At 73.4% G+C, this 57,671-nt stretch carries 45 protein-coding genes (1 of these 45 running past the window's edge); 24 read left to right on the top strand and 21 right to left on the bottom strand.

Annotation, left to right across the window (positions count from 1 at the left end):
- Positions 1-139, bottom strand: the 5' portion of a protein-coding gene (locus tag ACFPIJ_RS06680) for a hypothetical protein (protein WP_380113734.1). 389 nt of this gene lie to the left of the window's left edge; the window shows 139 of its 528 coding nt (coding positions 1-139); its start codon is at positions 137-139; its stop codon lies beyond the left edge, outside the window.
- Between ACFPIJ_RS06680 and ACFPIJ_RS06675 the strand changes: the two genes are divergently transcribed.
- From ACFPIJ_RS06675 to ACFPIJ_RS06665, 3 genes are read left to right on the top strand one after another with little or no spacing between them, the layout of a single operon-like run.
- Positions 138-398 carry a PAS domain S-box protein gene (locus tag ACFPIJ_RS06675; protein WP_380114177.1) on the top strand — a complete coding sequence of 87 codons (261 nt, stop codon included), beginning with the start codon at positions 138-140 and terminating at the stop codon, positions 396-398. The two genes, ACFPIJ_RS06680 and ACFPIJ_RS06675, sit on opposite strands and share 2 nt — an antisense overlap.
- Entirely contained in the window at positions 395-1,249 is an 855-nt protein-coding gene (locus ACFPIJ_RS06670; RefSeq protein WP_380113733.1) for a diguanylate cyclase domain-containing protein, read from the top strand. Before ACFPIJ_RS06675 ends, ACFPIJ_RS06670 begins: the two co-directional genes overlap by 4 nt.
- A 49-nt stretch (positions 1,250-1,298) precedes the next feature.
- Positions 1,299-2,390 (top strand): hypothetical protein, encoded by a 1,092-nt coding sequence (locus tag ACFPIJ_RS06665; RefSeq protein WP_380113731.1) that lies wholly within the window; start codon positions 1,299-1,301, stop codon positions 2,388-2,390.
- Here ACFPIJ_RS06665 and ACFPIJ_RS06660 read toward each other — a convergent pair.
- From ACFPIJ_RS06660 to ACFPIJ_RS06650, 3 genes are all read right to left on the bottom strand, one after another.
- A complete protein-coding gene (locus ACFPIJ_RS06660; protein ID WP_380113730.1) occupies positions 2,362-3,132 on the bottom strand; it encodes an SDR family NAD(P)-dependent oxidoreductase in 771 nt (256 codons plus the stop codon). The two genes, ACFPIJ_RS06665 and ACFPIJ_RS06660, sit on opposite strands and share 29 nt — an antisense overlap.
- A 236-nt stretch (positions 3,133-3,368) precedes the next feature.
- Positions 3,369-6,815, bottom strand: coding sequence for an ATP-binding cassette domain-containing protein (locus ACFPIJ_RS06655; RefSeq protein WP_380113729.1), 3,447 nt, complete (start codon positions 6,813-6,815; stop codon positions 3,369-3,371).
- A 70-nt stretch (positions 6,816-6,885) separates the two neighbouring features.
- The gene (locus tag ACFPIJ_RS06650) at positions 6,886-9,996 is read right to left on the bottom strand and encodes an AfsR/SARP family transcriptional regulator (RefSeq protein ID WP_380113728.1); all 3,111 of its coding nucleotides are present in this window, start codon (positions 9,994-9,996) and stop codon (positions 6,886-6,888) included.
- Positions 9,997-10,066: 70 nt separating this feature from the next.
- Between ACFPIJ_RS06650 and ACFPIJ_RS06645 the strand changes: the two genes are divergently transcribed.
- A complete protein-coding gene (locus ACFPIJ_RS06645; RefSeq protein WP_380113727.1) occupies positions 10,067-10,384 on the top strand; it encodes a hypothetical protein in 318 nt (105 codons plus the stop codon).
- Here ACFPIJ_RS06645 and ACFPIJ_RS06640 read toward each other — a convergent pair.
- Positions 10,324-10,788: a hypothetical protein gene (locus ACFPIJ_RS06640; RefSeq protein WP_380113726.1), complete on the bottom strand. Its 465-nt coding sequence runs from the start codon at positions 10,786-10,788 to the stop codon at positions 10,324-10,326. The genes ACFPIJ_RS06645 and ACFPIJ_RS06640 overlap by 61 nt on opposite strands.
- A gap of 260 nt (positions 10,789-11,048) precedes the next feature.
- Here ACFPIJ_RS06640 and ACFPIJ_RS06635 point away from each other — a divergent pair, with 260 nt between their 5' ends.
- From ACFPIJ_RS06635 to ACFPIJ_RS06615, 5 genes are all read left to right on the top strand, one after another.
- The gene (locus ACFPIJ_RS06635; RefSeq protein ID WP_380113725.1) at positions 11,049-12,851 is read left to right on the top strand and encodes a discoidin domain-containing protein; all 1,803 of its coding nucleotides are present in this window, start codon (positions 11,049-11,051) and stop codon (positions 12,849-12,851) included.
- 190 nt (positions 12,852-13,041) lie between these two features.
- On the top strand, positions 13,042-13,968 hold the full coding sequence (locus ACFPIJ_RS06630) for a carbohydrate kinase family protein (RefSeq protein ID WP_380113724.1): 927 nt from the start codon (positions 13,042-13,044) through the stop codon (positions 13,966-13,968).
- Positions 13,969-14,094: 126 nt separating this feature from the next.
- Positions 14,095-16,437: a putative bifunctional diguanylate cyclase/phosphodiesterase gene (locus tag ACFPIJ_RS06625; protein WP_380113723.1), complete on the top strand. Its 2,343-nt coding sequence runs from the start codon at positions 14,095-14,097 to the stop codon at positions 16,435-16,437.
- Between the two features lie 59 nt (positions 16,438-16,496).
- Positions 16,497-19,385 (top strand): hypothetical protein, encoded by a 2,889-nt coding sequence (locus ACFPIJ_RS06620; RefSeq protein ID WP_380113722.1) that lies wholly within the window; start codon positions 16,497-16,499, stop codon positions 19,383-19,385.
- Positions 19,382-22,234, top strand: coding sequence for a hypothetical protein (locus tag ACFPIJ_RS06615; RefSeq protein WP_380113721.1), 2,853 nt, complete (start codon positions 19,382-19,384; stop codon positions 22,232-22,234). Before ACFPIJ_RS06620 ends, ACFPIJ_RS06615 begins: the two co-directional genes overlap by 4 nt.
- Positions 22,235-22,246: 12 nt before the next feature.
- On the opposite strand, the gene ACFPIJ_RS06610 is transcribed toward ACFPIJ_RS06615, so the two are convergent.
- Complete coding sequence (locus tag ACFPIJ_RS06610) at positions 22,247-22,510, bottom strand: DUF3303 domain-containing protein (protein ID WP_380114176.1); 264 nt, start codon at positions 22,508-22,510, stop codon at positions 22,247-22,249.
- A 140-nt stretch (positions 22,511-22,650) separates the two neighbouring features.
- On the opposite strand from ACFPIJ_RS06610, the gene ACFPIJ_RS06605 reads away from it, so the two are divergent.
- The 3 genes from ACFPIJ_RS06605 to ACFPIJ_RS06595 all read left to right on the top strand — a co-directional run bounded on the left by ACFPIJ_RS06605 (position 22,651) and on the right by ACFPIJ_RS06595 (position 25,175).
- Positions 22,651-23,160 (top strand): hypothetical protein, encoded by a 510-nt coding sequence (locus ACFPIJ_RS06605; protein WP_380113720.1) that lies wholly within the window; start codon positions 22,651-22,653, stop codon positions 23,158-23,160.
- A gap of 214 nt (positions 23,161-23,374) precedes the next feature.
- Positions 23,375-24,394 carry a LacI family DNA-binding transcriptional regulator gene (locus tag ACFPIJ_RS06600; protein WP_380113719.1) on the top strand — a complete coding sequence of 340 codons (1,020 nt, stop codon included), beginning with the start codon at positions 23,375-23,377 and terminating at the stop codon, positions 24,392-24,394.
- A 70-nt stretch (positions 24,395-24,464) separates the two neighbouring features.
- Entirely contained in the window at positions 24,465-25,175 is a 711-nt protein-coding gene (locus tag ACFPIJ_RS06595) for a hypothetical protein (RefSeq protein ID WP_380113718.1), read from the top strand.
- Here ACFPIJ_RS06595 and ACFPIJ_RS06590 read toward each other — a convergent pair.
- Positions 25,172-25,735, bottom strand: a complete 564-nt coding sequence (locus tag ACFPIJ_RS06590; RefSeq protein ID WP_380113717.1) for a hypothetical protein — start codon at positions 25,733-25,735, stop codon at positions 25,172-25,174. The two genes, ACFPIJ_RS06595 and ACFPIJ_RS06590, sit on opposite strands and share 4 nt — an antisense overlap.
- A 79-nt stretch (positions 25,736-25,814) precedes the next feature.
- Between ACFPIJ_RS06590 and ACFPIJ_RS06585 the strand changes: the two genes are divergently transcribed.
- A complete protein-coding gene (locus ACFPIJ_RS06585) occupies positions 25,815-27,140 on the top strand; it encodes an ATP-dependent 6-phosphofructokinase (RefSeq protein WP_380113716.1) in 1,326 nt (441 codons plus the stop codon).
- Here ACFPIJ_RS06585 and deoC read toward each other — a convergent pair.
- Positions 27,119-27,802, bottom strand: coding sequence for a deoxyribose-phosphate aldolase (deoC, locus tag ACFPIJ_RS06580; RefSeq protein WP_380113715.1), 684 nt, complete (start codon positions 27,800-27,802; stop codon positions 27,119-27,121). The genes ACFPIJ_RS06585 and deoC overlap by 22 nt on opposite strands.
- A 47-nt stretch (positions 27,803-27,849) precedes the next feature.
- Between deoC and ACFPIJ_RS06575 the strand changes: the two genes are divergently transcribed.
- The 5 genes from ACFPIJ_RS06575 to ACFPIJ_RS06555 all read left to right on the top strand — a co-directional run bounded on the left by ACFPIJ_RS06575 (position 27,850) and on the right by ACFPIJ_RS06555 (position 36,826).
- Positions 27,850-28,566 carry a GntR family transcriptional regulator gene (locus tag ACFPIJ_RS06575; RefSeq protein WP_380113714.1) on the top strand — a complete coding sequence of 239 codons (717 nt, stop codon included), beginning with the start codon at positions 27,850-27,852 and terminating at the stop codon, positions 28,564-28,566.
- 39 nt (positions 28,567-28,605) lie between these two features.
- Positions 28,606-32,901, top strand: coding sequence for a DUF4132 domain-containing protein (locus ACFPIJ_RS06570; protein ID WP_380113713.1), 4,296 nt, complete (start codon positions 28,606-28,608; stop codon positions 32,899-32,901).
- An 842-nt stretch (positions 32,902-33,743) separates the two neighbouring features.
- Positions 33,744-34,301 (top strand): DUF4291 domain-containing protein, encoded by a 558-nt coding sequence (locus ACFPIJ_RS06565; RefSeq protein ID WP_380113712.1) that lies wholly within the window; start codon positions 33,744-33,746, stop codon positions 34,299-34,301.
- A 132-nt stretch (positions 34,302-34,433) separates the two neighbouring features.
- Positions 34,434-35,579, top strand: a complete 1,146-nt coding sequence (locus ACFPIJ_RS06560) for a metallophosphoesterase (RefSeq protein ID WP_380113711.1) — start codon at positions 34,434-34,436, stop codon at positions 35,577-35,579.
- 200 nt (positions 35,580-35,779) lie between these two features.
- Complete coding sequence (locus ACFPIJ_RS06555; RefSeq protein ID WP_380113710.1) at positions 35,780-36,826, top strand: 3-deoxy-7-phosphoheptulonate synthase; 1,047 nt, start codon at positions 35,780-35,782, stop codon at positions 36,824-36,826.
- A gap of 6 nt (positions 36,827-36,832) precedes the next feature.
- Here ACFPIJ_RS06555 and ACFPIJ_RS06550 read toward each other — a convergent pair whose 3' ends face one another.
- The 5 genes from ACFPIJ_RS06550 to ACFPIJ_RS06530 all read right to left on the bottom strand — a co-directional run bounded on the left by ACFPIJ_RS06550 (position 36,833) and on the right by ACFPIJ_RS06530 (position 43,488).
- Positions 36,833-38,083, bottom strand: a complete 1,251-nt coding sequence (locus ACFPIJ_RS06550; RefSeq protein WP_380113709.1) for a DUF2314 domain-containing protein — start codon at positions 38,081-38,083, stop codon at positions 36,833-36,835.
- 247 nt (positions 38,084-38,330) lie between these two features.
- Complete coding sequence (locus ACFPIJ_RS06545; protein ID WP_380113708.1) at positions 38,331-39,902, bottom strand: ABC-F family ATP-binding cassette domain-containing protein; 1,572 nt, start codon at positions 39,900-39,902, stop codon at positions 38,331-38,333.
- 111 nt (positions 39,903-40,013) lie between these two features.
- On the bottom strand, positions 40,014-41,027 hold the full coding sequence (locus ACFPIJ_RS06540; RefSeq protein WP_380113707.1) for a serine hydrolase domain-containing protein: 1,014 nt from the start codon (positions 41,025-41,027) through the stop codon (positions 40,014-40,016).
- Positions 41,028-41,200: 173 nt separating this feature from the next.
- Complete coding sequence (locus ACFPIJ_RS06535; RefSeq protein ID WP_380113706.1) at positions 41,201-42,055, bottom strand: NAD(P)-dependent oxidoreductase; 855 nt, start codon at positions 42,053-42,055, stop codon at positions 41,201-41,203.
- Positions 42,052-43,488, bottom strand: coding sequence for a B12-binding domain-containing radical SAM protein (locus tag ACFPIJ_RS06530; protein ID WP_380113705.1), 1,437 nt, complete (start codon positions 43,486-43,488; stop codon positions 42,052-42,054). Before ACFPIJ_RS06530 ends, ACFPIJ_RS06535 begins: the two co-directional genes overlap by 4 nt.
- Positions 43,489-43,573: 85 nt before the next feature.
- On the opposite strand from ACFPIJ_RS06530, the gene ACFPIJ_RS06525 reads away from it, so the two are divergent.
- The 3 genes from ACFPIJ_RS06525 to ACFPIJ_RS06515 all read left to right on the top strand — a co-directional run bounded on the left by ACFPIJ_RS06525 (position 43,574) and on the right by ACFPIJ_RS06515 (position 46,241).
- Positions 43,574-44,413, top strand: coding sequence for an oxidoreductase (locus tag ACFPIJ_RS06525; RefSeq protein WP_380113704.1), 840 nt, complete (start codon positions 43,574-43,576; stop codon positions 44,411-44,413).
- Positions 44,410-45,003, top strand: a complete 594-nt coding sequence (locus ACFPIJ_RS06520; protein ID WP_380113703.1) for a PadR family transcriptional regulator — start codon at positions 44,410-44,412, stop codon at positions 45,001-45,003. The genes ACFPIJ_RS06525 and ACFPIJ_RS06520 overlap by 4 nt, the downstream gene beginning before the upstream one ends.
- 62 nt (positions 45,004-45,065) lie before the next feature.
- A complete protein-coding gene (locus ACFPIJ_RS06515; RefSeq protein ID WP_380113702.1) occupies positions 45,066-46,241 on the top strand; it encodes an FAD-dependent oxidoreductase in 1,176 nt (391 codons plus the stop codon).
- Here the strand turns inward: ACFPIJ_RS06515 and ACFPIJ_RS06510 are convergent, their stop codons facing one another.
- The 7 genes from ACFPIJ_RS06510 to ACFPIJ_RS06480 all read right to left on the bottom strand — a co-directional run bounded on the left by ACFPIJ_RS06510 (position 46,242) and on the right by ACFPIJ_RS06480 (position 53,055).
- Positions 46,242-46,754 carry an O-acetyl-ADP-ribose deacetylase gene (locus ACFPIJ_RS06510; RefSeq protein WP_380113700.1) on the bottom strand — a complete coding sequence of 171 codons (513 nt, stop codon included), beginning with the start codon at positions 46,752-46,754 and terminating at the stop codon, positions 46,242-46,244.
- Positions 46,755-46,772: 18 nt separating this feature from the next.
- Positions 46,773-47,282 carry a hypothetical protein gene (locus ACFPIJ_RS06505; RefSeq protein ID WP_380113699.1) on the bottom strand — a complete coding sequence of 170 codons (510 nt, stop codon included), beginning with the start codon at positions 47,280-47,282 and terminating at the stop codon, positions 46,773-46,775.
- Positions 47,283-47,410: 128 nt separating this feature from the next.
- Positions 47,411-49,843 carry a DUF2334 domain-containing protein gene (locus ACFPIJ_RS06500; RefSeq protein ID WP_380113698.1) on the bottom strand — a complete coding sequence of 811 codons (2,433 nt, stop codon included), beginning with the start codon at positions 49,841-49,843 and terminating at the stop codon, positions 47,411-47,413.
- Between the two features lie 106 nt (positions 49,844-49,949).
- Positions 49,950-51,314 carry a collagen-like domain-containing protein gene (locus ACFPIJ_RS06495; RefSeq protein ID WP_380113697.1) on the bottom strand — a complete coding sequence of 455 codons (1,365 nt, stop codon included), beginning with the start codon at positions 51,312-51,314 and terminating at the stop codon, positions 49,950-49,952.
- Positions 51,315-51,364: 50 nt separating this feature from the next.
- Complete coding sequence (locus ACFPIJ_RS06490; RefSeq protein ID WP_203844135.1) at positions 51,365-51,568, bottom strand: hypothetical protein; 204 nt, start codon at positions 51,566-51,568, stop codon at positions 51,365-51,367.
- Positions 51,569-52,002: 434 nt separating this feature from the next.
- Positions 52,003-52,527 carry a hypothetical protein gene (locus ACFPIJ_RS06485; protein WP_380113696.1) on the bottom strand — a complete coding sequence of 175 codons (525 nt, stop codon included), beginning with the start codon at positions 52,525-52,527 and terminating at the stop codon, positions 52,003-52,005.
- A 54-nt stretch (positions 52,528-52,581) separates the two neighbouring features.
- Entirely contained in the window at positions 52,582-53,055 is a 474-nt protein-coding gene (locus ACFPIJ_RS06480) for a MarR family winged helix-turn-helix transcriptional regulator (RefSeq protein ID WP_380113695.1), read from the bottom strand.
- 63 nt (positions 53,056-53,118) lie between these two features.
- Between ACFPIJ_RS06480 and ACFPIJ_RS06475 the strand changes: the two genes are divergently transcribed.
- The 3 genes from ACFPIJ_RS06475 to ACFPIJ_RS06465 all read left to right on the top strand — a co-directional run bounded on the left by ACFPIJ_RS06475 (position 53,119) and on the right by ACFPIJ_RS06465 (position 55,763).
- Complete coding sequence (locus tag ACFPIJ_RS06475; RefSeq protein WP_380113694.1) at positions 53,119-53,802, top strand: DUF4386 domain-containing protein; 684 nt, start codon at positions 53,119-53,121, stop codon at positions 53,800-53,802.
- A 38-nt stretch (positions 53,803-53,840) separates the two neighbouring features.
- Positions 53,841-54,260: a hypothetical protein gene (locus ACFPIJ_RS06470; protein ID WP_380113693.1), complete on the top strand. Its 420-nt coding sequence runs from the start codon at positions 53,841-53,843 to the stop codon at positions 54,258-54,260.
- Positions 54,261-55,301: 1,041 nt separating this feature from the next.
- Positions 55,302-55,763, top strand: coding sequence for a hypothetical protein (locus tag ACFPIJ_RS06465; RefSeq protein WP_380113692.1), 462 nt, complete (start codon positions 55,302-55,304; stop codon positions 55,761-55,763).
- Positions 55,764-56,432: 669 nt separating this feature from the next.
- Here ACFPIJ_RS06465 and ACFPIJ_RS06460 read toward each other — a convergent pair.
- Positions 56,433-57,671: dihydroxy-acid dehydratase (locus ACFPIJ_RS06460; protein ID WP_380113691.1), on the bottom strand; the 1,239-nt coding region annotated here is incomplete at its 5' end.

Below are 57,671 nucleotides of genomic sequence, written 5' to 3'. Positions count from 1 at the left end.
GGCGCTCGGCGTCGACGCGGTGCGACCACGGCTCGTCACCGTGCGCAAGGATCAGACGGCGGTGATCACCGATGCCGATCCCGGCATCGTGAGGCTGCTCGGGCTGGACCGCCGAGGAGCTCGTCGGCCGCCGCGCCATCGACCTGGTCCACCCCGACGACCACCAGCGGGCCATCTCCAGCTGGATGGACCTGCTCACCGTGCCGTCCGGGGAGGCCCGCCGGGTCCGGCTGCGGCACCTGCACCGCGACGGCCGCGCCATCTGGTTCGAGATCACGAACCACAGCTTCCTCGGCGCCCCGGATCACCCGCACGTCCTCGGCGAGATGCTCGACATCACCGACGAGATGGCCGCCGAGGAGGCGCTGCGCGCCGGCTCACCGAGGCGCTGCCGATGAGCATCGTGCAGATCGACGCCGACCGCCGCATCGTGTATCAGAACGCCCGCGTCGCCCGGACCATCGGCACCGTCGCAGGCGACGTCCTGGACGGAGGGCGACTCGCCGCCGGCGTCCTCCCGAGTGACCTGCCCGCCGTCACCGCAGCGCTCGACGGGGTGCTCCGCGACGGGCGCGACGTCGACCTGGAGTACGGCTTCCGCCACCCGGACACCGGCCTGCGCCGGGTCGACGCGAAGGTCCGCGCCCTCGCCGCCCCGGACGGCCAGGTCACCGGCGCCATCATCTGCCTCACCGACGTCACCGACGCGGTCCGGATGCGGGAGGAACTGCACCGGCAGGCCACGTACGACGCACTCACCGGCTGCCGCAGCCGCGCCGCGACCCTGACCGCGCTTTCCAAGGCGCTGGCACTGCCGGCCACGCACCGCGGCGTCGCCGTCGTCTTCGTCGACCTCAACGAGTTCAAGGCGGTCAACGACCGCTACGGCCACGCCACCGGCGACCGCCTCCTCACCCACGTCGGGTCCCTGCTGCGTGCCGCCGTCCGCGACGGTGACGTGGTCGGCCGCTTCGGCGGCGACGAGTTCGTCGTCGTCTGCCGCGACGTCGCCGGCCTGCCCCAGGCCCGGCGGATCGGTGGGACCCTGGCCACCGTGGTCGCCGCCGACAGCGCGGCGCTGCACCTCGACGCGGTGCGGATCCTGCCGCGCGCCAGCATCGGGGTCAGCTGGGGCCGCCCGGGCACCGTCGACGCGGACACGCTCATCGCGCACGCCGACGCGGCCATGTACGCGGCGAAGAAGACCCGGGCCGGCAGCCGGGTCGCGCTGCAGGTGGCCGCCGCCTAGCGGCGCACGCGGGGCACCACTTCCGATCGGATTCCCCTACTCTCGGCGCGTGGAGGAGCTGGCGCCGTCGTCGGCGGAGACCACCGTCGTGGCAGTGCTGACGCTGGCCGGGGTGCTGGCCGCGCTGGGCCTGCTGATCGCCCTCCGCCGCCGTTCCACGATTCGCGCCGGTGCTGTCGTGCCGTCCCGGCCGACGTGGGGGCTCACGATGCTCTCGCTCATCGGGTCCGTGCTGCTGTTCATCGGCGAGCGCACCGAGTACGTCATCGGCCACTCCGGCAGCGGCAAGGCGACCCTCCTCACCCTGCACGGCCTGGCAACGCCGGTGTACTGGATGGCGTACCTGATCCTCGGCGGGCTGCTGGTCATCCTCACCGGCGCGCTGCTGACGTCGCCGATCACCCTGCGCTGGGTGGCCGGCCCGCCGGCGCTGCTGATCGCGGCCCTGCTGATCGGCCTGCTGGCCGCCCTGAAACTGAAGATCGACCGGTTCGACCGGCACCTGGCCGAGCGGCATCTCCCGGCGGCGAAACCCACCGACGGCATCTACACCGACACCGTCGTCGGCGCCGACGCCCGGGTCGGCTGGGTCCTCGGCGTGCTCGGCGCCGCGCTGCTGACGCTGACGGTCGTGCTCGTCGTCGCCGGCACCAGCGAGTTGCTGGTGCTGGTCGCCGTGACCGCAGGGCTCACGCTGCTGAGCGCCGCCCTGCCCCTCGGCGGCGAGTTCTGGGCGCTGCGCGACGGCACCGTGGAGTGGGTGACGGTCCCGGCGCTGAGGATCGGCGGCACCTTGCTGCTGTGGCCGGTCGTCATGGCCGGACTGGCCACGCTGCTGCTCGCGATTCCCTTTCTGCCGCGGTGGCACCGAGGGATCGCCGCATTCGCCGCCGCCCTGGCACCCGGGTGGATCCTGCTCATCGTCGGGGTGTCCATCGCGACCCTGGAGGGCGACGCCGTCCAGAACCTGCTCCGCGCCGACGGCTACACCCTCGCCGTCAGCCACGGCTGCGCCGCCCTCTACCTGTTCCTGTTCACCCCGTTCTTCGTGGTGCCGTGGGTGGCCATCCGCGCCTGGCGCGTCACCCGCCGCTCGGCTTTGAGCCCGGCGTTCAGCGGGCGGTCCAGCCGCCGTCGATGAGCAGCGTCTCGCCGGTGATGAGCGACGCGGCGGGCGACACCAGGAACAGCACCGCGCCCGCGACCTCGACCGGCTCGCCGATGCGGTGCAGCGCGGCGATCCGCTCGACCACGTCACGGCGGTGCTCGGGGTCGGCCAGGTACGCCTCGGTCCCTGGCGTGTGCACGAACGTCGGGGCGACCGCGTTCACCGTGATCCCGTGCCCGCCCCACTCGACGGCCAGGCACCGGGTCAGGTGCGCGATGGCGGCCTTCGTCATGCAGTACACCGCCTCACCCGGCAACGCCACGGCACCGGCCTGCGAGCCGATGTTGACGATCCGCCCGTACCCCTGCCGGATCATGACCCGACCGGCGGCCTGGCTGGCGAAGAACGTGCCCTTGAGATTGACCGCGAGCGTCTGGTCGAAGTCCTCCTCGACCACGTCCTCAGCCAGGTTCTCCGGAGCGATGCCGGCATTGTTGACCAGGATGTCGAGCCGCCCGAAGTGCTCCACGGCCGCGTCGACGGCGGCGCGGACCTGCCCCACGTCGGTGACGTCCATCTGCAGCGGCAGCACCCGCCGGCCAAGCGCCGTGACCTCAGCGGCCAGGCCAGCATCGGCGTCCACGTCCCGCAGCCCGAGCGCGACGTCGGCACCAGCGTTGGCGAGGGTGAGTGCGATCGCGCGGCCGAGCCCCCGCGCGGCCCCGGTCACCAGGGCCACCTGCCCCGGCACGTCGAACCGCGGAAACCCGTCCATGCGGGCAGCGTACGTGAATCCCGCTGAGCACCACACCGCCGAGCCCACCCGCAGCCTCCGATCCCCGGGCCGGCGCGGAGTGGTGCGAGCTCCGACGGACGCGTCGCCGCCACAGATCAGACCGACCCGCCGCGCTGGGCGTCCACCGCCGTGATCCAAGGAGCCGAACGGCCGTCCCAACGACTTCGATCTGTGAACGGACCGGGTGTCGGGGAGGTGGCAGCGGCGCAGGTGGGTCAGCCGGCGAGGTGGCCCCAGCGGTCCTCGAGTTCGTGCCAGGTGCCCTGGGCGGCGGCGGTGCCGTCGAGCAGGACGACGACGCGGTCGGCCTGGGTGAGGGCGGCGCGCTTCGAGGTGGAGCCGATGACCGTGACGCCGTGGTCTCGCAGGGCGCGCCACAGGGCCAGCTCCGTCGTGACGTCCAGGGCCGAGGACACATCGTCCGCGATGAGCAGCTCGGTGCGCGGAGCGAGCGCCCGCGCCAAGGCGAGCCGCTGCAGCTGGCCGCCGGACAACCGGGTGCCCTTGTGGCCGATGAGCAGGCCCAGGCCGGCGCCCGCGGCGGCGAGGTCGTGGGTGAGCTGGGCGGTGGAGACGGCGTCGTCGGCGTCGACCTCGTGGCCGAGGCGGATGTTGTCGGCGACCGTGCCGGACAGGACGCGCGGGAGCTGGGCGACGTAGCCGATCTGGTTGGGGCGCAGGAACATCTCGGGTTCGGTGACGGGTTCGCCGTTCCAGCGCAGGGCGCCGGTGTGGTGGACGATGCCGGCGAGGGCGCGCAGGAGTGAGGACTTGCCGGAGCCGACGGGGCCGACGACGAGGACCAGCTCGCCGCGGGCGACGGTGAGGTCGAGGTCGCGCACGGCGACGGTGCCGTCCTCGTGCACGGCGGTGAAGCCGTCGAGGTCGAGGCGGCGCAGCGGGCGGCGGGGCGGGGTGACCGGTGCCGGTGCGACACCGGCGGAGATGTCGACGCCGGGGACGGCGGCCGCGTACTCCGCCTCGCCGGTCATCGCCACGGTGCGGCGGGTCCAGACGCGGGCCGAGGGCAGCTGCGAGACCAGCGACGCGGTCGTCCACGCAAACCAGCGGGCCGAGCCGAGGGTCGACACGGCGACGAGGGTGGCGCCGGCGGAGAGGTTGCCGGTGAGCAGGAGGGCCCAGGCGCCGATCGGCAGCAGGCCGCTGGCGACGGCGGGGGTGGAGCGGGCCCAGACCTGGGTGGAGATCTCCCAGCGTTGCCGGGCGCTGCGGATGCCGTCCAACCGGGCGAGGTGGTCCAGGACGGGTCGGGTGGCGCCGGCGAGCTTGACGGTGCGGGCCGCGGACAGCGACGAGACCAGGGCGGTGGCGAACGCGGCCCGGGCCGCGACCGTCTTGGTCGCGGAGCGTTTCAGGACCGGGCCGAACAGGGTGGCGGTGAGGCCGGAGACCACGATCGTGGCGGCCATGAAGGCGGCCGGGACCAGGGAGCCGGAGACGAGCGTCATCGAGACCAGGACGAAGCCGCAGATCCACTGGTCGATGAGGTTGTCGGCGAGCACGACGACGCGTTCGGTGTCGCCGCCCTGGGCGACGACCTCGGCGGGGGTGTGGGTGCTGACCCGGCGCGGGCCGGTCTGGCCGTGCACCAGGCGCAGGCTGATGCGCAGCAGCTGCCGGACCCACCACTCGGGGAACCACTTGCCGGTGTAGTACGGCAGGGGCAGCGGCAGCAGGAGACCGGCGACGATGCCGACGGCCGGCCACAGGGTGCCGCCGCTGCCGTCGACGAGGTCGGCCCACAGCCACGGCAGCACGGAGCCGTCCAGGCCGAGGAACACCATGATGGCGAACATGGCGACGGCGAGCAGCCCGTATCGCGCGTCGTTGGTGGCGAGCTTGTAGATGTTCCAGAACGTCCGGGCGCGAGGCAGCTTCGGCAGCGGGGGCGGGTCCGTTTTGTCCAGAGAAACCGAAACGAGCGATCCCGATAACGGCTCCGGATCGGCAACGGCGACCGCCGAACCACCAGACGGGACCGGCACCCGAACGGCGGAAGCGGCCAGCAGCGAGGCGAACCGGGACGAGGACGACATGGGGCCCGCCTCGACAACCAGACCGTCGGCGAGGACCACGACCTCGTCGCAGCGGCGCACGGACGACAGCCGGTGCGCGACGATGATGCCGATGCGGCCCACCAGCAGCCGGTCGGTGGCCCGCTGCACCTGGGTCTCGGTGACCGGGTCGAGCCGCGCGGTGGCCTCGTCGAGGATGACGACCTGCGGGTCGCGCACCATGATCCGGGCGAACGCGACCAGCTGCTCCTGCCCGGCGGACAGCACGTGGCCGCCCTCGCCGAGCTTCGTCTCCATGCCGTCGGGCAGCTCGGCGACCCACGACGCCAGGCCGAGCGACTCCAACGCCGACGCGGCGCGCGGCAGCAGCAACGGGTCGAACAGCGCGATGTTCTCCGCCAGGGTGCCGGCGAGGATCTCGGTGCGCTGCGGCACGACGGCGATCCACCGGCGCAGCGCCTCGACGTCGAGGTCGAGCAGGTCGGTGCCGGCGAGGAAGACGGTGCCGCGGGGCAGGTCGACGGCGCGCGTGAGCACCTTCGCCAGGGTCGACTTGCCGGAGCCCGTGCGACCGACCAGCGCATAGGACCTGCCGCGCGAGAAGGTCAGGTTGACGTCGCGCAGCGCGGCCCGGCCGGCAGCGTAGCGGAACGTGAGGTCCCGCACGACGAGGTCGCCTGCGGCCGGAGCACCGCCGCCGACGGGCTCCTGCGGCGAGTCGCGCAGCAGCTGGACGCGGCCCCAGGCGCCGAGCGCGTACTGCAGCTCCGGGACCATCCGGCTGGTGTGCTCGACGGTGGCGCCGAAGCCGAGGGCGAGCAGCCACACCGCGGTGAGCCGGGCGCCGTCGATGCGGTCCGTCGCCATGGCCCACAGGCCGGCCACGACGATGACCGCGATGCCGGCGCGGACGGTCCCGGCGGCGACCGCGGTGATGGCGCCGGAGCGGGTCCACACCTGGCGGCCACGGGCGAGCACGACGCTGGCGCGGTGCGCGTACAGACGCAGCACGTAGGGCCGGGCGAGGCTGGTGCGCACGTCGTCCTGGCCGTGGATGGACTCCTCCATCACGGCGGCCAGGTCGGACCAGGCCTCCTCCTCGCCCATCCGGGCGGTGCCGATCTTCGCGGTCGGCTTGCGCAGCACGACGGTGAGGCCGGTGACGAGCACGACCATGGCGACGCCGGCCGGCCACCAGACATACAGGGTGGTGCCGATCGACAGGACGCCGAACGCGAGCGACTGGGCGATCCGCACGCCGCTGCCGCGCAGTTCGGAGGCGACCTGATAGACGTCGCCGTCGATGCGGTCGAGCAGCTCGCCGACGGGCGTGGTCTCCAGCGTCGGCAGGTCCTGGCCGAACGCGACCCGGCACAGCCGCCGGCGCACGTCAGCGGACCAGTCGGCGGTGACCCCGGCCATGACGAGCCCGACGATCAGGTCGGTGGCCACGGCGGCGACAAGGGCGACGGCAAGCACCGTGAACATCGCCCATGATCGATGTATCAGGACCGATCCGGCCACGCCGGCCGCGGCAGCCTGACCGGCGGCGCCGAGAATGACCAGGAACACCACCAGACCGGTGCGGCGCGGCGACGTGGCCCAGAGGTCACGGAGCAGGCGCATGGTGGGATCCCCCCGGATCGTTGTGGCGGCCTCTCAGACTGCGCCGCGACCGGGGGCATTTTCAATCCATTTACAGGAGATCGGCGGCCGTCTCGATCGTCGTTGCTCGACCCCTGGCAACCGCCGCGGCACGCTCCGCATCCGTCAATGCCGCGGTTGCGGCGCTCGCGAGCGTGGCAAGGTGTGGCCGGGTGTGGTCCGGGCCACCCCGGATCGTTTCGGCCGCCGTGAGCAGCGTCACGGCCAGCGCGGGGTCGCCGGCGAGCAGCACGACCTCGGCGGCGTCCTCGAGCACCGCACCCGCGACGGGTCCGTCGAACGCGCTGCGCGCGTGTTCAAGAGCAACGGCGGCCATGGTACGGCCATCGTCAGGCGCTCCTTCCAACGCGCGCACGACCGCGAGCCCTCCCTGGACCGCCGCGAGCATCTGCGCCGACGCCTGCGCGCCTGTCAGGATCTCCGCCGCGTCGTTGAAGTGCCGCCGCGCCTCGGCGAGCCGGCCGGCCCGCAGCGCGCGCTCGGCGTACACGTACTCGACGAACGCGATCCCGTCGGGCAACCCGACCTGCAGCGCCGTGCGCCGCGCCCCGGCCAGCACGACCTCCGCCCGCTCGGGACGGCCGAGCAGCTCGTGCAGCTGGGCGAGGCGCACCTCGGCGGCCGAACGGTCCTCGGCCGTGCCCAGCTCCGCGAACAGCCGCAGGCTCTCCTCCAGGTGGTCGACGGCCGCCGCGAACTCGCCGCGGCGGGCGAGGACCTCGGCGAGGGACTGCATCGCGGCCGCCATGCCCCATCGTTCCCCGATCTCCTGGAACCCGGCGAGCGACTTGGCGAACCGGCTCGCCGCGGCGTCGTACGGGATGCCCACGTTCATCTCGGCGTGGCAGTACAGCAGCTCCCCGAGGCTGGCCAGCCACGGATCGGGATCCCGGGCCAGCACCCCGATGTGTTCGAGGGTCTCGTCGGTCGACCCGTTGCGGAACAGCATCGAGACCGCCTTGAACAGCCGGAACATCGGATGCTGGCCCTGATACCGGAACGCCTCCTCGAACCAGGCGTTGACCTGCGTGGCCTCGCCGATCCCGTCGAAGCCGTTGACCGCGGCGACACCGCACGCCATCGCGCGCGCGTCGGGGTCCGTCGGCCCGTCCAGCGCGAGCGCGGCGACGGCCAGGCCGGCGCCCTCGACCCGGTGGCCGCGCATCCACCAGTACCAGCCGAGGACCAGCACGAACTGCACGGCCAGGTCGGCGTCGCCGTCGGCGATCGCCCGGCGCAGCGCACCGTGCAGGTTGTCGTGGTCGGCGGACAGCACCGCGAGGGCCTTGAGCTGCTCGGCGGTGCGCAGCGTGGGTTCGAGGCGTTCGGCGAGCGCGAGGAACCAGGTCGCGTGCCGCCGCCGCAGCTGCGCGGTCTCGCCGCACTCGTCGAGCCGTTCCAGGCCGTACGCCCGGATCGTCTCCAGCATCCGGTACCGGCCGTCGTCCTCGACCAGCAGCGACTTGTCCACCAGCGCCGCGACCAGGTCCACCGGGTCGCCGAGCGTGCCACCGGGGTCGCAGACGGCACCCGCGGCCTCCAGGGTCGCCCCGCCCGGGAACACGGCGAGCCGGCGCAGCATCACCCGTTCGGCGTCGGTGAGCAGGTCCCAGCTCCAGTCGACGACCGCCCGCAGCGTCTGGTGCCGCGGCAGCGCCGTGCGGCTCCCCCGGGTCAGCAGCCGGAACCTGTCGTCGAGCCGGTCCGCGACCTGCGCGGCGGTCATCGACCGGCAGCGGGCCGCCGCCAGCTCGATCGCCAGGGGCATGCCGTCCAGCGCGCGGCAGATCCGAAGGGCGGACCCGTCGAGCTGGAAGCCTGGTCGCACCGCGGCCGCACGATCCGACAACAGCCGTGCCGCCGGCGAGTCCAGCCCGTCTCCCGGCAGTGGACCGACCGGCAGCAGCACCTCCCCGGTGATGCCGAGCGGCTCCCGGCTGGTGGCCAGGACGCGCAGGTGCGGGCAGTCGCCGAGCAGGCGGTCGGCGAGGGCGGCCGCGGCGCCGATGACATGCTCACAGTTGTCGAGGATCAGCAGAATCCGCCGGTACGCCAGTGCCTCCGCCAGCCGGGCGAGCGCCACCGAGCCGTCGACCGTGGGGACGCGCCGGGCCGGACCGGCCGTTGCCGCGGGGTCGCGCAGGCCGAGCGCGGTCCACACCGCCTGGACGACGGCCCCGGGCTCGGTGACGTTGGCCAGCTCGACCAGCCAGGCGTCGCCGGTCGCGGCCACCCCGGGTCCGCGGCCGACCTCGGTCGCCAGGCGGGTCTTGCCCGCGCCGCCGGGCCCGACGAGCGTGACCAGCCGCGCCCGCGCGACCAGCCCGACAACGCTGCGCACCTCGTCGTCCCGCCCGACGAAGCTGGTCAGCGGCGCCTTGAGATTGCCGGCCGGCGGGGCCGCAGCCTCGACCTTCGCCGGCGCGTTCCGCAGGATCTCCAGGTGCACGGCGGCGAGCCCGGCGGACGGATCCGCGCCCAACTCGTCGGCGAGGCGGGCCCGGCACCGGTCGAACGCGCGCAACGCGTCGGCGGTGCGGCCCCCGGCGTACAGGGCGCGCATGAGCAGCCCGACGGACCGCTCCCGCAGCGGATGCGCCGCGACCAGGGCCTCCAGGTCGGGCACGGCGCTGAGCCCGAGGCGGAGCTCCGCCTCGGCCCGGTCCTCGGCGGCGGCCAGCCGCAGCTCGTCCAGCCGAGCCCGCCACCCGAGCGCGAACGGCGCCTCCCCCGCGTCCGCGAGCGCCGGGCCGCGCCACAGGGCCTCCGCCTCGCGGAGCAGCTCGACGCCGCCGGCCGGGTCCCGGTCCAGCAGCGCCCGCCCCCGCCCGACCAGCTCCGCGAACAGCAGGTGGTCGACCTGGAGGGGTTCGACGTCGAGCAGGTATCCGGCGGGCCGCGCCTCCAGCATCCCGTCCGGCAGGACCCGCCGCAGCCGCGACACGAGCGACTGCAGCGCGTTGGTCGCGTCGCCGGGTGGCGTGTCGCCCCAGATGCCGCCGGCGAGGCGGGCGGCGGTGACGGTCCGTCCCGCCTCCAGCGCCAGCAGCGTGACCAGGATCCGCAGGCGCGCGCCACCGACCTCGACGGGCGCGCCGGTCTCGGCCCGCACCTCGAGCGGCCCCAGCACCCCGATCCGCACGCACCGATTGTGCCCCGCTGCCACCGGTGCGTCGCCACCGCGCTTGCCTGACGTCCCTACGCTGGGGCACATGGGACTGTGGTGGGTCGTCGCGGCGGTGCTCATCGCGGCCTCGGCGGCCGGGACGGCCTTCGTGGTCCGGCGCCGCCGGCGCCCGCGCACCCGGGCGGAGACGCTCCGGGCGGCCCGGGACGCGATGCAGGGCCTGCGGGCCGCGGACAGCAGGACGCGGCGGCGCAAGGACGTCGGCCGCAGTGAGACCGCGTCACGCCGGGACCGCTACTCGGCCGGGCTGGCCGAGAACGTCACCTACAGCGACGCGGCCGACTACAGCTCGGGCGACAGTGGCGGCGGGGGCGGCGGGGGCGGCGGGGGCGGCTCCGACTGAGCCCGCCGGCGCCGCACGCCACACCAGCGCAGCGCGTTGAGCGTCATCGACGGCACGCCGCCGGCCAGGACCGTGAGAGCCGCCGATCGAGGGTCCACCCAGTGCAGCCGGTCGCCGGCCAGCGCCATGAGCGGCACGGCCAACACGGCGCCCGCCACGCCGACCGCGAAGCCGGACCACGGCCCGGTCGCCGGGTCGAACCGGGTCGGACCCACGACGACGTCCGTGCCGGCCACCGCCACCCCGATCAGCGCGAGTCCGACGACCACGGTCACGGCCGCCCAGCCGCGACCGGCGGCGAGCCACACCTCGTGCGCGATCAGGCCGACGAGCCCGATCCCCGCTGCCGAGATCACGGCGGCCGCGACGACGTGCGCCGTCGCGGCGCCCCACACCCGTGTCATCCGCCCCATCCTCGACCCGCCGGACGTGGGGCGGGTGTTCGAAACGTGTGGATGTCGTGAAGCCGCGGTTGGGTGATACCGTCCGAGAGAGCGCTCTCTCATCGTTGTTTCATAGACCGTGACGAATCGCCACGGTCGCCGTCCACCCGCCCGGACACCCTGATCGCTCCGCATGGCCGCACCTCCGCCGACCCGCCATCGGCCATGCCGCCGCGCCCTCGGACCGGTCCGCGCGGTGGGCCCCGCCCCGAGGAGACCCCATGCACGACCCGCAGCACGGGCCCGCCCGGAAGCGCCGCTTCCGGGGCTGGGCCGCCGCCGGCACCGCCCTCACCACGGTCGCGCTCGTGGCCGTCACGGCGGTCGCGTACGCCGGGCAGACCCCGCAGGCCGCCGCCCCGGCAGCCCTCGCCGCCGCAGCCGCCGTCCCCGCCCCACCGGCCGGGTTCACCCTGACCTGGAGCGACGACTTCAGCGCCGCCGCCGGCACCGGGATCAACACCGCCGCCTGGAAGTACGACACCGGACCGGGCAGCAGCTTCGGCACCGGCGAGATCGAGACGATGACCAACAGCACCGCCAACGTGTTCCACGACGGCAACGGCCACCTGGTGCTGCGGGCCCTGCACAGCGGGACCGACCCGCGGGCCGGCTGGACGTCGGGCCGGATCGAGACCCAGGCCGCGACCTACGGCGCCGAGCCCGGCGGCGTGGTCCGCATGGAGTCCTCCCTGCAGCAGCCGAACGTGACCACCGCCAACGGCGCCGGGTACTGGCCGGCGTTCTGGATGCTCGGATCCACCCTGCGGACCGGCACCAGCTGGCCGACCAGCGGCGAGATCGACATCATGGAGGACATCAACGGCCGCAGTTCCACGTTCGGCACCCTGCACTGCGGCGTGAACCCGGGCGGCCCCTGCAACGAGTCGACCGGCCTCGGCAGCGGTGAGCGGCCGTGCGCCGGATGCCAGACCGGCTACCACACCTACGCCGTGGAGATCGACCGGTCGAAGTCGCCGGAGGAGATCCGCTGGTACCTCGACGGGGCGCTGTACTTCACCCTGCCGGCGACCCGTGTGGACGCGACCACCTGGGCCAACGCGGTGCACCACCCGTTCTTCATCATCTACGACCTGGCGATCGGCGGCGGCTTCCCGGACGCGTTCGGCGGCGGCCCCAACGCCGCCACGGTCTCCGGTGGGCAGCTCAACATCGACTGGGTCGCGGTGTACAACAAGGGCCCCGGCACCGTGCCGCCCGCGACCAACATCGCGCAGGGCAAGCCGACCACGGCGTCCTCGTCGGAGAACGCCCCCGGCTGCCCGGCCTGCGCAACCGACGGCAACCCGAACACCCGCTGGTCGAGCGCCTTCAGCGACCCGCAATGGCTGCAGGTCGACCTCGGCCAGTCCTACAACGTGACCAACGTCAGGCTCGACTGGGAGGCGGCGTACGGCAAGGCCTACAAGCTTCAGGTCTCGAACGATCAGCTGACCTGGGTCGACATCGCCGCGACCAGCACCGGTGACGGCGGCACGGACACCTGGGCGGTCAGCGGCACCGGCCGGTACGTGCGCATGTACGGCACCCAGCGCGGCACCCCCTACGGCTACTCGCTGTGGGAGCTGTCGATCTTCGGTACCCCGGCCGTCAACACCGGCGGCACGCTCGTCTCCCAGGGCAGGCCGACCACCGCCTCTTCGACCGAGAACGCCGGCACCGCCGCCGCCAACGCCACCGACGGCAGCACCGGCACCCGCTGGTCGAGCGCGTTCAGCGACCCGCAGTGGCTCAGCGTCGACCTCGGCGCGGTCATGAACGTCAACAAGGTCGTGCTGAACTGGGAGGCCGCGTACGCGAAGGCCTACCAGGTGCAGACGTCCACCGACGGCACCACCTGGACCACGGCCTACTCCACCACGACGGGCACCGGCGGGGTGCAGACCCTGAGCCTGTCGGCAAGCGCCCGCTACGTCCGCGTCTACGGCACGCAGCGGGCGACGACCTACGGCTATTCGCTGTACGAGTTCCAGATGTACGCCATGACCTGCTGCACGCCGTAACCGTCGGCGCTGCACGGTGCGGTCGCCCGGTCCGTCCCGCGGATCCGGCCGACCGCACGACGCGGACGCAGAGCCGTTCAGGGCTGACCGGTCAGCTCTCCACAGTGGACACCGCGGCGGCGCGGTCCAGCTCGTTCAACGGCATCGCGGTGCATGACTACGACAGCTGGACCCGCCTAAGATGACCACCATGGCGTCCGATGTGCTCGTGCTCTGCGGTGTCGGGATCGACACCATCGTCCGCGTTCCCGAGCTGGCGGTCCCGCCCGGCGACATCCTGCACGTCGAGCCCGTCCGGGACTACGTCGCGCACTCGGGCAACGGGGTGGCGCTGGGGTTTCACGCGCTGGGCCTGCGCACCAAGTTCATCGACTTCCTCGGCGACGACACCCTCGGCGCGCTGATCCTGGCCCGATATGCGGCCGTCGGCCTGAACTTCGAGCACGTGCCCGCGCCGAACGGCACGCCCCGCAGCGTCAACCTGGTCGACGCGGCCGGTCGCCGGTTCTCCTTCTTCGACGGGCGGCACCCCGACGACCTGCGGCTGCCGCGGGAGGCGTACCTGCCGGCGCTGGAGCAGGCCCGGCACGTGCACGTCGCCGGCCGGGCGCCGGAGGCGTTCGCCGAGGCGCGCCGGCTGGGCGTCACGACGTCGACCGACATCCACTCGTGGGACGGCGAGTCGGCGTGGGGTCTGAACCTGGCGCGGGAGGCGGACCTGGTCTTCCTCAGCGCCGCCGCGGCGCCGCAGAAGATCGACGACCTCATGCACACCATTCTCGACGCGGGCCGGGCCACGATGGTGGTCGCGACCGAGGGCGACGCCGGCAGCCGGGTCCTCACCCGCACCGACCGGCGGGTGGTCCGGTTCCCGGCGGTCGGGCCGGAGCGCCCGGTCGTGGACAGCAACGGCGCCGGCGACGGGTTCAGCACGGCGTTCATGAGCCGCTGGTTCGCCGGCCGCCCGCTGGACGAGTGCGTCCTCGCCGGCGCGGTGTCCGGCGCGTTCGCCTGCGGCGCCGCCGGCACCCACGAGGAGCAGATCACCGCGGCGCAGCTCGACGCGGCGGTCGCCCGGGCCAGGGACACCGACCGCTGGCGCGACGGCCGCGACTGAGGTTCGTGCATTGCCGCAATGCAGCGCGGCTCCGATGTGTTTCATGACCGGATGACCGAGGGGTTGCGGTAGCGTACGGAAGGTCATCGCGTGTTGTCGTGATCACCTCCGGTGAGGATGCGTCCTTTGTCGCGCATACCCGTGTCCGTCCCCCTTGCTGTCGCCGTGGCCGGGGTGTTCGGGGCCGTGGCGCTGGGCAGCTCGGGACTGCTCGGCCCGTGGTGGTCGCTGTTCGTCGACGACCTGGCGCAGTTCAGCGCCGGGCTCGCGGCCACCCTCACCTGCTGGATCACCGCCCGGCGGCACACCGGCGCCCAGCGTCGCTGGCGGCTGTGGATGGGCGCCGGCACCTGCGGCTGGACCGTCGGCCAGTTCATCTGGTCCTGGTATCAGCTGTTCCGCGACGACGCGTTGCCCTCGCCCTCGCTGGCCGACGCCGGCTACCTGACCCTGCCCCTCTTCGCGCTGCCGGCCCTCATCGCCCTCGCCGCCGACCGGCCCGTCGAGGGCCGGCCCCGCCGCCTCGCCGCGCAGCTCGTCATGGTCCTTGACGGGCTCATCGTCGTCGGCGCGCTGTTCGTGCTGACCTGGGCCACGTCGCTCGGCGCCGTCGTGCGGGCCGGCGCCGCCACCCGGTTCGCGTACACCGTCGCGATCGCCTACCCGGTCACCGATCTGCTGCTCACGGTCATCGTCATCCTGCTGCTGGCCCGGTCCGCCGCCGTCAACCGGCGCCAGCTGTCGATCCTCGGCGTCGGGCTGTTCTGCCTGTCGTTCTCCGACAGCGTCTTCGCCTACCTCGTCGCCGCCGGCGCTGATCACATGCCGCCGCTCGCCGACGCCGGCTTCATCGCCGGGCAGGCGCTCGTCGCCGTCGCCGCCGCGACCCCGACCCGCGAGGCGCCCGCCACGGCATTGACCCGCGAGGCGCCCGTCGAAGCGTCCCGGGCGGCACGACCGCACCACCGGTGGGCGCACCTGCTGCTGCCGTACGTGCCGGTCGCCGGCACCGGCGTGCTCTTCATGATCCAGCTGGCCCAGGGCCGGCCGATGGACACCTTCGAGATCGCCGTGGAGACCGCGGTCATCTCGCTGCTCATCATCCGGCAGGCGGTCACCCTGGTGGAGAACGCGGTGCTGCTCGACCGCCTCTCCGACAGCCAGGCCCGGCTCAGCCACCAGGCGTTCCACGACGGCCTCACCGAGCTGTCCAACCGGGTGCTGTTCCAGGACCGGCTCGACCACGCGCTCGCCCTGCACCACCGTGACGCCCGGCCCCTCGCCGTGCTCTTCCTCGACCTCGACGACTTCAAAGCCGTCAACGACCGCTACGGCCACCACGCCGGCGACCGGCTCCTGCGCCTGGTCGCCGACCGGCTCCGCGGCGCGGTCCGCGAGGGCGACACCATCGCCCGCGTCGGCGGCGACGAGTTCGCCGTGCTCCTCGAAGGCGGCGGCGACCCAGGTGTCCCCGCCGACCGCATCATGGCCGCGCTGCGCGAGCCGTTCGACCTGGACGGCGCCACGGTCACCGTCGCCGCGTCCGTCGGCCTCGTCGAGGCCGGCACGCACGGGCCGGTGCACACCGCCGACATGCTCCTGCGCCGCGCCGACGCCGCCATGTACGCGGGCAAGCGCCAGGGCAAGGGCACGCTCGTGCGGTACCGGCTGGACCTGCCCGACGGCACCGGCAGCTCCGACCTCGCCGAGATGCTCGCCGACACGCTGCGCGACGGGCGCGGCCTCGACGTGCACTACCAGCCGATCGTGCGGCTCAACGACGGCACCGTCGTCGCCGTCGAGGCCCTCGCCCGCTGGACCCATCCGAGCCTCGGCCCCGTCTCCGCCGACATGTTCATCGCCACCGCCGAGGAGATCGGCCTGATCCGCCTCGTCGACGACTTCGTGCTCGACCGGGCCTGCCGCGACGCCGCCGCGTTCCGCGGGCCGTGGGCGAGCATCGCCGTGCACGTCAACACCTCCGCGGCCCGGCTCGGCCGGCCCGAGCACGAGGAGACCGTCCGCGCCGCGGTCCTGCGCCACGGCCTCACCCCGCACCGGCTGCTGCTCGAGCTCACCGAGACCGCCCCGCTGCCCGACCTGTCCGCCGCGGCGGGCGCGGTGCGGCGGCTCGGCCGGTTCGGCGTCCGCTTCGCCCTCGACGACTTCGGCACCGGCTACAACGCCCTCGCCCAGCTGCACGCCATCCCGGTCGACGAGGTCAAGCTCGACCGCAGCTTCACCCTCGCCGACGGCGGGCGCAGCGAGGCCATCTGCCGTTCCATCGTCTCGATCTGCGCCGGGATGGGCGTCACGGTCGTCGCCGAGGGCATCGAGACCGACCGCCAGGAGGCCACGATGGCCGCGCTGGGCTGCCGGTACGGTCAGGGCCACCGCTACGGCCTGGCCGGCCCGCTGCACGAGGTCGCCCCGCCCGGCGCGCTGGACCCCGAGTCGACGCTGGTCTGAGATCCAAGGGAGATCGACCCGGCCCCACGTACTCGCCCGTTTTCTGTAAGGTCAGCTGCGTGTTGGGCCTGATCGTCGCCGCGCTCCGGGCCCGGCGCGCCGCGGCGCTCGTGATGCTCGTCCTCGCCGCGGTCACCATGGGCGCGGCAGTCGCCGCCGGCGCCGCCACCGGCCCGCTGGCCAGGGGTGCCGCCACCGCCAGGGTCGAGGCGGCCACCCCGGCCGAACGCACCCTGTCCGTGCGCTCCAGCATCTCTCTCGGCACCCAACCCGACGACATCGTCGGCAAGTTCCAGGCGCTGATCACCGGCGTCCCGGCCGAGCGCAGCGTGCTGGGCGTGCGGTACTCCGGCGTGCTGCGCGTGGGCGACCTGCGCCTGCCGGCCGAGCTGCGCGCCGTCGACGGCTTCTGCGACAACGCCACCATGCTGCAGGGCCGCTGCGCCGAGCAGGACGGCGAGATCGTCCTGGCCCCCGACGTCGCCCGGCAGCTCGGCCTCGCCGTCGGCGACCAGCTGCGCCAGGACGGCGGCTCCGGCACCGCCGTGGTCCCGCTGCGCCTCGTCGGGCTGTACGCACCCGGGGAACCGCTCGGCTGGTACTGGTCCGGGCTGGACGGCGTCGCCGCGTACACCACCCGCGGCACCGTCGCGAAACCCGGCGGCGCCGCGGTCGCCACCTACGACGCGCTGCTGCCCGCCTCCGCCTTCGACAGGCCGGCCCAGATCAACGCCACCGTCACCCGGATGCGCGCCGGGTCGCTCGAGGTCTCCTCGGCCGCCGCGACGCTCGCCACGGCCGTCGCGGCCGACCGCCGTGGCGTGCGGCGCGGGCTGCTGCTCGTCGAGCTGCAGGTGCTGCTGGTCGGCGGCATCGCGGTCGCCGTCGCCGCCGCCTACGCGGCACAGGAGCGCCGGGCCGACGCCGCCCGCATGGCGATCCGGGGGCTGCCGCCGTGGCGGATCCTCACCGGCACCGCCGGGCAGAGCCTCCTGCCGCTGCTCGTCGGTGCCGCCTGGGCCGTCGCGCTGCGCCCCTGGCTGTGGCAGGCCCTGGCGATCGCGGTCGGCGTGGTGGTGGCGGTGGAGTGGCCGGCCACCCGGGCGGGCGTGCCGGCGCTGCTGCGGGTCGTGCAGCCCCGCCGCCCGCTGGTCGCCGCGACCCTCGAGGTGTGCGTCCTGGCCCTCGGTGCCGCCGCCGTGTACCAGCTCGCCGTGGAGCCGGCCGCCGACGTGCGCCGGGACACCGGGCTCGGCCTCGGTCAGGCCGCGCCGCTGTTGATCGCATTGGCGGCGGGTGTACTGGCCACGCGCGCGCTCCTGTCAGCCGCCGGCCTCGCCGGCCGGACCGCCCTCGCCGGCGGGCGCGTCGGCGGCGCCCTCGCGGGCCTGACCCTGGGTCGCCGGCGGACCGCGTATCGGATCGTGCCCGTCATCGCGGCCGCCACCTGCGTCCTGGCCGTCGCCGCGCAGGACTGGGCCGGGGCCGCGGGCGCCCGCGCCGACCGGGCCGCCGTCGAGGTCGGCGCCGACCGCGTGCTGCGGGTCGCGCCGATGGACCGGGAGAAGTTCCTGGCCGCCGTGCGCGCCGCCGACCCGGAAGGCCGGCACGCGATGGCCGTGGCGATCGGCACCGGCACCGGCGCGCCGGTCATCGCCGTGGACGGCACCCGCCTGCGGGCGGTCACCGGCATCGACCTGCCGTCGCTGCGCGCCGAGGCGCCGGCGCCGCTGGCGTTCGCCGCGACGACGCTGACGCTGCGCGCGGCCGCCGCCGGCTCGACGGTGACAATGCAGTTGGCCGCCCACGGCGAACGGGTCACCGCTGTCTTCCGCACCCCCGCACCCCCTGCCGCGCCGGGTCCACCGGCGACGGCGGACGAAGACCTGGGAGCCCCGCCCCCGCCGCCGCCTCCACCCACGCTGGTGGAGTCCACCGTGGACGTCGCGGTGCCGCAGTGCGCGGCCGGCTGCCGGCTGGTCTCGGTCGAAACCAACCAAGGCCCGGTCGAGCTGCTCGAGCTGCGCGCCGGCGGCACGATGGTGGTCGACGGTGCCACGTTCGCCGACCCGGCCCGCTGGCGGACCACCCTCGCCCGGGCCGTCAGCACCGTGCAGGCCGGCCAGCGCGACAACCGGCTCCGGCTGCAGGATGTCGACCCGCCCAGCGAACGCCCCCGCGACAACCGCCTCTACGTCGTGGACACCCCGGTCCCGCTGCCCGCCGTGATCGCCGGCGACCTCACGCTGTCCAGCGACAACGACGTGCCCCGCGTGCGGGTCTTCGGCGTCGAGATGCCGGTGGCGCCCCACCTCGTCACGTCCGTCCCGCGCGGCGGCGCCGAAGGTGTGCTGGTCGACCTCGAATACGCCACCCACGTCGCCGGCCCGCCCGGCGGTGTCCCCGCCGCCGCCGCGGAACGCCTCGAGGTGTGGCTCGGCATCTCCGCGCCCGCCGACCTGCCCGACCGGCTGCGGGCCGCCGGGATCACCATCGCGGGCGGCGACAGCGCGGACGCGGCCACCACCCGAGCCGCGCGCCTCGCCCCGGCCGTGACCCTGCGCGCGGGGCTCGCCGGCGGTGCGATCGCCCTGCTGCTCGCCGCGGTCACCGCCGCCGTCGTCGCGGCCGTCGATCGGCGACAGCGCCGCGCCGAGCTCACCGCCCTGCGCCGCCAGGGCCTGCCGGCGTCGACCGCGCGCACCGTGGGCCGGTGGACCGCGGTCGCGCCGGTCCTCGTCGCCGTCCCCGTCGGTCTCGCCGCGGCGGTCCTGCTGCGGCTGCTCGCGCCGGCGCCGGTCCGCCCGTTCGCCGACCGCTGGCCGGTGCCGGTCGCGCCCGTGCAGTGGCTCGCGATCCTCGCCACGGCCGTCGTGGTGTTCGCCGTGCTGCTGCCGCCCGCCCTGTGGTCCCGTTCCACCCGTGACGATGCCGGGAGGTCGCGGTGATCGGTCTGGTCCTGGCGATGCTGTGGTCGCGGCGCGGCCGGGCCGCCGCCGTCATGCTCCTGACCGCGCTCGCCACCGCCGCGGCCCTGGCCGCCCCCGTCTACCTCGCCCGGGCCGACGACCGGATCGTGCGCACCGAGGTCGCCGGCGCCACCCCGGCCGAACGCACCGTCCTCATCACCGGCGAGGTCCAGTCCTCCGGCGGCGGCAGCATGGCCAACACGTTCCAGAGCCTCGCCGGCGGCTGGCTCGACACCCCCGGCTACGCCACCGTCTTCTCCGCGCAGTTCGCCGCCCAGCCCAGCAACCTCGAGCTGGCGACCGCCGCCCAGCTCAGCACCATCGTCTTCCGTGAGGGCATCTGCGAGCACGTCCGCGTCGTGGCCGGCAGGTGCCTGATGGGCACCGGCGACGCCGTCCTCACCGGGCGCACGGCCGACCGTCTCGGCCTGCGGCCCGGCGACACCATCTCGCTCAGCGGCTCCCGCTTCGACACCACCAGCAACCGGTTCAAGCGGGCCGGGGATCCGACCGCGCTCACCGTCGTCGGCGTGGTCGAGCCGCACGACGCCACGGAACCCTACTGGGGCCGCGCCGGCGGTGCCCGCGACGGGTTCCAGGTCGACCGGCGCACCCTGGACACGTTCGCGCGCCCCAGTGAGCTGCAGTCCTACGACGCGTACCCGCTGCCGGGCACCATCACCGTCGACACCCTCCCTGCGCTGCGGGAATGGGTCGTCGACGCGGCCCGCCGCAGCACCGACGAGGCGCGCCTCAACACCGACCTCGACGTGCTGCTGGAGCGCATCGCCGAGCGCCGCGCCGAGGTCCGCGCCACCGTGCCGTTCGCGGTGGCGCCGGTGCTGCTGCTCGCCTGGGCCGTCATCACGCTCGCCGTCTCCACCGTCATCCGGGTCCGGCGCTTCGAGCACGGTGTCATCGCGCTGCGTGGCGTCGCCCGACCCGGCCGGTGGTGGCTGGCGACCGGGGAGACGTTGCTGTCCGTGCTCACCGGCGCGCTGCTGGGGTTCACGGCGGCCGGTGGCTGGCAGACCCGTGGCGCCTGGCCGTACGCGGCGGTCGCGGTCCTCGGCGCCCTCGCCGTCGCGCTCACCGTCGCGCTGCGCACCGTCTCCGCGCCCGTGTCGGCGCTGCTGCGGCAGGTCGACCGGCACACCGCGCGCTGGCGCGGGTTCGCCCTGGAGGGCGTGCTCGTCGTGGCCGCGGTCGTCGCCGTCGTCCAGGTCCGCGGCCGGCCCGGCGGCATCGCCCTGCTCGCGCCGGCCCTCGTCATGCTCGCCGTCGCCGTCGTGGCGGGCCGGGTGGTGCCCGTCCTCAGCGGGCGGTCCGCGGCGCGGGCCCTGCGCCGCCGCACACTCGGCCGGGTCCGGCTCGCCGCGGTCCTCGCGGCGTTCCGGCTGGCCCGGCGGCCCGTCGGCGCGCGACTGCTGGTGCTGCTGACCCTCGCCGTCGGCTCGCTGGCGTTCGCCGCGGCCGCCACCGCCGCCGTCGACCAGCGGCAGCGGGACCAGGCCGACCTCGACACCGGCGCGCCGGTCGTGCTCACCGTCGACGCCACCAGCCGCGCCCAGCTGCTGCACGCGGTGCGGGCCGCGGACCCGGACGGCCGGTCCGCGATGGCGGTCGTGCCGATCCGCCCCGCCGAGAACGGCGAGCCGGCCGCCGTCGCCGTCGACGCAGCCCGGCTGCCCGCCGTCGCGCTCTGGCCCGCCGGCGCCGGCCGGGCCGCCGAGGTGGCGGCGCGGCTGCACCCGCCGGCGACCGCGGCGCCGGTCATGCTCACCGGTGCGAAGCTCACCCTCGACGTCACCGCCTCGGCCCTGGACCGCCCGGACGTCGTCCTCGCCGCCACCGTCGCCCCGCTGGACGGCCAGCGCACGGGCGTCGTCGAGCTGGGCACGCTCGTGCGGGGGCGGCAGTCGTACACCACCGACACCCCGATGTGCACGAAGGGATGCCGGCTCGTCCAGATCTCCGTCCGCCTGCCGCCATACGTCGGACCGACGGTGGTCGTCACGCTGCACTCGCCACCGGCGGCCGACTGGCGCGTCGCGGCCGGCGCGAGCGCGGCAACCGGCGCCGACGGGATCACGTTCACCCTGCCGATGACGTCCCAGCCCGGGGCCGGTGACCTGCGTCCCGCCGGCGGTCCCGAGCAGCTGCCCGTCGTGACCACGGTGCCGCTGCCGGCGGACGGCACGTTCAAGACGTTCGGCGGCAGGGCGGTGCCCGTGACCGGGTCCGACGCCGCCCGGCTGCCCCGGGTCGGGACCGGCGGCGCGCTCGTCGACCTCGAATACGCCGACATCTTCGCCGCCGACGACGGCCGCGCCGACGGCGCCGAGGTGTGGCTGTCGGCGTCCGCCCCGCCCACGATCGTCGACGCGCTGCGGGCGCAGGGGCTCACCGTCACGGGCCGGCGCACCGTCGCGGACGCCCGGGCCGGGATCGCCGCCGGCGGCACCGCGCTCGGCCTGCGGTTCTACCTCTTCGCCGGGTTGCTGTCGGTGGCGCTCGGCGCGGCCGGTCTCGCCGTCGCCGCGATCGGCACCACCGTCGCCGACCTGCGGGCGCTGCGGCTGCAGGGCCTGCGGCGCTCGACCGGCCGGCTGGTGGAGCCGTTCGCGGTCCTGGCGCTGGTCGCGGCGGCCGGCCTGGCGGGGGTCCTGGCGGCGGCGGTCGCCTGGGGCGCGGTCGGCGGCACGCTGCCGGGCCTGACGGGGACAGGTCTGCCACCGCTCGCGGTGCCGGCGGCGACCGTCGCGGCGGCGCTGCTGGCCCTCGCGGTCGCGGGCCTCGCCGCGCAGGCCACCGCCACCCGCCGCTGACCCCGGCGCGCGCTAGGTGGCGGTTTTCACGGCGGCGGCGGCCTGGGCGCTGGTGACGACCGGCACAACCTCGAAGTCGACGAGGTCGGACCAGTTGGCGATCCAGGTCATCAGCAGGGTCAGGTCGTCGCACTCCATGAGCTGGAAGCAGCGGGCGAAGCCGGCCTCGACCCAGCTGTCGACGTACCGCAGACCGTCGGGCATGAGGCGTCCGTCGGCGGCGGCACGTTCGTACACCGGGCGCGGCTGCCCGTTCTTGAACCGCTCGATCACCATGAACAGCACGACCGCAATCTATCGTGTTTCACCTGGTCGGGCGGGCGCGGCCGAATCGACACGGTCGCGGGCCCCACGCTACGATCCGGCGTCCGCGCGGCAGGTCCGCCGCGCCGCCCAGATCAAGGAGCGACCTCATCATGCGACGGTTCCTGACCGCGGCAGTTCTCGTAGCGATCGTCGGCGTCACCGGCGCCTGCGGCGACACGACCGACGACTCCGCGTCGCCCGGCGCGTCGACCGGCGCCACCCAGGCGGGCACCCCGGCGTCCCCGTCGGTTGATGTGGCGGCCAACACCAAGGACATCTGCGCCAAGTCCGAGGCCGTGATCACCGAGGCCGACATGACGGCGGCCGGCAAGCAGGTCGGTTTCATCATCGTGGCCCGGCAGCAGAAGAACGCCGCCGCCGAGGCGACCGCGAAGGCCGCGATCCGGACCCAGATCGACACCTGGAACAAGCAGTTCGGCCCGCTGCAGTCGCAGGCCGCGGACCCGGCGCTGCGGGCCGCGCTGGGCACGCTGATCACCGCGCTGACCACGCTCGGCTCGGACGAGTACCTGGCCGGTTTCAAGACCACCGCCGACCTCGCCAAGCTCGAGGCCACGCTGAAGACGGCCACCGACGCCATGACGAAGGTCTGCGGCTAGGCACGCGATCGTGGGTGGGACGACCGGCCCCGACCGGCCGTCCCACCCGTGTCGGTTCCCGGACGACCACCCCACCGGCGCCGTCCCGGAACCCGTCCTTGCTGCCCCTGCGGCGTCGTTCCAGGGCATGTAACGAATGAAACGCCGTGTAACATCGCCGAGGCTAGGAAACATCTTCACTCGTCTAACTGTCAAGAGTCCTTAGTGAAGACCTATGAATCGGGGACCGGAGCGGATGCGCAAGGTGACGGTCAGGGAGATCGCGGCGGCGACGGGCATGTCGATCGCGACCGTCTCCCGCGCGCTCAACGAGCACTCCACGGTCGCTCCGCACACCCGTGACCTGGTGCATCAGGCCGCGGAGCGGCTCAGCTCGCAGCGGCCCGCCCAGGCCCCGCGACCGGCCGGGGACCGGGTGTACCTGCGCTGCCCGTACGTGCTGACGGACTACTTCGGGCTGATCGTGTCGTCGATCGCGGAGACCGTCGAGCTGCACGGCCGGCAGCTGGTGCTCACCGCCGGCGAGGCCGCCCAGCGCACTCCCCTGCTGCGTGACCTGGAGCGCCACGACGGCATCGGCGGGATCATCGTGATCCTGCCGCCCGAGCCGGGCGCGGACCTGGTCGAGCTGCAGCGGCGCCGGATCCCGTTCGTGGTCGTCGACCCGCGCACCACCCTGCCGCCGGACATCGTGTCGGTGTCCGCGGCGCACTTCTCCGGCGCCCGGAAGGTCACCGCGCACCTGGTCGGCCTCGGCCACCGGCGCATCGGGGTCATCGGCGGACCGACCGAGTGGCTGGCCAGCGACGCCCGGCTCGCGGGGCACAACGCGGCCCTCGCGGACGTCGGCGTGCTGCCGGCCGCCGAGCTGCTGCGGGCCATCGAGCCCACCACATCGCAGGGCCGGCGCGCGGCCGGCGCACTGCTCGACCTGCCGCAGCCGCCGACGGCGCTGGTCGCGTTCAACGACAAGGCCGCGGTGGGCGCGATGCAGGCGGCGGCGGAGCGCGGGCTGCGGGTGCCGGACGACCTGTCGGTGACCGGTTTCGACGACATCGACCTCGCCGAGGCCACCAACCTGACGACGGTCCGCCAGCCGCTACCGGAGATGGGCCGCATGGCGGTGTCGTTGCTGGTGCGCCTGCTGGAGCGGCACCAGCTCGACGCGCTGCACGTCGAGCTGGCCACGCACCTGGTGGTGCGATCCTCGACCGCGCCGCCGCGCTCCCCATGATGCCGCGTCCCCATGGTCCTCCGGATCATGGGACACCGGCCACGGCGGCGCGGGCATAGGATCGGCTTCGATGTCTCTGCCAACTCGCGGCCCGTGGGTCGTCACCCCGACCTCGTCCACCGTCGACTGGATGGTCGCCGGGGCCGCCCTCGCCGCCACGGCCGACGGCACCGCCGCCGCGGTCACCCTCGGCTGCTCGTCCGAGCTGCTCGCCGCGCACGTCGCCGCGCTGGTCGAGCTGCCCGCCGGGACCGGCCTGGACGCCGTCACCGCGGTCGTCGCCGACCTGGACGCCAAGCATCACCGGGTCGTGGTGCTCGTCGACGCCTGGGTCGCCGCCCCGAACGGCGGCTGGACGGTGGCCGACCTCGCCACCGCCGTCCACGCGCCCGTCGTCGTGGTCACCGGCACCGACGCCGACGCGACCGGGCACACGATGCTCTTCCTGGAGGCCCTGGACCGCCGGCAGGTCCCCGGGTCGGTGATCGTCGTCGGCGACGGCGGCGACTTCGACGCCCTGCCGGTGCGCCTGGCCGGGCGCATCCCCGCCGACCATGCCGACACCGGGCACTTCGCGGCCGAGGCGGCCCGCTGGATCGACCCGCTGGACGGCAGCCGGATCTCGGTTGAAGACCACCGGCCGGTCAAGACGGCCGGGCCGGAGGACCTGCAGACCCGCATCGCCCGGCGGGCGGCGTGGACCCTGGCGATCTCGTTCCTGCTCGCGCTGCTCCTGCTGTGCCTGTGCAACGGTTCCAACTATCCGAGCCTGTTCACCTAAGACGCGCGGCGCAGCGTGGACTGGCGGCGCTTCACCTTGCGCTCCAACGGGACGAGGCGGCGATGCTGGGGCCAGGTCAGCGTCAGCTCGGCGCCGATCTCCAGCGCCGCCCAGGTCCGCTGTGCGGCGCGGAGCGCGTCGACCGCCCGCCGGACCGCCGCCTTGTCTGCGCCGGCAAGAGGGTCGGCGCCCTGCTGCGCCGCGAGGCGGTCCAGGTCCGCGTCCGGCACCGCGGCGGCCCGCTCCACGAAGCCGCCGATGAGCTCGGCGCGCTGCAGCCGGTCGCGGTTGGCGCGGATCAGCTCCGCCGAGCGTTCCGCGGCGTGCGGTGGCCGGCGCCCCGACACGTGCGTCATGCTGCGGAACACGACCCCGCCGGCGATCGAACCCCAGATGCCGTCGGGCATGCCGAGGGCGTCCTCGACGGTGAAGTGGACGAGGTCGTGCGGGGCGTGCGCGGTCACCGGACCGGCGTGCATCCGGTACACCACGCCGTCGTCGCGCTGGATCAGCACGTCGGCCCACTGATGGTCGGGCAGCCGGTGGAAGGTGACTCGCATCGTTCCACCATCCACGCCGACGCTTCGTCGCTCAACCGATTTCACCGGCACGAAACGCTGATCCACGACCATGGTGGGCATGGTGGACGAACGGGCCCAGCTCGAGGTCAAGACGCTCGGCGAGAGCCGCATCGACTCGCCCCTGGCGGCGTTGCTGCGCACCGGGCGCACCACACAGCACTACGTCGACGAGTCCGACCGGGTCCTGCTCGACGACACGGTCTCGCTCGTCGCGGCGCGCGGCGTGCCCGTCGAGGAACTGCCCGGCTTCGAGCCCGGCGGCCCCCGCCGCAAGATCTTCTTCGACCCGTCGAAGACCCGGGTCGGGATCGTCACCTGCGGCGGGCTGTGCCCCGGCCTCAACGACGTCATCCGGGCGCTGGTCCTGGAGCTCACCAACCACTACGGGGTGCGGCGCATCTTCGGCTTCCGCAACGGATACCAGGGCATGACGGCCCGCTACGGGCGGTCCGTCGTCGACCTCGACGCCTCGCTGGTCGCCGGCATCAACGAATACGGTGGCACGATCCTGGGCACCTCCCGCGGCAACCAGGACCCGGACGAGATCGTCGACTGCCTCGAGCAGTTGTCCGTCAACGTCCTGTTCGTCATCGGCGGCGACGGGTCGATGCGCGGCGCGTTGAAGATCGCCGAGGTCGTCGCGGAGCGGGGGCGGCGCATCGCGGTCGTCGGGGTGCCGAAGACGATCGACAACGACATCCCGTACATCGAACGCTCCTTCGGCTTCCAGACGGCCTTCGCCAAGGCCACGGAGGCGATCCGCGCCGCGCACGTGGAGGCGACCGCGTTCCCGAACGGGATCGGGCTGGTGCAGCTGATGGGCCGGCACTCCGGGTTCATCGCCTGTTACGCGGCGCTGGCCAACAACGACGCCGACTACGTGCTGATCCCGGAGGTGCCGTTCTCCCTGGACGGGCCCGGCGGCTTCCTGGCCCATCTGCGGGACCGCGTCGTCTCGCGCGGGCACGCGATGATCGTCGTGGCGGAGGGGGCAGGACAGGAATTCCTTCTCGATTCGGCCTCCTCGCTCGACGCGTCGGGCAACGTGCGGTTGCAGGACTTCGGGCGCTACCTGCGCCATCGCATCGCCGAGGACTTCGCCGCCGCGGGGGTCGAGGCGAACCTGAAGTACATCGACCCGAGCTACACGATCCGCAGCGTGCCCGCCAATCCCTACGACAGCGTGTACTGCATCCGCCTCGCGCACGCCGCGGTGCATGCTGCGATGGCGGGGCGCACCGAGATGGTGGTCGGGCGGTGGCGGGGGCGATTCGTGCACGTGCCGATCGCCCTCGCCATCAGCTCCCGCAACCTCGTCGATCCCGACGGTGACCTGTGGATGTCGGTGCTGGAGGCGACCGGTCAGCCGCCGGTGTTCGCCTGACTGCGCCTTGCCAGATCATCCAGGATCGCGGCGGTGGCGGTGGCGCCGAACCGGGTGACGCCGATGGCCGCCATCGCCAGCAGGATGTCGAGGGTCCGCACCCCACCGGCCGCCTTGATCTTGACGTGCGGTGAGACGGCCGCGCGCATGAGCGCCAGGTCCTCCATCGTCGCGCCGCCGGGCGCGAAACCCGTGGACGTCTTCACGTAGTGCGCGCCGGCCCGCTCCGCCGCCTCGCAGCCGGCGATCTTCTCCGCGTCGGTGAGATAGGCGTTCTCCAGGATCACCTTCACCGTCGCGCCGTCCGCGGCCTCGACGACCGCGCGGATGTCCGCCTCGACGCCTGCTTGCATGTCGTCACCTGAGCGCAGCCAGCCGATGTTGAGAACCATGTCGATCTCGGCGGCGCCCTGCGCGACCGCGATCCGCGTCTCGGCGACCTTGGCTTCGGTGGTGGCGCCGCCGTGCGGGAACCCGACCACGGTGCCGACCAGCACGCCGGTCCCCTTGAGCAGCGCCACCGCGGTTGTGACGTCGGCCGGGCGGACACACACCGAGGCCACGTCGTAGCGCGCGGCGAGCTCACATCCGGCACGCACCTCGTCGAGGGTCAGCTCCGGCCGCAGCAGCGAGTGGTCGATCATCTTCGCAACGCTCTCCATGCGCCCCAGTCTAGTTGTCTATACAGCTTCTTGTGTACGGTCGAGCCGTGACCGACTTCACGCCCCACTACCACCGCATCGAGCAGGCCCTCCGGGCCCTGGTCGCCCGCTCGGCGCCGCACGACCCGCTGCCGTCGGAGCCGGAGCTCGCCCGGGAGCACGGGGTCAGCCGGATGACCGCGCGGGCGGCGGTCACGAACCTCGTCAGCGCCGGGCTCGCGTACCGCTCCCCTGGCCGCGGCACGTTCGTCGCGGTCCCGGCGGCGCCGCGCCGGGCCGACAACCTGGTGCGCTTCAGCGACGAGATGCGTCGGCAGGGCCGGACCCCGTCGTCCCGGATCGTGGACGCGGCGGTGCGGTCGGCCACGGCGGCGGAGACCGCCCGGCTGCAGCTGGGCAGCGGTGCTTCCGTTGTCGCGATCTCGCGGGTACGCCTCGCCGACGGGGTGCCGGTCGCGGCCGAGCGGGCCGTGTTCCCCGGCGCACTCGCCGCCCTGCTGGACGCCGATCTGGTCAACGGGTCCCTGCACGCCGCCGTCACCGCGCTCGGCCGGGTGCCGACCCGGGGCACCGCGACGCTGACCGCCGCGGCGGCGACCCGTGCCGACGCGCGGCTGCTGTCCCTCCCGGCGGGCGCGCCGTTGCTGGTTGAGCGGCGGCTCATCCTCGACGAGCGGGAGGTGCCGCTGGAGCTGACCGAGTCGCGGTACGCGGGCAGCAGGTATCACCTCGACGTCGCCTTCGGCGTCTCGTCCTTGTTGTAGCGCCGGAAAATGTCGGTGGGTCTGGTTAGGGTGACGCCCGTGACAGCTTCACCGATGGTCGTGCCGTCGTCGTGGCGGCGCAGCATCCACCCCCGCCGCGGCGGCATCCGCGTGGCCTATGTCCCGGTGACCGACGAGGTGCCCGACTGGCCCGGCACCCGTGCCGTGCTGGCGGACCTGGGCACCGAGCCCGCCGTCGCCGAGGCCGGCCTCGCCGTGCTCGACGGGGCCGCACCGACCCCGCTCGGCGCGGCGGCGGTCGCCACCGTCCTGCTCTGCGGCTCCCAGGTGCCGCGCTTCGACCACCGGACCGTTGCCGACGGCTGGATCGCCCGGCTCGGCCTGCCGTTCGCCGCCGCCGCAGCCGCAGAGACCAGCGACCTGATGCTGACGAGCCGCAACTGCCCGGTCCGGCGCGGCGAGCCGGTCCCCGACGGCGAGTGCGGCGAGCAGTATTGCCCGGGCCATCTCTCGGTCCAGCGGGCGGGGAAACTGATCCACGAGCGGGGCCAGATGGTCGGCACCGACCCGATGCTCGGCCGGGTGCGGATGGCCGTCGCCGCCGCCCCGGACGACGTGCACGCCGCCGTCCTCGAGGCGCTCGCGCCCTACCGGGACGGTTCGCTGCGGCGGCGGATCTCGACGTCGTTCCTCGACCCGACGCAGACCGCGTGGGTCGACGCCGACACCGAGGAGCTGAACCGGCAGCACCGGGAAAACCTGGACGCGCCGCTGCTCCTGGCCTCGGTCCACACCCCGGCGCAGGCGGCGCTCGTGCGGCCGTGGACCGAGGACTACGGCGGGTGGTGGTCGCTGAGCAGCCCGACCATGATGCACACCATCGCTGAGGGCCTCGGCGACGGCATCCTCGACATCTACCACTGCTGGCGCGAGCCTGGCTGGGGCAACGCCACGCAGCAGCGCTCGATCATGGCCACGCTTGCGGCCATCCCGACCGACCGGGCGTTCCAGGAGCTGCTGGACGGCCTGAGCGTCCGGGGCGCCCAGGCCGCCGTCGAGGCTGCGGCCGAGCGGTTCCCGGAGCGCGCGATGCGGCTGATGACCGCGGCGGCCGACCGGCCGAGGGTGGTCGAGCTGCTGCGGCGGCACATGTCCCGGCATCCGGCGCTCGCGCCTGCCACCCTGCCGTGGCCGGAGCCTTCAGTGACTTCACCTTCGGTGGCTTCGCCTTCAGTGGCGTTGCCTTCAGTGGCGTTGCCTTCGGTGGCGTTGCCTTCGGTGCTCGTGACGCCGCCGTGGACCGTTCGGCGCAAGCGGGCGAAGCCGGTCGTGCTTGCCGACCTCCGCTGCACCGACGAGCCCACGGTGAGCTGGCCGCCCGGCGTGCGGGAGCAGTTGCTCGCCCGGATCGACCCATGGACCCGCCGGGAGGATCCGGAGCAGCTCGCCGGGCAGCTGCGCGCCGGGACGCTCGAGACCTGGTATGCCACCGACCTGCTCGAATCCGGCCCGGAAGACCTCGCGCGGTCCCTGCTGCCGGTGTGGGAGCCGACCCGCCTGTGGGGCGTGCACTACTGGCTGCCCCGGATCGTCGCCCGGTTCGGCGTGGCGGCGCTGCCCCTGGTCCTGCGGATCGCCCGCCGCAGCCCGATTGACGGCGGGCCGCACCTGCTGCCGTTCACCGCGCCGGAGATCGCGCTGCTGGCCGCCGACTGGCACGGCCGGCTCAAGGCGGCCCGGGTGATCGCGCTCGAATGGCTGCGCCGGCACCCCGCCGCGGCCGCACGGGCCCTCGTCCCGGCCGCGCTCGCCAAGCCCGGCCCGGACCGCCGCCACGCCGGGCAGGCGCTGCTCGCGCTGGCCTCGTCCGGGCACCGCCAGACGGTCCTCGCCACCGCCGACGACTACGGACCGGCGGCCGGCGCCGCGATCCGCGACCTGCTCGACACCGACCCGCTCGACGTGCTCCCATCCCGCATCCCGGCCCTGCCCGGGTGGGCCGACCCGGCCACCCTGCCCCCGGTCCGGCTGCGCGACGGCTCCGGCACCCTGCCCGTCGACGCCGTCCAGCACCTGATCACCATGCTCATGCTGTCGAAGCTCGGCGACCCGTATGCCGGCGTCGCCATCGCCCACGCCGCCTGCGACCCGTCCGACCTGGCCCGGTTCGCCTGGGCGCTGCTGCAGCGGTGGGAGGACGCCGACGCCCCGCCCGCGGACAGTTGGGCCCTGGACGCGCAGGCCGTCCTCGGCGACGACGAGACCGCCACCCGGCTCGGCGCCGCCATCCGCGACTGGCCCTATCAGGGCGCCCACAAGCGGGCCGCGACCGGCCTCGACGTCCTCGCCCAGCTCGGCACCGACGCCGCCCTGACCCAGCTGCAGGACATCGCCACGAAGATGAAGGCCAAGGCCGTCAAGAGCCGCGCCGAGCTGAAGCTCCGCGAGGTCGCCGAGGCCCTCGAGCTGACCCCGGATCAGCTCGCCGACCGGCTCGTCCCCCACCTCGACCTGACCCCCGACGCGACCTTCACCCTCGACTACGGCCCACGCCGCTTCGTGGTCGGCTTCGACGCCCAGCTCAAGCCGTATGTTCTCGACGAGTCCGGCACCCGCCGCAAGGAGCTGCCCGCCCCCACCGCCACCGACCACCCCCGCCTCGCCCCGGCCGCCCAGCACCGCTTCACCGACGCCAAGAAGGTCGTCCGGAAGGTCGCCACCGAGCAGGTCCACCGCCTGGAGCAGGCAATGGTCACCCAACGCCACTGGACCGGCGCCGAGTTCCGCCGCACGTTCCTGCAACACCCGCTGCTGTGGCCGATCGCCCGCCGCCTGGTGTGGCTCATCACCACCCCAACCCCCAGCACTCCCACCATCTCCGCCAGCGGCGATGGTGTTGGGAGCGACGTTGGCGGCGTTGGCGGCGGCGTTGGCGTTGGCGTTGGCGTTGGCGTTGGCGTTGGCGTCAGCATTGGCGGCGGCGGTGGCGGCGACAGCAGCAGCGGCGGCGGCGACAGCAGCAGCGGCAGCAGCAGCGGTGGCAGCAGCAGCAGCGGCGGCGGCGACAGCAGCAGCAGCAGCGACAGCAGCAGCAGCGACAGCAGCAGCAGCGGCAGCAGCAGCAGCGGCAGCAGCAGCAGCAGCGGCAGCAGCAGCAGCGGCGGCAGCAGCAGCGGCAGCAGCAGCAGCGGCGGCGACAGCAGCGGTGGCGGCGACAGCAGCGGTGGCGGCGACAGCAGCAGCGGTGGCAGCAGCAGCAGCGGTGGCAGCGGTGGCGGCGACAGCAGCAGCAGCAGCAGCGACAGCAGCAGCAGCGACAGCAGCAGCAGCGACAGCAGCAGCAGCGACAGCAGCAGCAGCGACAGCAGCAGCAGCGACAGCAGCAGCAGCGGTGGCAGCGGTGGCGGCGACAGCAGCAGCGGCAGCAGCAGCGGTGGCAGCAGCGGTGGCAGCGGCGACAGCAGCAGCGGTGGCAGCAGCGGTGGCGGCAGCAGCAGCGCGGGCAACCCGACCAGCACCGACACCGGCGACGGCATCGGCGGCGTCAGTGCCATGGACGGCGACGACGGCCCGAGCAACGTTGGCGCGGGCGCCGTGGGCGGACTCAGCGGCATCGACGGCGTCAGTGACCCCGGCACCAGCGACGGCATCGGCGGCCACAGCGCCATGGACGGCGACGACGGTGACAGCAGCATCGGCAGCATCGGCGGGGGTGGCATCGCAGGCTTCGGCCGCAACGGCAGCCCCGGCGACGTCCGCAGCAACTACGGCGACGCGACGCGCGGCAACGACGGCGACGTCCATGCCAGCACCAGCCGCGGGGGGATCGCGCGCGCCGGCGTTGCCGTGCGGTTGGCTGAGGACCGGACTCTCGCCGGGGTCGGTGACGAGTTCGTCGACCTCGCCGATGATGCCGTCGTGTCGGTGGCTCATCCCGTGCACCTCGACGTGCGGGCGTGGTCGGAGGTGTTCGCCGACTACGAGATCCTGCAGCCGTTCCGGCAGTTGGCTCGCGACGTCCAGGCGCTCGCTGCGCAGGAGCTCAGCTCGACCCGGCTGGCTCGGTACGACGACCGGAAAGCGCTGACGGTGAAACTGCTCGCGCTGGAGCGCCGGGGCTGGCGGCGGTCCGGTCAGGACGGTGGCCACCAGGGCCGGATCGAGCGCGACCTGCCAGGCGGCGCGACCCTGATCGTCGACCTCGACCCGGGCATCACGATGGGCGCTCCGACCGACAACCCACAGCAGTCCCTCCACATCTGGATCTGCCCCGACGGCGGCGACCAGTGGTCCCGCAAGCACGCCGTGCCGTTCTCGACGTTGGACCCGACCACCGCCTCGGAGCTGCTCCGCGACCTCAACTCCTGCTTCTGACCGCGCCCACCGTTGGACACCGTTCAGCCCCGACACGGGTGCCGCTCGGCCACTGCACAAGCCCGCCGCCCGCGGCATTCGTCAGCGCGAGCCGGCGGGCGGACCACGTGCGCCTCGCGCAGCGTCGCGCACCTGCCGTGCCGGTCCACAGCCGTGCGCGCCGGAAGTTGTGAAGCGCAGGGGGTGCGCACGCCGCACCAATGCACGCTTCGAGGCGGCCAGAAGACCGACCGGGGCGCCGCTGATCCCGCGGAGATCTCTTCCACCGATGGTTGTTGCCATGCGGACGGTCGGTGCGCCAGAGTTCTGGCCCGCCAGAGGTCCTGACATTTCCGTCTATTTCTCGGCCCTGGCCGCCGTTCAGCAGCGGACGTTCATGATCGAAGGATCTGTCTGGTCGCTCACGCGCTCACGCGACCAGTGCCATCCTTCGATCATGCCCGCAAGATCATCCACTGGGACGCGAGGCGCCGGGCGCGTGGTCACCGGCCCCGCAACGTCCACGGCCCCGCGACGTCCACCAGCACCACGTGCTGGTGATCGAAGTCGCAGACCGGCCGCTGGACAGCCCACCGCGCACCGACCGACCGCGACGCCAATCCGCAACGGCCTCCCGGACGGGCATCACTCGGTGCTGCAACACCGATCACGCCCAAGGACGACGTCCATCAATCGGCGGAATGGAGAGTACCGGCGTCGAAACAGCGATCTGCCGCCCCGGCGACAACCGAGAACCCCGGGCCTTCACTTGAACCCACCGTTGCGGGTCGGCAGGGGGCATGCGGCGGAATCAGGTTGCCGGGGTGGACGCGTGGGGGCGATCGTCCGGGTGGAGGTGTGCGATGCCCGCGTTGCGGCAGGTTCGGGCCGACTTCGATGCCACGACGATCGTTGTCTATCAGGCGTACTCGCGGGCGGTGGCGGACGCGGCGCTTGCGGCGGGGACGTTCGTCGCGCCGTTCTCGTTCGCGAGGATGACGTGGATCAAGCCGTCGCTGCTGTGGCTCATGCATCGCAGCAACTGGGGGCGCAAGTCCGGGCAGGAGCGCATCCTCGCGGTGCGGATCAGCCGGGCGGGCTGGGAGCGGGCGCTGTCGGAGGCGGTGCTGACCAGCGATCCCGCACTGGCGCGGGCCAGGGTCCACGTGCAGTGGGATCCGGAGCGGTCGCTGCGCGGGGCGGCGCTCAACCACTACAGCATCCAGGTGGGGGTCGGGCGGGAGTTGATCCGGGAGTACGCAACGGAGTGGGTCGCCGGGCTGAGCGATCTCACCCCGGTCGTGCGCAGGATCGCGGCGCTCGTCCAGACGGGCCGGGCCGCCGAGGCGCAGCGGCTCCTGCCACCGGAGCGGCCGTTCCCACTCGATCCGCACCTCGCCCGCCGGATCGGCGCTTCGTAACCGCCACCGGATCGGCGCCCCGCAACACACCGCCGGATCGGCGCTTCGCAAGCGCCGCCCGATCGACCGCTTCGCGAACGCCGCCCGAGCGGCGCTTCGTAGAACGTTGCCGGGTGCTGCCATAGTCGCGGGATGGTGTTCGCCGGGTTGGTCGTGGTGGCCGTCGCAGTGGTGCACTGGTACCTCTGGCTGCGGCTGGTCCGTGCCACCACCGGCCGTCCGCGGGTGCGGCGGGCCGGGGCGTGGGTGGTGGGGGCGCTCGGCGTCCTCTTCGCGGTCACGGCGGTCGGGAACCGGGCGTTGCCCCGGCGGTACGAACCGGCGCTCGAGCGCGTCGTCGGCTGGCCGGGGTACGTGTGGCTGGCCCTCGCCGGATACCTCGTCCTGGCTCTGGTGGTCCTGGAACTCCCCGCGTGGTTGGCCCAGCGAGCCGTTACCCGCACGACCGGACCGGCGGATCAGGAGCGGCGGCTGCTGATCGGGCGCAGCGTCGCGATCGTGGCCGGGCTCGCCGCGACCGGGGTCACCGCCACCGGCATGGTCACCGCGCTCGGGCCGCCCACCACCCGGCGTGTACGGATCCCGCTCGCGAAGCTGCCCCGGGGCATGGACGGCACCCGGATCGCGCTGGTGTCGGACGTGCACCTCGGGGCGCTGCGCGGGCGGGCGCACACCGAGCGGGTCGTCGCCGCCGTCAACGCGCTGGACGCCGACATCGTGGCGATGGTCGGGGACCTCGTCGACGGCACCGTCGACGACCTCGGGCCGGCCGTGGAGCCGCTGCGCGGGTTGCGCAGCCGGCGCGGGGTGTACTTCGTGACGGGCAACCATGAGTACTTCTCCGGGCACGAGGACTGGATCGAGCATGTCGGCGCGCTCGGGTTGCGGGTGCTGCGCAACGCGCGGGTCGAGATCGACGGGCTGGACCTCGCCGGGGTCAACGACGCGACCGGTGGCAGTGTCGGCGACCCGCCGGACTACGACCTGGCGCTCGCCGGGCGGGACCCGGCCCGGCCGGTGGTGCTGCTGGCGCACCAGCCGGTCCAGGCGCACGAGGCGGCGAAGCGTGGGGTGGACCTGCAGCTGTCCGGGCACACCCATGGCGGGCAGCTGTGGCCGTTCCACTATGTGACCCGGATCTCCCAGCCTGTGATCAGCGGGCTCGGCGAGGTCGGCGGGATGCCTGTGTACGTGACCAATGGCGCCGGATTCTGGGGGCCGCCGGTGCGGGTCGGCGCCGCACCCGATGTGACGTTGGTCGAACTGCGTGCGCGCTGAGCGTGCTCATGGCGTACAGTGGCGGCGTGATGTTGGGTTATCGGCGTTTTACCGTGGCTCCGGGTGGAGCCGACGGGCGCTTGCGCTGACCTAGATCACCCGGAGCCAGCAAGGGCAGAGACCACCGTCTCTGCCCTTTGTCGTGTCACACGGCGGGCTGGAGCACCGGACCCGCCTCAACCTGGGAGAAGAGACGGGACATGAACACCAGCAACCTGCGCGTCACCGGATACCGGCCGCTCGTCACGCCACGCGAGCTGCAGGACGAGCTGCCGATGGACGACGCCCGCGCCGAGGTCGTCCGACGATCACGGGACGAGGTCCACGCGATCGTGACCGGCGCCGATGACCGGCTGCTGGTCGTCGTGGGGCCGTGTTCGGTGCACGATCCGGTCGCCGCCGTCGACTACGCGCGCCGGCTGGCCGCGGCCGCCGCCGAGCACAGCGCCGAGTTGTGTGTCGTGATGCGGGTGTACTTCGAGAAGCCCCGCACGACGGTCGGCTGGAAGGGGCTCATCAACGACCCGGGCCTCGACGAGACGTTCGACGTGCCGACCGGGCTGCGGCTGGCCCGGCGGTTACTGCTCGACGTGCTCGGGCTGGGGCTGCCGGTCGGGTGCGAGTTCCTCGAGCCGACCAGCCCGCAGTACATCGCCGACGCCGTGTCGTGGGGCGCGATCGGCGCGCGGACGCCGGAGAGCCAGGTCCACCGGCAGCTCGCGTCGGGCCTGTCGATGCCGGTCGGGTTCAAGAACGCCACCGACGGCGACGTCCAGGTCGCCATCGACGGCTGCCACACCGCCGCGAGCCGGCACGTGTTCTTCGGCGTCGACGAGGACGGCCGGGCCGCGGTCGTGGAGACCACCGGCAACCCCGACTGCCACATCATCCTGCGCGGCGCCCGTTCGGGCCCGAACTACGGCCCGGAGGGGGTCGGCGACGCCCTGGCGCGGCTGGAGAAGGCGGGGCTGCCGCAGCGGCTCGTCGTCGACGCCAGCCACGGCAACAGCGGCAAGGACCACGTCCGGCAGGCGTCGGTGACCCGGGAGATCGCCGGGCAGGTCGCCGCGGGGCAGGACGGGATCGCCGGCATCATGCTGGAGAGCTTCCTGGTCGAAGGCCGGCAGGACCTCGGCGGTGAGCTGACCTACGGCAAGAGCGTCACCGACGCCTGCATGTCGTGGGACACGACCGAGGCGCTGCTCGCCGACCTGGCCACCGCGGTCCGGGCCCGCCGAGCCGCCTGATCGGGCTCAGGACAGCAGCTGGTTGGTCCACCCGCCCTCGATGATGCCGCGGCCGTCGACCCAGATACCCCAGTCGACGACGGTCGCGGCGTCGACGGACGTCGGCCGGCCGGCCCGCACGGTCGGGTCGGTCTCCGCGTCGGACATGCTCACCCCGTGGATCCGCGCCGGGTCGGGCCAGTCGGTGACGGTGGACCACACGTATTCCCGCTGCGTCGCGTGCCCGGCCAGCCCGTGCTTCACGATCAGCTGGCCGGGTGCGGTGATCGCCCGGTCCAGGAACCGGGCCCGGGCCTGCGGCAGCGCGGCCCGGGCGGCGGCGATCGCGGCGTCCATCCGGGCGTCGCGGGGCGCCCGCCGCACCGCACTGCCCGGGCCCCCGAACAGCGCGGCGCTCACCGACGTCAGGAACTCCCCCGCCGACAACCGGTACGTGTCCGGTGGCACAACGGTCAGGAACGCCTGCCCGTCGAAGCGGTCCGGCGGGTCGAGCCGCAACCGCACCTCGGCCTGGCGCTCGGGTCCGGGCTCGTGCCCGTAGGCCCGGTCCATGTCGGCGGTGCCGACCACGAGACGGCTGGGCAGGGCGACGAAGCTCGGCTCGCCCTGCAGCGCCCGCGTCCACACCCGCACCAGCGCCGCCGCGGCGCCGCTCATCACCCGGGTCCAGGAGCCGGCCAGCACCGGTGGCACGTCCAGCACCTGCAGCTCGGGCAGCCCGAACCGGCCGAGCCCTTTCGTGGTCATCCACAGCCCGCGGTCCCCGGCGGACTGCGGCACGAGCACCCACCGCACGAGCACGATCCGGCCGTCGGGGTCGGGCAGCGAGCGCACGGCCGCGGCGGGGTCCAAAAGCTGCGGCGTGAACATGTCGATGAGCGTCCCGCCGGTCAGCTCCGCGACGCCGGCGGCGACCCCGCGGGCGTGCCACTCGTGCGCCGGCGGCCACCCGGGCCGGAACACCGCCTGGCAGACGATGACGTGTGTGGCCGCGTCGAGATCCCGCAGCTGGGTCGCCGACGCGCCGAACACGCCGAGGAACGACACCGGCAGCGGCGGCGACTCCCCGACCGTGGACATGGTCACGCTGAGCAGCGGCCCGGCCAGCATCCGCAGCGCGCCGACCCGCAGCGGCTCGGGCAGCCGCTGCGCCGATTCCCGGGCCGCGGCCTGGACGTCCGCCGGAGGGCGTGCGGTCGCCACCACGTACGTGGCCTCAACGAGCTCGGGCACGCTCAGCGTCACCGCGTCGTCCATACCGCAATCCTGCCCCTCCGGACGCGGCCGTGCCCGTCCCTCCGCCCCCGCCGCGCCGCCCGGAGCCGTTCGCACCAGCGCCACCGCGTCGTTGATCGAAGCCGCCGACCGACCGCCCGGACGACCGCCACGCGACTCCCGATCGACGGACGAGCACGGTCAGGGTCCTGATCCGGGTCTCCGGCTCAGGGCGATGCACGGAACTGGGACGGCCACGCGCCGGGCGCCCAGGCCGGTGGCGGGCCCGTCAGGCGAGCCGCAGTTCGCGGCCCGGCCAGCGGGAACGCAGCCAGCGGTCGTGGCTGGCGACCACGATCGCGCCCGGCCCGGTGCCCAGCGCCTCCTCCAGTTCGTCGGCGAGCCGGGGCGACAGGTGGTTGGTCGGCTCGTCCAGCAGGAGCAGCTCCGGCGGGTCCGCCACCAGCAGCGCCAGCGCGAGCCGCCGCCGCTGCCCGACGGACAGCTCGCCGACCGGCCGGTTCAGGTCGCGGGACGCGAGCAGGCCGAGCGTGCGCAGCGGCACCGCGTCGGCGCGCGCAGGGCCGAGGGCCAGTTCATAGGTGGCGGCAACGGTGCGGTCGGGGTGGTCGAAGACCGTGTCCTGGGCGAGGAGCCTCACGGTCAGGCCGCGCCGCCGCTGGACGGTGCCGGCGGCGGGCAGCCGGCCGGCGAGGACGCCGAGGAGCGTCGACTTGCCCGCGCCGTTGGCGCCCGTGACCAGGAGCCGGTCCGAGGCGGCGACGTCCAGCCGGTCGAGGGTCAACCGGCCCTGGACCGACACGTCCTGCAGCGTCACCAGGAGCCCGTCCGCCGACGCGGCGGCCAGGGCGGGGACGCCCAGGCGCAGCGGTGCCGGAGGCTTGCGGACCTGGGTGCGGGTGAGGTCGTCCAGGCGGCGGCCGGCGTTACGGACCCGGCGGGAGATCTGCTGCTGGACCCGCCCGGCGGTGTGGCCGTAGCCCATCTTCTCGCTGTCCCGGCGCTCCCGGCCCGGGGCGACCTGGTGTGCGGTCACCGAGACGGCGTGCCGCAGCTGCTGCAGCTCCTCCTGTTCCTCCTCGAATCGGCGCTGCCAGCGCTCCCGCTCGGCGCGCTTGGCGTCCTGGTAGTCGGTGTAGTTGCCGCCGTAGCGGGTGGGGCCGTCGACGGCCGGGTCGAGGTCGATGAGGTCGGTGCAGACGGCGTCGAGGAAGGCGCGGTCGTGGCTGGCGAGGACGACGGCGCCGGGCAGGTCGCGCAGCTGCGCCTCCAGGAACGCGGCCGCGTCGTCGTCGAGGTGGTTCGTCGGTTCGTCCAGCAGCAGGGCGGTCGGCCGGCGGATGAGCAGCGCGGCGAGGGCGAGCCGGCCGCGCTGCCCACCGGACAGCGAGCCGAGCGTGCGGTCGTGCTCCAGCGCACCGAGCCCGAGCCCGTCCAGGACCAGGCCGGCGCGCCGGTCGGCGTCCCACGCGTCGTGCAGCTGGGCGCGTTCGAGCCGTTCGCCGTACTCCTCAAGGGTCAGCGCGTCGGGGGACTCCAGCGCGGCGAGGTCCTCGCGGGCCTCGCGCAGGGCGTCGTCGAGCACGTCGGCGATCGTCGCCGCCGCGTCGAACGGCATCTCCTGGTGCAGGTAGCCGAGGTCGGCCGGGCGCACGACGGTGCCGGACTCGGGCTCGTCGGTGCCGGCGAGCAGCCGCAGCAGGGTGGACTTGCCGGCGCCGTTCTCGCCGATCAGGCCGATGCGGTGGCCGGGCGAGGCGGTGAGGGAGACGCCGTCGAGCACGCGGCGGGTGCCGTACGTGCGGACGAGGTCATGGGCGAGCAGAACGGATGGAAACATGCGGACACCACCGGCAAGGAACGTCGGAAACCCGCCGGGCAATGGCCTCGGGCGCGGGTCGGGGAGGTGTCAGCGGCTCACATCCCCTTCAAGATAGCGCGCCAACCAAGATCAGGCCAGCATGGCGTCGGCCACAGCACGCCTGGCGGGATTGTTGTTCCCCCAGGTGGCGTCGGGGTGGACGCGGTTGGTGAGCAGGACGAGGGCGATGCGGCGGCGCGGGTCGCAGACCATCGAGGTGCCGGTGAAGCCGGTATGACCGAACGCCCCGTGGCCGGTGAGCTTCCCCATGTACCAGGCCTGATCGATGTCGACGCCGAGGCCGTGCGCGGCAGCCGGGCCGAAGCGCTGGTTCGCGTCGGTCCGCATCAGGTCCACTGTGGAGGGTCGCAGCAGCGGCCCGCCGCCGGTCAGCAGCGCGCGGGCGAGCAGGGCGACGTCGGCGGCGGTGGCGAACAGGCCGGCGTGGCCGGCCACGCCGTCGAACGCCGCCGCGGACGGGTCGTGCACGGTGCCCCGGATCCCGGCCTCGGTCGCCGCGGCCGGCAGCGCCGGCGGCGGGCGGAAGCCGGTGCGGGCCATGCCGAGCGGCCCGGCGATCTGCTGCCGGACGAGCACGTCGAGGGGCGCGCCGGCGAGCCGGGTGACGATCGCGCCGAGCGCGATGAAGTTCTGGTCCGCGTACAGGTACCCGCCGCCGGCCGGCCCGACGGGCGGCTCCCGCAGCACGTGCTCCAGCCGGGCGGCGGCGGAGGAGCCGACGAGGGGAACGTCCTTGGACAGCCCGGACGTGTGGGTGAGCAGCATCCGCACGGTGATCGCCGGCTTGTCCACAAAGGACGGAAGGTACTCCGAAACAGGCGCGTCCAGCGCCAGCGCGCCCCCCTCGACGAGCCGCAGCGCCAGCACCGCGGTGAACGTCTTGGTCAGCGACGCGAGGTCGTACAGGGTGTCGACGGTCGCCGGGATCCGCTGGTCGGCGGGCAACTCCGAACGGGCCGCGTCATACCGGACCGCGTCACCGAACGCGAAGTGCGCGACGACCGCACCGTCCACGGCGGCGAACAGCACCCCGCCGGGAAACAGCGGGTGCACCGGGCTGGGCGCGAGGAACCGGGTGACCACGTCGCGCAACCGACCGGCACGCGAACGGCCGGAAGGCCACGGTTCGGGGGTGGCGACCGGCAGCGCCCACGGTGAGACCGAGGGCGACGACACCACCGGTGAAGGGACCACACGGGGCGATGACGAGCAGCCGGAGAGCAGACCGGCAACGCCCAGGAGGACCTGCCGCCGGTTCACTCCTGGGGGGACCGCACAGCCTCGTACAGCGCGGCCATGTCGTCCTCGGCGAACCCCCGCTCGGCCGCGGTCGACAGCAGCGCCGCCGCCGCGTCCACCACGGACCGGTCCACGCCGACGGATCCGGCGAGCGCGCCGACCAACGAGGCGTCCTTCAACGCGCCGCTCACCGGGAACGAGACCGGATACGAACGCTCCATCATGGACGGCGCCTTCGCATGCAGGTACGGCATGTCCAGCGCCCCGCCGGAAACCAGCTGCAGGAACAGGGCCGGGTCGAGACCGAGCCCGTCCGCGAGCGCGACGCTCTGCGCGAGACCCGCGACCGCGGTCAGCACCCAGCTGTTGACGACCAGCTTGATCCGGCTGCCGGCGCCGGCCTCGCCGAGCCACGTCACCTTCGCCGCGATCGGCGCGCACAGCGCCTCGACCCGGTCCCGGACGTCCGACGGGCCGGACGCGAGGACGTTGAGCTTGCCCTGCTCGGCGGGCTGCCGGGTGCCGAGGACGGGTGCGTCGACGTAGACCAGGCCGAGCTTCGCGGCCAGCGTGGCGAGGTCGTCGGCGCCGGGCACCCCGACCGTGCTCAGCTGCAGCCACAGCGTGCCGGGCGCGGGCGCCGCCGCGGTGATGACGGTGTCGACGGACGCCGCGTCGAACAGGACGGTGACGACGACGTCGGCGCCCTCGACGCACGACGCGGGCGAGGAGCAGACGACGGCACCGTCGGGGGCGAGCACCTCGGCGGTCTCGGCCGTGCGGTTCCACACCCGCACGGACTCACCGGCACGCAGCCAGTTGCGCGCCACGGCCGCGCCCATGATCCCGGTCCCCAGCACTGCCACGGTCATCCCGCCGCCCCCTTCAACGAAAGCCCCCCGGAATCATAGGTCGGGCGCGAATCACGACCGGAACGCCGGGAGCCGAACGACGACAGCGCCGCCTCCAGCAGCGGCAGCGCGTGCAGCACCTGCCCGGAGCGGATCAGCACGTCCCACACCCGCTCGAACTTCTTCCAGCCGCCCGCGTACGCCAGGTGCCGCACCCGGTCCCCGAGCACGTCCTTGGTCGCCGCGCCCCGCCACAGGTTCCCCCACCGGTAGAAGTCCTTGTACGCCCGCCAGTACCCGCGTTCCAGCTGCGACGCCGTCATCCCCCGCGGCGAATAGACGACGTGGCGGGTGTCGTACAACTCCCAATTCCGGTGCTTGATGCGGCCCTCGGACGAGATGCGGCGGAACAGGCCGGTCCCGGGATACGGGGTCATGATGTGGAACGTGGCGGTCTCGATGCCCTGCCGCACCGCCCACCCCACCGTGCGGTCGAACACGTCGGGCCCGTCGGAGTCCATGCCGAACACGAAGCTGGCGTTCACCATCACCCCCGCCTCGCGCAGGCGGCGCACCACGGCGCCGTAGTCGCGCCCGACGTTCTGCCGTTTGCGCTGCTCGGCGAGGTTGTCCGCGTTGATGGTCTCGAAGCCGACGAACATGCTGCGCAGCCCGGCGTCGACGGCGCGTTCCAGCAGGTCCGGCTGCAGGATCGTGTCGACCGTGCCGGCCGCCTGCCACACCCGGCCCATGCCGCGCATCCCGGCGAACAGCTCCGTGGCGAACCGTTTGTTGCCGAACAGGTGGTCGTCGAGGAAGTACAGGTGCCGCCCGGGCAGCCGGTCGATCTCGGCGAGCGCGTCGTCGACCGCCTGCGTGTAGAACGACTTGCCGCCTTCGAAGAACGCGTCCTTGTAGCAGAAGTCGCAGTGGTGCGGGCAGCCCCGCGACACGACGATCGAGTTGGGCACCAGGTAGCGGTGGCGCTGGATCAGGTCTCTGCGGATCGGCGGCAGGCCTTCGAGGGTGCGCTGTTTGGAGGTGTACCGCGGGAGCGTCGCCTTGCGTCGCAGGTCGGCGAGGAATACCGGCCAGGTGTCCTCTCCTGGGCCGCAGAACACGCTGTCGGCGTGCTGGGCGGCCTCGTCCGGCAGGGACGTGACGTGCAGGCCGCCCATCGCGACGAACACCCCACGGGCGCGGTACCAGTCGGCCAGTTCATAACTGCGCCGGGCCGAGGTGATGTACGCCTGGATCACCACCAGGTCGGGCAGCTCGACGGCCGCCGGGTCGAAGCGTTCGACGTGCTCGTCGACGATGCGCACGTCGTCGTCCGGAGGGAGGTAGCCGGCGAGGGTCGCCAGGCCGAGCGGTGGGAAGAGGCTGTACTTGATCGGCCGGAACAGAGGGCTGGTCGCCTCGGTCAGGGCCGGAAGAATCATCAGCACCCGCATGTCACCGACCGTAGGCATCGACCGGGGCGAGCGGGTGTGCGAGATGTGCAGATGTCGTGCGGGCCCAAGGTCGTAGGCTGGCGTCGTGAAGACTTTCCCGCTCGGCGACCGCACCGTCCACCGGATCGGGTTCGGCGCGATGCAGCTGCCCGGCCGGGGCGCCTTCGGGCCGCCCCGGGATCGTGCCGAGGCCCTCGCGGTCGTGCGGCGCGCGGTCGAGCTCGGCGTCGACCACTTCGACACCGCGCAGTACTACGGGCCCGACGTGGCCAACGAGCTGCTGCGCACGGCGCTGCACCCGTACGACTCCCGGCTCGTGCTGGTGAGCAAGGTCGGCGCGGCGCGCGACGCCAAGGGTGGCTGGATCCCGGCGCAGGAGCCCGAGCAGCTGCGCGCGGGGGTGCTGGACAACCTGCGCTCGCTCGAGGTGGAGCGGCTCGACGTGGTGAACCTGCGGGTGACCGGGTCCGACGGCGACTTCGACGGGCAGCTGGACGCGATGATCGCGATGCGCGACGAGGGGCTGATCGGCGCGGTCGGGCTGAGCAACGTCAATCTCGCCCAGCTCGAGCACGCCCTGACCCGCACCCCGGTCGCGTGCGTGCAGAACCCGTTCAACCTGGTCGACCGCGGCGGCGAGGACGTGCTGCGGGCCTGCACGGCGGGCGGGATCGCGTTCGTGCCGTTCTTCCCCCTCGGCGCGGCGTTCGGACGCGAACGGGTCCTCGGCCACCCGGCGGTGAAGGCGACCGCGCTGCGCCTCGACGTCACCCCGGCGCAGGTCGCCCTCGCGTGGATCCTCGCGGTGGCGCCGAACACGCTGCTGATCCCGGGCACCGCGTCCCTGGAGCACCTGGAGGAGAACGTCGCCGCCGGGCGGGTCGTGCTGGACGACGAGGCGATGACAGCGCTGACCGCCGGATGAGCCCGGAAAAGCCGGCCAGCGCCAGGAAGAACCTGCTGGCCCTGGCGGTGCTGGCGTACCTCAGCCAGGCGCCGATGCACCCGTATGAGCTGTCCAAGACGCTGCGGGCGCACGGCGACGACCGCAGCATCAAGTTCACCCACGGCTCGCTCTACATGGTGGTCCAGCAGCTGGAGAAGGCCGGCCTGGTCGCGCCGCAGGAGACCACCCGCGACGGGCAGCGTCCCGAGCGCACCGTCTACGGCATCACCCCGGACGGGCGGGCCGAGCTGCGGGCCTGGCTGGAAGATCTGGTCGGCACGCCCCGGCACGAGTTCCCGGCGTTCGGTTCGGCGCTGTCGCTGATCAGCGCCCTGCACCCGGACGTGGTCGTCGGGCTGCTGCGGCAGCGACTGATCGGGTTGCGGGAGCAGTGCGCGGCCGCCACGGCCCTCGTGGACGGCCCCGCTCCGCACCCGCTCTTCCTGATCGAGGAGGTGTACCGGCAGGGCCTGCTGGACGCGGAGATCACGTTCGTCGAGGGGTTCATCGAGCAGATCACGGACCCGGTCGACGGCTGGCGACCGATGTGGGCGTCGTATTACGAATAGTTGACTCTGACTAGTCGACGGCGGATAGTTGGTATCAACCAATCGTCACGCCGGGGGTTGTCATGGGAACAGTCACGTCAGCGATCGTCATCGGCGGCGGGATCGCCGGCCCGGTCGCCGCGCTCGCCCTGCAGAAGGCCGGCATCGCCGTCACCGTCCACGAGGCACACGACGGGTTCGCCGACGGCGTCGGCGGGGCGCTGAGCATCGCACCCAACGGCCGCACCGCCCTGGCCGCCGTCGACGCCGACCACGTCATCGAGCGGGTCGGCCAGCCGATGTCGGGCATGGTCATGCAGAGCTGGACCGGCAAGCGGCTGGCCGAGTTCGGCACGTTCGACGACCTGCCGCCGATGCAGCTCGTGTGGCGCCACGAGCTGTACCGCGCCCTCTACGACGAGGCCGTCGGCCGCGGCATCCGCATCACCCACGGCAAGCGACTGGTCTCCCTCACCGGCGGCGTCGCGGGCTTCGCCGACGGCACCACGGCCGAGGCCGACGTCGTCATCGGCGCCGACGGCATCCGCTCCACCGTGCGCCGCCTCATCGACCCGGGCGCGCCGGCGCCGCGATACGTGGGGCTGCTCGGCTTCGGCGCCCGCTGCGACGGCGACGGCGTCGCGCCGACGGGCGACAAGATGCACCTGGTCTTCGGTAAGCGGGCCTTCTTCGGCTACCAGGTGACCGGCACCGGCGAGGGCGGCTGGTTCGTGAACCTGCCGTCCCGGGATCCGTCCTACGGCGCCGGTTTCACCCCGGCGGAGTGGTTGCCGGTCCTTGCCGACGCGTTCACCGGCGACCGGGTTCCGGCGGTCGAGCTGATCCGCCGTACCGATCCCAAGGACCTGGTCGTCACCGGCGGCCTCGAGGACATCCCGTCGGTGCCGGTCTGGCACCGCGACCGCGCCGTGCTCATCGGCGACGCCGCCCACCCCACGTCGCCCAGCTCCGGGCAGGGCGCCTCGCTGGCCGCCGAGAGCGCCGTGCAGCTGGCCCGCTGCCTGCGCGACCTGCCGCTGCCGCAGGCGTTCAGCGCCTACGAGGCACTGCGCCGCGCCCGGGTCGAGCGGGTCATCGCGGCCGCCGCCCGCACCAACAGCGACAAGGCCGCCGGGCCGGTCGCCCGGGTGCTGCGCGACGCGCTGATGCCGGTCGCGATGCGCCTCCTCGCGAACCCGGAGAAGTGGCGCTGGCAGTTCGACCACCCGATCGACTGGTCCGCACCCGCCCGTGCCTGATCAGTTCGTCGCGGCCCGGACCCGTTCGGCGATCTCCAGGGTCTCCTGGTCGAACAGGACCAGCCGGACCAGGTCCACGCCGGGCGGCAGGTCCCGCAGCGCGACCAGGGCCTGCGCGACGGCGTCGTCCTTCGGCCACCGGTACACCCCGGAAGAGAGCAACGGAAAGGACACCGATCGCGCACCCAGCCCCGCGGCGACGGCCAGGGAATTCGTGTAGCAGTCGCGGAGGGTGGCGGAGCGGTCCTCGGTGGCGCTCCACACCGGCCCGACCGTGTGGACGACCCATTTCGCGGGCAGCCGGCCCGCGGTCGTCGCGACGGCCTGGCCGGCGCGCAGACCCTTGCCGAGGTGACCGGCCCGCAGCGCGCGGCAGGCCGCCAGGATCTCCGGGCCGCCCTTGCGGTGGATCGCGCCGTCGACGCCGCCACCACCGAGCAGGGAGGAGTTGGCGGCGTTCACGATCGCGTCGACCCGCTCCGCGGTGATGTCCCCCGCGACCAGTTCCACCATCCGGCGATCGTCGCACATCTACTTGCCGGAGAAGGGGATCACCTTCGTCGCGCCGGTGCCGAGGCGCTGCACCACGAGGGTCGCCGTCTCGGGGGTGAGGTTGCGGGCGTCGGCGACGTTCCACCCCTCGCCGGCCGCGTACGTGGCGCCCTCCCAGGTCGGGTGGACCACGGGGATGAGGGCCTTCATGACCGACTCGAACGCCCGCTCGTCGTCGGCCCGGTTGAACGTGGTGATCGTGATGACGGTGCCCTCGAGGGAGCAGGTGCCCTGGTCGTGGTACCGGTACACCGACTCGTCGTGGTTGGTGGACTGGGCGTAGTTGTCGCAGTCGAGGTCGGCGGCGATCTCGGCGGCGGGCGCGCCCAGGTACGGGGGCTTGGTGAGCTCGTTGACGACCCGCGGGGCCTGCCAGCCGACGACGCCCGCGACGGCCGCGACACCTGCCATGAGCCGGCCGCGGCGGGGCTTCTCGACGGCGGCAGCGGTCGCCGTGACGGTCTCCGAGGTCTCCAGGGACGCTACCAACGCGGGCCTCCTAGCACGAAATTTGCTGACATGTCGAATTTAGGTGCAATCGGGGTGCGGAGCTGTCCCCCGGGCAGCCAGAAAGGCCGGTGCTGGGGGGCACCGGCCTTTCTGCGTCTCACCAGGAGCTACATCGCCGAGGCGGGGACGAACGTGTAGCCGGCCGCCTTGATCCCGGTGACGGTGTCCTGCAGGTAGCTGACGGGCACGTACGGGTGGAAGAAGAAGCTCGCCACCCCGTCCCGCACGACCTTGTTCAGCTGCGCCGAGGCCACGATGTCGGCCGCCAGGTGCGCCGGGTGGTTGTTGAACGGCTCCAGCTCGATGTTGCCGATGTTCTCCGGCACGGTCAGCACCCCGTAGATGTCGCGGACCGTGTACGGGAAGAACTGGCCGAAGATCCGCGTGTTGTCCAGCGTGCCGCCGCGCAACGCGCCGACCGGGTACAGGCCGCGGTCGTAGCGGGTCTTGAACGTCGCCGCGACCGCCTTGTTGGACGCGTCGGAGCCGGCGTAGTGCGGGAACTCGAAGATGGTCGGCTTGGCCAGCCCGGCCGCGGCGAACGCCGCGAACGCGCCGTCGATGCGGCCCTGCGCCCAGGCCTGCGAGTCGGTCGGCACCGGGCCGTCGTAGACGACGTTGTTGGTGACCGGGTCGACGTGCGCGGTGTAGAACTCGAAGTCGTCGGCGCTGACCCCGTTGTACGGGTTGATCATGCTCTCGTACTGGTGCGTGTAGCCGTGCATCAGCAGCGTGCCGCCGTGCGACTGCATGTACTTGAGCTCTGCCACCACCAGGGGACGGTCCGCGAGGGTGTAGTCCTCGGCCACGCCGCCGGTGTTGGAGCCCAGCGGGTCGCGGTAGCGGGAGTAGACGGCCACCGAGAACGGCACGCCCTGGCTGTACAGGTAGTTGGTGATCGCCCGCAGCTCGCTGGGCTCGGCGTCGGGGCCGACGTCCTCGATGCGGACCAGCGCCCGGTGCCGCTCGGTGGTCGCCGGGGCGAGCACGTCGATCAGCAGGTCGGCGAACGCGACGTACCGGTCGTCGGCACTGATGTAGGAGAACGGGATCTCACCGAGGTAGGTGAAGTTGCCGGACCGCACGCCCCACGGCAGCGTCGTGCCGTCGGCGCGGACCGCGCTGGCGACCGGGGTCGCCTTGGTGGCGTCGCTGATCGTGGTGTTCATGATGCCGGCGCCGTTCTGCGGGTCGCGGCTGAAGTTCTTCGCCTTGTACTGCACCTGCGACACCGAGGACACGTCGAAGCTGGTCCAGGTGAAGCCGCGGTTGGCGGTGAAGTTCGGGTCGCGGGCGGTCAGCTGCCAGATGTTGTCGTAGATCCAGACGACCGGCTTCGTGGTCGCGGTCACGTCGTCGAGGAACGCCACGGGCAGCGGCTCGTCGTACGTGCTGCCCAGGTAGACCAACGCCTGGAACTGGTCGAGCTCGCCGGCCGCGTAGCTGGTGACGGGCTGGGCCGTCCAGTCGCCGAAGTGGGAGCTGAGGTTGGCGGTGGCGATGGCGTACTGCTCGCCGAGGAAGCCGTACGGGCCGGTGGTGTCGTACAGCACCAGGGTCTTGCCGGTCGAGCCCGGGATGCCGGTGCCGTTGACCCCGTTCGCGATCGGCGTGGCCGGCGTGGTGACGACCGTGCTCGGCGACGCGACGGACAGGTTCGCGGCGGCGTCGGACGCCTGGACCGTGAACGCGTAGGCGGTCAGCGGCGACAGCCCCGTCAGCGTCACGCTGTTGACGGTGCTCGTCTGGACGGCCGGACCGCCGCTGATCGTGTACTGGGTGACGCCGACGTTGTCGGTCGACGCCGGCCAGGTGAGGGTCACGCCGGTCGACGTCAGCGCGCTGGCCACCGGGGCACCCGGCGCGCTCGGCGCGATGGTGTCCGGCGCCGGCGGCGGCGTCAGCGTGGTGAAGGCCACCGGTGCGGAAGCGGCGGACACGTTGTTCGCGGCGTCGACCGCCTTGACCGTGATGCTGTGCGCGGTGGCCGGCTCGAGCCCGGCGAGGGTCGTCGAGGTGCCGGTGACGGTCGCCTTCAGCGTGCCGTTGTCGAACACCTGGTAGCCGGTGACGCCGACGGCGTCGGTCGAGGCGCCCCAGCTGACCGTGGCGCCCGTGGTGGTGACGTCGGCGACGCCGGGCGTGCCCGGCACGGTCGGCGCGACCCGGTCGGTGACGCCGGTGGTGAACGACCAGGTGTAGGTCGACGTGCTGACCTTCACCGTCATCGTGTACTTCGTCTGCTCGGCCAGGGCGGCCCGCGGCGTGAACGTGAACGTGTGCGTCGGCACGTCGTAGGCGTAGTACGACGCGACGGCCGCCCCGCCGCTGGCCTTCACGAACGAGTACCGCAGCGCAGCCGGGTCGACCGCGTCGGCGTAGGTGATCGTCGGGCGGACGCCGACAGCAACGCCGGTCGTCCCGTTCTTCGGCGTGACCCCGCTGACGGCCGGCCCCGCGGCGTGGGCCGCTGTCCCCAGGCCACCGGCGGCGATGGTGCCGACGATCGTCGACGCCACCAGCTTCACCACAGTGCGCACAGGTGCTCGCTTTCGCTTGATTTGGCAGGTGTACGGGTGGAGCGGCCCCGGCGTGTCTGCGCGTTTGCGCGTTTGCACACCTGCCGGGGCCGCTCCGCTAGCGGGTTCAGCTGAAGCTGACGCAGGTGACCAGCGCGCTCACGACGTTGGAGCTGCCGCTGTGCGTGAAGGTGAACTGCCACGTCTTGCCGTCGGTCGACTGCTTGCCGCTGGTCAGCGACACCGAGCCGGTGCCGGTCTCGGACCAGGTGCCGAGCATCGCGATGCCGTTGTTGTCGCAGGTGACGTTCAGCGTGGGCGACGAGTTGCCGCTGCTGACGTTGACCGACCCCGGCTTGGTCGCGACGGTCTGCGTGATGGTCGGCGTGGCGCCCTTGATGTTGGCGGTCTGCGTCCAGGTGGTCGCCGTGGTCTTCTTGTAGACGTTGGAGGTGGCGGTGTCGAGGTACAGGTCGCCGACCGCGCCGTTCGCGGCCGCCGGGGCACCCGCGCCGGTCAGCCAGACCGAGCCGTTCGCGCCGTTCGCGCCGGCCGGGCCCTGCGCACCGGCGGGGCCCTGCGCACCGGTCGCACCGGCCGCGCCCTGGGCGCCCTGGGCGCCCTGCGCACCGGCGGCGCCGTCCGCGCCCTTCAGCGAGGCCAGCCACTCGGCCGGGGTGCCGGTGAAGGCGTTCATGTCGACCGCGAGCTGGTACGCGTCCTTGCCGTCGACGCCGTTGACGCCGACCAGCGAGGCCAGCCACTCGGCCGGGGTGCCGATGGTCGGGTCGTTGACGAGCGCGATGTCGTAGGCGCTGAGGCCGGCCATGCCCTGGATGCCCTGGACACCCTGGATGCCCTGGGCGCCGGTCTCGCCCTTCTCACCCTGGGCGCCCTGAGCGCCCTGCGAGCCGATGGTGCCGTCCGCGCCGGCGGCGCCGGTCTCGCCCTTTTCGCCCTTCTCACCCTGCGGGCCCTGGGCACCGTCGGCGCCGTTCATGCCGGGGATGCCCTGGAGGCCCTGCTCGCCCTTCTCGCCCTGGACGCCCTGCGCGCCGGTCTCGCCCTTCTCACCCTGAGCACCCTGAGCGCCCTGAGCACCGGCGGCGCCCGTCTCGCCCTTCTCGCCCTGGGCACCGGTCGCACCGGTCTCGCCCTTCGCGCCGGCGGCACCGGCGGGGCCGGTGGCGCCCGGCAGGCCCCGGGCGCCGGTCGCGCCCTGGGGGCCGGTGGCACCGGTGGCACCCGTGGCACCAGTCGCGCCCTTGGCGCCGGCCTGGTTCCACTGGACCATCTGCTCGCTGCTCCTGCACCGCGTGCCCGACTGGTAGTCGATGACCCGCAGCGCGCTGGTGTTCTTGTCGCGGCAGCCGGTGATGACGCCGGTGTTGCTGGCCGGAATGGCACCGAAGGCGGCGCTGCCGACACCGACGAGCACAGCCGCGGCGGTCGCACCGATGGCGGCGATCTTCTGCTTCTTCGAGCGGAACACGCAGTTCTCCTAAATCTGGGCGGTACGTATGTCGGTGGCGACTTGCTCTGCTATTTGCTGGTGACGACGACGCGTTCGGACGGCTTCAGCTGCTCGGGATTCGGCGGCGGCTGCAACTCGCTGCGGCTGGCCGGCCGGGAGACGACTCCGGCGTCGGCGGCCGGCGTGCGATGCGCCGCGGCCAGGTAGATCACGGCGGCCAGGGCCACTGCGGCAACCGCGGCGCCGATGCTCATCGCTGCTTTCTTCAGCACGGAAAGACCTCCGGTTTCCGCCGTGGCACGGCATGCTTGAGAAACCCTCGAATGGTCGAGGGCAAAGAAAGGAAACGGCTTTACGTCAGCGATGCATTGCTACGTCTGAGGGCGCGTGGATGCGCACACCGGTTCTCCCGCGGTAGTCACCTGAAACGGGTCCGGTTTCGCCACTGGCTCCCCACCGGACCAATTGGCGACCAAGGACGCCCGGTGGATCATCGCTTTCCCCGCCAGCCTGAATGGCTGGTCCACTTAAGGTAGCGGCCGGGGTGCGGTGAGGTTGTCAGCAACCGAGTAGCACCCTGGCGGCCCGGTCGGATGACACCCGCCGCCGCACCGTACCGGCTCGGTTACCGGGCGTGGCTGGATCCGGGCGTACCGCTGCAAAACACCATTCAGTGGGCGCACAGCAGGCCCACAGCGCCCCTCTGTCAGTCGGCGTCGGGGCGCAGCGGTTTCGCCGCCTCCTGCAGCAGGGCGAGGCGGGTCGAGCCCAGGGCGACCACGGCGATGGCGAGCCGCCACACCACGATGCCGAACTCGGTCGTGGTGACGTGGCCGGCGCCGAAGCGACCGTTGACGCCCTCCAGCCCCGGGAAGCTGACGACCAGCGCGATCACCGCCGCGGCGGCGGTCGCCGGGGGCAGCCACCGGCGGCGGGTCCGCTCGAACGCCACCCACGCACCGATCGCGACCAGGACCGTGCCGGCGATCAGGATCATCGCCACGGTCAGCGAGACGGGCCGGTGCCCGTCGAGCCGGCTCGCACCGTAGATGCCCCAGCCGGTCCACTCGACGCCACCGCGCAGGAGCAACACCTCGCCGGACTCGGCGACGCCCGTGTTGTCCTCGCTGGCCCACGGCATGCTCAGCGCGAGCACCGCGCCCAGCGCGCCGACGAGCGCCACGACGCGGGCGCCCATGCCTGCCGAGGTGAAGTCCTGCGGTGCGGTCATGGTCGTAGACCGTAATGGATGCACGGGGTAAGCAGGCCAGCCAGGGCGCCCGCGTCAGCGCTTCCGCTGTCGATATCCGGGGTGTACGCCGGGAGTGAGCCCCTGCTGGTCGGCGATGCGCTGGAGCAGCCCGGCGAGCTGCACGCGCTCCTGCGGGTCGAGGGCGGCGCAGAGATCGTCGTCGTGGGCACGGGCGAGCTGCCGCATCTCCATCAGCACCTGCCGGCCGTCGTCGGTGAGATGCAGCGCGTGATGCCGCCGGTCGGTCGCGCCCTGCCGCCGCTCGACCAGACCCTTGTGATCGAGCGTGTCGAGGATGGCCACGACCCGGCTCGGCACCACGCCCATGTACGCCGCGACCGACTGCTGGCTGCGGCCGGGCGCCCCGGCGATCATGCGCAGCAGCCCAACCTCCGGCGGCGTCAGGCCGAGTTCTTCGACGCGCTCGGCGAATCGGCCGGCCGCGTGCGCGCCGACCTGCGCGATCAGGAACGCCGCGCCCTGCGGGGGTTGCCCAGCACCACTCACAGCGCTAGTGTACTGAATAATTCACTCCAGTGAACCATTCATCTTACTGAAGGGATTCCTTCGATGGTCACGCAGACCACCGCGCCCCGCACCGCGCAGGGTGGCCCACCACTCGGCGTCCTCGGCGTCGTCGTCACCGCCCTGTTCATCGCCGGTCTCGTGCTCGGCACGGCACTCGCCGGCGGCACGCCGTTCCCGTCGCCGTTCGGCGAGGCGGGCCCGATCGTCGCGTACTTCCAGGACCACACCCTGGCGGTGCGCGTCGGCGGCGCGTTCCAGTTCGCCGCCGCCATCCCCCTCGCGATCTACGCCGCCACCGCCTCGGCCCGGCTGCACCACCTCGGCATCCGTGCCCCGGGCGCCACCATCGCCCTCGCCGGCGGCCTGCTCGCCGCCGCCTTCCTGGCCACCTCCGGCCTGATCAGCTGGACCCTGTCCGAGCCCGGCGCCCACGACTTCATCCGCCCCCTGCAACTGCTCGCCTTCGCCGCCGGCGGCCCCGGCCACGTGGTGCCGCTCGGCCTGCTCCTGGCCGGGATCGCCGTGCCGGGCCTGCTCGCCGGCCTGCTGCCCCGCTGGCTCGCCTGGGCCGGCCTGGCCGTCGCCGCGGTCGCCGAGCTCGCAACCCTGAGCCTGCTGCTCGAGGGCGCCGCCTACCTGCTGCCGATTGCCAGGTTCGCCGGTCTGGCCTGGCTGATCGTGGTGGGCTTCAAGCTCCCCCTGCACCGGCCCCGGCTCAACAGCTGACGTCCAGCTGCGGCCGACCGGGCGGCTGGTGTGGACCGGTGCACACCACGAACCAGACCGCCGCAACCACGCTCGTCGGACCGACCTTGCTGCGGACCGGGCGGCTCGGTAACCACGACATCCGCCGCCACCTCCCAGCCCGGTCGGGGCCGCTCCCGCAACCCTCAGCTCACGCGTCGACGCAACCCTCAGCCCGCTCGACGGCGCCGCCCACAACCCTCAGCCCGCGCCCCGACGGCGCCGCTCCCGCAAACCTCAGCTCATTCCTCGACGGCCTGCTGCCCCGCTGGCTCGCCTGGGCCGGCCTGGCCGTCGCCGCGGTCGCCGAGCTCGCAACCCTGAGCCTGCTGCTCGAGGGCGCCGCCTACCTGCTGCCGATTGCCAGGTTCGCCGGTCTGGCCTGGCTGATCGTGGTGGGCTTCAAACTGCCCCTCCACCGGCCCCGACTCAACAGCTGACGTCCAGCTGCGACCGACCGGGCGACTGGTGCGGACCGGTGCACACCACGAACCAGACCGCCGCAACCACGCTCGTCGGGCCGACCTTGCTGCGGACCGGGCGGCTCGGTGACCACGACACCCGCCGCCACCTCCCAGCCCGGTCGAGGCCGCTCCCGCAACCCTCAGCCCGCGCCCCGACGGCGCCGCTCCCGCAACCCTCAGCTCATTCCTCGACGGCGCCGCACCCGCAACCCTCGGCCCGATCCTCGATGGCGCCGCACATCCACCTCCGGTTGCCAAGTTCGCCGACCCGGCCTGGCCTGATCGCGGCGCGCTTCAAACTGCCCCTCCACCGGCCCCGACTCAACAACTGACGTCCAGCTGCGACCGACCGGGCGACTGGTGTGGACCGGTGCACACCACGAACCAAACCGCCGCAACCACGCTCGTCGGGCCGACCTTGACGCAGACCCGGACGGCTCGGCAACCACAACACCCGCCGACCACCCCAGACACCAGCCCACACCAGTCCGGCCACCCTCGGCCCGCTCCTCGAACGGCACCGCACATCCGGCTCCTGTTTGCCAAGTTCGCCGACCCGGCCCGGCCTGATCGCGGCGCGCTTCAAACTGCCCCTCCACCGGCCCCGACTCAACAACTGACGTCCAGCTGCGACCGACCGGGCGACTGGTGTGGACCGGTGCACACCACGAACCAAACCGCCGCAACCACGCTCGTCGGGCCGACCTTGACGCAGACCCGGACGGCTCGGCAACCACAACACCTACCGGCCACGACGGACACCAGCCGGCACCAGTCCGGCCACCCTCGGCCCGCTTCTCGGACGGCGCCGCTCCTGCAACCCTCAGCCCCGCTCCTCGAACGGCGCCGCTCCCGCAACCCTCAGCCCGCTCCTCGACGGCGCCGCACATCTGGTTCCGGTTGCCAGGTTCGCCGACCCGGCCTGGCCTGATCGCGGTGGGCTTCAAACTGCCCCTCCACCGACCCGGACTCAACGGCTGACATCTCCCGCCACACGGCGGCGCTACCGTGCCCGGCATGACCATCCCCGACCGCGTGCCGATCGCGCGGGTCCGCGGCTACCGCACCAGCCACATCGGCCGCTACGCCGAGGGCCAGTTCTTCGGCTCCGTCACCGCCACCCTGGAGCCAGGCACCGGCGCCGAGCCCGACCGGCGCCCGCACAAGCGCTGGTATGCCGTGCTGCACCGCTTCAACCCCGCCGGCGACCACACCGGCTCGGAGATCTGGTTCGCCGGCACCAGCGAGCGCGAGCGCGCCGCCATCAAGGTCGCGAAGGCCCACCTCAAGGCGTCGATCGCCGCACTGCCGGGGCACACGTTCGGCGACATCGCCATCGGCCTCTTCCACGTCGAGGTCGACGGCCACGTGTTCGGCCTGGTCGACGGCTCGGACTCGTACGAGGGCGTCGACCACGCCGAGTTCCTGCCCGACAGCCTCGGCTTCGACCCGCCCTGGGACGGCGTCTACGACACCTGAACACCCAACCGCCGGCACTCCACCCCACTCGCTCCTTCGATCTGTGCAGCGAGGGACGCCCTCCACGCCGCTGACCGCAGCCGACGCCTGGACCTCGCGGCGCACCGGCCTTGATGAACCGGCCTCAGACCCAATCCTCCGGCGCCTCGACGAGTTTGCAGCGCAGCGAAGCGCGTCGCGGATCGGCGAGGCGTCCTGGTGGAACGAACCGCTGAGCCGCCAGTACTCGTAGCTGAGCGCGTCATCCGGTTCGAGGCGGCCGATCAGGTCGGCGATCTCGTCGAGCCCGAGGTAGGTGGCGGCCGCGGCGAACGCGGCGATCTGCTCGGCGGTGCAGCTGTCCAGCGGCCAGGCGGCGCCGTCGCCCATCGCGCAGCTGTGGTACCGCATCAGGTAGGACAGATGCACCAGGCCGACCGGGCCGTCCGGGCCATCCGGTGCCGTCCACCAGGTGCAGATTCCGGCCAGCCTCGACCCGGCAGTGGACGGGATCGCTGACCCACACCATCACGCCGTCGCGGTCGAAGACCGGCTTGGTCTCCGGATCGACCGCCGAGTAGGCCGCCTCGAGATCGGCGGGATCGATGATGCACTGCCGTTCGCGAGCCTTGCACAACCTCAGCCTGATCACGCCCCCGGTGTGCAGCCTCCCCGGAGCCTCTGGATTCGTCAGTGCGACTCGCGGCTGACGCGGGGGCCCGAGGAGCCGAGCAGGAACGAGCAGTCCGCGCCGGTGTCGGCGCCGAGGACGGTGTCGACGTAGAGGCGTTCCCAGCCGCGGTGCGGGCGGGCCAGGCCGTCGAGCAGGGCCTGCGACGGCGGGCGGGCGTCGAACTCGGCCGGTGGCACGTCGACGGTGAGCGAGCGACCCGGCACGTCCAGGACCACCATGTCACCGGTGCGGATGCGGTCGAGGGGGCCGCCGGCCGCCGCCTCCGGGGCCACGTGCAGCACGACCGTGCCGTAGGCCGTGCCGCTCATGCGGCCGTCGCAGATGCGGACCATGTCGCGTACCCCGGCACGCAGGAGCTTCTCCGGCAGCGGCATGTTGGACACCTCGGGCATGCCCGGGTACCCCTTGGGGCCGCAGCCCCGCAGCACGAGGACCGTGTCCGCGGAGACGTCCAGGTCGGGGTCGTCGATGCGGGCGTGGAAGTCCTCGATCGAGTCGAACACGAGGGCGGGGCCCCGGTGCTGGAGCAGGGCGGGCGTCGCCGCGGCCGGTTTGATGATCGCACCGGCCGGGGCCAGGTTGCCGCGGAGCACGGCGATGCCGGCGTTTGGCCGTACCGGCGCCGAACGAGGATAGATGACCGACTCGTCCCAAACGGCGGCCCCTTCCAACGCCGCGACGAACGGTGTGCCGGCGACCGTGATCGCGGACGGGTCGAGCAGGTCGGACACCTCCCGGAGCACCGCCGCCAGGCCGCCGGCGCGGTACAGGTCCTCCATCAGGAACCGGCCGGCCGGCTGCAGGTCGACCAGCAACGGCACCTCCGCGCCGATCCGGTCGAAGTCGTCCAGGGTGAGCGGCAGGCCGAGCCGCCCCGCGATCGCGAGGAGGTGCACGACCGCGTTCGTCGAGCCGCCGGTCGCGGCGAGGGTGACGATCGCGTTGTGCATCGAGGCGGCGGTCATCACGGTGCTGGGGCGGCGGTCGGTGCGGACCATGTCGACGGCGAGCAGCCCGGTCGCGTGGGCGCGGGCGAGGAGCCGGCTGTCCGCGGCGGGGATGCCGGCGGTGCCGGGCAGGGTCATGCCGAGCGCCTCGGCAAGCAGCCCCATCGTCGAGGCGGTGCCCATCGTGTTGCAGTGCCCGCGGCTGCGGATCATCGAGGACTCCGAGTCCAGGAAGGCCTGCTCGGTGAGGGTGCCCGCGCGCACCTCCTCCGACAGCCGCCAGACGTC

Origin of the sequence: Dactylosporangium cerinum, from assembly GCF_042653625.1 — a bacterium.
GTDB lineage: Bacteria > Actinomycetota > Actinomycetes > Mycobacteriales > Micromonosporaceae > Dactylosporangium > Dactylosporangium cerinum.
Note: the sequence above shows the minus strand (reverse complement) of the source record. Positions and strands in the feature narration are given on the sequence as shown.

Bases quoted from the DNA above. Each gene is read 5' to 3' on its own strand.
- ACFPIJ_RS06585 (WP_380113716.1), top strand. From the start codon at position 25,815: ATGGTGGACGAACGGGCCCAGCTCGAGGTCAAGACGCTCGGCGAGAGC.
- ACFPIJ_RS06645 (WP_380113727.1), top strand. From the start codon at position 10,067: ATGGGACTGTGGTGGGTCGTCGCGGCGGTGCTCATCGCGGCCTCGGCG.
- ACFPIJ_RS06640 (WP_380113726.1), bottom strand. From the start codon at position 10,788: ATGACACGGGTGTGGGGCGCCGCGACGGCGCACGTCGTCGCGGCCGCC.
- ACFPIJ_RS06660 (WP_380113730.1), bottom strand. From the start codon at position 3,132: ATGGACGGGTTTCCGCGGTTCGACGTGCCGGGGCAGGTGGCCCTGGTG.
- ACFPIJ_RS06655 (WP_380113729.1), bottom strand. From the start codon at position 6,815: ATGCGCCTGCTCCGTGACCTCTGGGCCACGTCGCCGCGCCGCACCGGT.
- ACFPIJ_RS06670 (WP_380113733.1), top strand. From the start codon at position 395: ATGAGCATCGTGCAGATCGACGCCGACCGCCGCATCGTGTATCAGAAC.
- ACFPIJ_RS06600 (WP_380113719.1), top strand. From the start codon at position 23,375: ATGAATCGGGGACCGGAGCGGATGCGCAAGGTGACGGTCAGGGAGATC.
- ACFPIJ_RS06610 (WP_380114176.1), bottom strand. From the start codon at position 22,510: ATGGTGATCGAGCGGTTCAAGAACGGGCAGCCGCGCCCGGTGTACGAA.
- ACFPIJ_RS06545 (WP_380113708.1), bottom strand. From the start codon at position 39,902: ATGTTTCCATCCGTTCTGCTCGCCCATGACCTCGTCCGCACGTACGGC.
- ACFPIJ_RS06530 (WP_380113705.1), bottom strand. From the start codon at position 43,488: ATGCGGGTGCTGATGATTCTTCCGGCCCTGACCGAGGCGACCAGCCCT.
- ACFPIJ_RS06520 (WP_380113703.1), top strand. From the start codon at position 44,410: ATGAGCCCGGAAAAGCCGGCCAGCGCCAGGAAGAACCTGCTGGCCCTG.
- deoC (WP_380113715.1), bottom strand. From the start codon at position 27,802: ATGGAGAGCGTTGCGAAGATGATCGACCACTCGCTGCTGCGGCCGGAG.
- ACFPIJ_RS06635 (WP_380113725.1), top strand. From the start codon at position 11,049: ATGCACGACCCGCAGCACGGGCCCGCCCGGAAGCGCCGCTTCCGGGGC.
- ACFPIJ_RS06590 (WP_380113717.1), bottom strand. From the start codon at position 25,735: ATGCGAGTCACCTTCCACCGGCTGCCCGACCATCAGTGGGCCGACGTG.
- ACFPIJ_RS06485 (WP_380113696.1), bottom strand. From the start codon at position 52,527: ATGACCGCACCGCAGGACTTCACCTCGGCAGGCATGGGCGCCCGCGTC.
- ACFPIJ_RS06595 (WP_380113718.1), top strand. From the start codon at position 24,465: ATGTCTCTGCCAACTCGCGGCCCGTGGGTCGTCACCCCGACCTCGTCC.
- ACFPIJ_RS06605 (WP_380113720.1), top strand. From the start codon at position 22,651: ATGCGACGGTTCCTGACCGCGGCAGTTCTCGTAGCGATCGTCGGCGTC.
- ACFPIJ_RS06630 (WP_380113724.1), top strand. From the start codon at position 13,042: ATGGCGTCCGATGTGCTCGTGCTCTGCGGTGTCGGGATCGACACCATC.
- ACFPIJ_RS06560 (WP_380113711.1), top strand. From the start codon at position 34,434: ATGGTGTTCGCCGGGTTGGTCGTGGTGGCCGTCGCAGTGGTGCACTGG.
- ACFPIJ_RS06465 (WP_380113692.1), top strand. From the start codon at position 55,302: ATGACCATCCCCGACCGCGTGCCGATCGCGCGGGTCCGCGGCTACCGC.
- ACFPIJ_RS06475 (WP_380113694.1), top strand. From the start codon at position 53,119: ATGGTCACGCAGACCACCGCGCCCCGCACCGCGCAGGGTGGCCCACCA.
- ACFPIJ_RS06565 (WP_380113712.1), top strand. From the start codon at position 33,744: ATGCCCGCGTTGCGGCAGGTTCGGGCCGACTTCGATGCCACGACGATC.
- ACFPIJ_RS06510 (WP_380113700.1), bottom strand. From the start codon at position 46,754: ATGGTGGAACTGGTCGCGGGGGACATCACCGCGGAGCGGGTCGACGCG.
- ACFPIJ_RS06550 (WP_380113709.1), bottom strand. From the start codon at position 38,083: ATGGACGACGCGGTGACGCTGAGCGTGCCCGAGCTCGTTGAGGCCACG.
- ACFPIJ_RS06555 (WP_380113710.1), top strand. From the start codon at position 35,780: ATGAACACCAGCAACCTGCGCGTCACCGGATACCGGCCGCTCGTCACG.
- ACFPIJ_RS06535 (WP_380113706.1), bottom strand. From the start codon at position 42,055: ATGACCGTGGCAGTGCTGGGGACCGGGATCATGGGCGCGGCCGTGGCG.
- ACFPIJ_RS06515 (WP_380113702.1), top strand. From the start codon at position 45,066: ATGGGAACAGTCACGTCAGCGATCGTCATCGGCGGCGGGATCGCCGGC.